A 56,195-nucleotide genomic window follows, 5' to 3' on the forward strand; every position below is an offset into this window, starting at 1 on the left:
ACTACTTTGGCAAAGTCCTGGCGGGTTATCGCTTTGGTAACGCCTTCTCCGAGGCCAAGAGCAAAAACGCCGGCACCTTCGACACGCAGATTCGCTTCCACGGCGACACCGCGCAGATCAACGGCGAAAAGTTCTACTGCACCGGCGCGCTGTTCGCCCATATCGTGCCCACCGTGGGTAATAACGAAAAGGGCCAGGCGTTCATCGGCCTCGTCGAGCGCGATGCGCCAGGCCTGACCGTGATCGACAACTGGGACGGTTTCGGCCAGCGCACCACCGCCAGCGGCGGCGTGACCCTCGACGGCGTGAGCGTGCCCTTGAGCGCGGTGATTCCCGCCCACCTGGCGTTTGACCAGCCCACGGCCGATGGGCCGATTTCGCAAATCATCCAGGCAGCTGTGGACACCGGCATTGCCGTCGGCGCCCTTGAACAGGCAAAAATCTTCGCGCGCCAGGCCCGTCCGTGGATCGACAGCCAGCAGGATCACGGTTGGCAGGACCCGTTCACCATCGCCGCCATCGGCGACCTGGAGTGGCGTGTGCACGGCACCGAAGCGATCCTCGCCAAGGCCGGCCTCGCCGTCGACCGGGCCCTTGCCGAACCGAATGAAGACACCGTCGCCCAGGCCTCGCTGGTGGTCGCCCAGGCCAAGGTCCTGTCGGCCGAAACCGCGTTGCTCGCCAGCAGCAAACTCTTCGAACTGGCCGGTACCCGCTCGGTCACCGCCAAGCACAACCTCGACCGCTTCTGGCGCAATGCGCGGACCCACACCCTGCACGACCCGGCCCGCTGGAAATACCACCTGATCGGCAATTTCGTGCTCAACGGCGTCAAGCCTGCGCGCCACGCCTGGAACTGAGGACCTGACCCATGACCGCCCTGACCCTCGCACGCCAACTGCTGGACAGCACCCGTCGCCACGTCGCAAAAAGCGACGACCCCTACGTGATCAGCCGCTTCGGCGATTGGCAGATTCGCGTGGATGTAGCAGCCGCCTTGCTGGAACGCGCCGAAACCGATCCAAGCCCGGTCGCCGTCACTGAAGCGCAGATCGCCGCCGCCGAAGCCTTGCTCTTTGCCAGCAACACCGAATTCGAACTGACCGGCCAACGCACCGCGCTGCCACCGACCCTGGATGATCCGTTGCGCTGGAAATACCAGGTCGTCGGCAACTACCACCTCAACGGAGTGCTGTGATGTCCCGTGAAATCCGCTTGAACGCCTTTGACATGAACTGTGTCGGCCACCAATCGCCGGGCCTGTGGGCGCATCCGCGCGATCGCTCGTGGCAGTACAAGGACCTTGAATACTGGACCGACCTGGCGAAGATCCTTGAGCGCGGCAAGTTCGACGGCCTGTTTATCGCCGACGTGCTGGGCATCTACGACGTGTACAACGGCAACGGCGACGCGGCGATTCGCCAGGCGACCCAGGTGCCGGTCAACGATCCGTTGTCGCTGATCGCACCCATGGCGCTGGTCACCGAGCACCTGGGTTTTGGCCTCACCGCATCGCTGTCGTTCGAACACCCGTATCCGTTTGCCCGCCGTCTCTCGACCCTCGACCACCTGACCAAGGGCCGCATCGGCTGGAACATCGTCACCTCCTACCTGGAAAGCGGCGCCAAGAACCTTGGCCAGAAAGCCCAGACCGAACACGACGCCCGCTACGACTATGCCGAGGAATACCTGGAGGTCTGCTACAAACTCTGGGAAGGCAGTTGGGAAGAGGGCGCGGTACTGCGCGACCGTGAACGTCGGATCTTCAGCGACCCGAGCAAGATCCACGAGATCCGCCACGTCGGCAAACACTTCCAGGTGCCCGGCATCCACCTGTGCGAACCCTCGCCGCAGCGCACCCCGGTGCTGTACCAGGCCGGTGCCTCCAGCCGTGGCAAGCAGTTTGCGGCCGAGCAGGCTGAATGCGTGTTCGTTGCCGCGCCGTCCAAGGTGCTGCTGAAAAAGACCGTCGCCGACATCCGCCGCCGTGCGGCCGAAGCCGGACGCGACCCGAAGAAAATCCTGATTTTCAACTTGCAGACCGTGATCGTCGACGAGACCGACGCCAAGGCCAAGGCCAAATTCGACGAATACAAATCCTACGCCAGTTATGAAGGCGCGATGGCGCTGATCTCCGGCTGGACCGGGATCGATTTCAGCCAGTTCAAGCCGGATGAACCGCTCAAGCACGTGCACACCAATGCGATTCAATCGGCGGTGGAAGCTTTCTCCACGGCGGATCCGAACAAGGTCTGGACCCCCAGCGAACTGGCCGATTGGGTCGGTATCGGCGGCTTTGGCCCGCTGTTCGTCGGCGGCCCGGAGACCGTGGCGGACCTGTTGCAGGAGTGGGTCGAAGAGACCGACGTGGACGGATTCAACCTCGCCTATGCGCTGACCCATGAAACCTTTGTCGACGCCGTCGAATGGCTGGTACCGGAGTTGCAGAAGCGCGGCGTGTACAAGACCGAATACGCCCAGGGCACGTTGCGCGAGAAGTTGTTTGGCGATGGTGCAAGGTTGGGCGCGAACCACCCTGGCGCGGGCTACCGCAATTTATCTGGGATACAAAAAACCAATGTGGGAGGGGCGGTGCGACGATTCGACTTGCCCCCGATGGCGGTGGCTCAGTCAAAGGTGTTCTAACTGATCCACCGCCATCGGGAGCAAGTACCGCCCCTCCCACAGTTGTCCTGTGTCGATCCAAATAATCAAGCCAGCGGACCACCGCACGCACACCCCCCAATAGGAGCAACCCCCTATGAGCGTGCACGAACCAACGGCCCTCCTGGAACACCTGAGCCACTGGGCGCAACTCACACCGTTGCACATCGCCCTGCGCCACAAGCGCCAGGGCCAGTGGTACGCCTGGCGCTGGATCGACACCTTGCGCGATGTCGAACGCCTGGCCGATGGTTTGCGCCAGCAAGGTTTCGATCAACAGTCACGCTTGGTGCTCAGCGGCGCCTTTGAGCCGAACCTGCTGTTGCTGGCGTTGGCGGCCCATTCCGTCGGTGCACAGGTGCTGACGCTGGCCGATAACCTCGAGCCGCAGGCCTTGGAGCAACAGCTGTGGCGTATTCATCCCAGCCACGCCTACGTTCAAGGTCGCCAGCGCGATTGGACCTTCACCCAGCGGTTGGATTTCGCCCAACTGCTCGGCCCCGTGGACCCGGCGCAACACCTGCAGCGCTGGTGGCAGCCCGCCGGTGAAACCGCGTTGTGGAGCGAGGAGGGCACCCACTGGCAAGGCGGCCTGGCGGTGGTGCTGGAGCAGTGGCTGAGCAGCGGCCACGGCCTGGCCTTCCCGGAAAGCCTGGCCTCGGCGCGACGTGATCGCAGCGAAGTCGCGCCCACCGGCCTGCTGCTGTCGCCCGCCCGTTTGCTGCACCTGGCCGACGAGATCGAAAGCCGCCTGCCACCCCACGGCACCTGGCGTCGACGCCTGTGCGACTGGGCCATTGCCCACCCGCACAGCGGCCTGCGCCGCCTGCTGAAAAACCGTGTGCGCACACTGTTGGGCTTCCAGCGCCTGGCCTATATCTGGCAGCCCCTCAAATCCAATGCCGAGCCGACGTGGCTTGCCGAATTCAAACGGGAACGTGCATGAGCCAAGCCATTCTCCAGGTGCGGGACATCTCGCTGTCGTTCAAGGGCGTCAAGGCGATCAATGGGCTGTCGTTCGAGGTGGCGCGCGGGGAAATCTGCGCGTTGATCGGGCCCAACGGTGCCGGCAAGAGTTCATTGCTCAACGTGCTCAACGGCGTGTATCGCTTCGATGCCGGCGAGATCGTGTTCGAGGCGCAGCATTTCCAGCGTATCGACCCGCTGGGCGCCGCGCGTCGAGGCATTGGCCGTACCTTCCAGAACAACGCCCTGTTCAAGAAAATGAGCGTGCTCGACAACATCCTCACCGGCCTGTCGCGGCATATGCGCACCAGCTTTATCGAACAGGCCCTCGGCTTGCCCCGCGCACGCCGTGAAGCCGAAGCCTTCCGACTGCGGGCCCAGGGCATCCTCGAGTTCCTGGAGCTGCAAGCCTACCGCGATGTGCTGGTGGGCAACCTGTCCTATGGCCTGCAAAAGCGTGTGGAGCTGGGCCGTGCATTGATCGCCGGGCCCAGCCTGTTGCTGCTGGACGAACCCATGGCCGGCATGAACGCCGAGGAAAAACAGGAAATGGCGCGCTTTGTCGCCGACGTGAACCGCGACCTCGGCACCACCGTGGTGTTGATCGAACACGACATGGGCGTGGTCATGGGGCTGTCCGACCATGTGGTGGTGCTCGACTACGGGCGCAAGGTCGGCGACGGCACCCCTGCCGAGGTGCAGGCCAATCCCGAGGTGATCGCGGCCTACCTGGGAGTGACGCACTGATGACGTTCTTCTTCGAAACCCTGCTCGGCGGCCTGTTCGCCGGCACCATGTATTCCCTGGTCGCGATCGGCTTCGTGCTGATCTACAAGGCCAGCGGCGTGTTCAATTTTGCCCAGGGCTCGATGCTGCTGTTTGCCGCGCTGACCTTCGTCAGCCTGCACGACCAGGGCGTGCCGTTTGCCCTGGCGTTGCTGTTGACGGTGATCGTGATGATCGTCGGCGCCTTGCTCATCGAGCGCCTGGTGCTGCGGCCGCTGGTGAACCGCTCGCAGATCACGTTGTTCATGGCGACGCTGGGCCTGTCGTTCATTATCGAAGGCCTGGCCCAGGGCGTGATGGGCTCGCAGGTGCGCGCCCTGGACCTGGGCATCGACGATGTACCGCTGTTCGTCGGGCCGCTGATGCTCAGCCAGTTCGACCTGATCGCTGCGGCCGTGGCCGTGTTGCTGGTGACCGTGCTGGCGCTGCTGTTCAACAAGACCCGTATCGGCGTGTCGCTGCGCGCGGTGGCGGATGACACCACGGCGGCGCTGTCCATCGGCATCAACCTCAACCGCATCTGGCAGATCGTCTGGGCGGTGGCCGGCATCGTCGGGCTGGTGGCGGGGTTGTTGTGGGGCGCGCGCCAGGGCGTGCAGTTTTCGCTGTCGCTGGTGGTGCTCAAGGCCTTGCCGGTGTTGATCATCGGCGGCTTCACCTCGATTGGCGGGGCGATTGTCGGCGGGCTGATTGTCGGCGCTGCGGAGAACCTCGCCGAGGTGTATATCGGCCCGCTGATCGGTGGTGGTATCACGCCGTGGTTCGCCTATGTCCTGGCGTTGTCCTTCCTGTATATCCGTCCCGCCGGTCTGTTCGGCGAGCGCGCCATCGAGCGAGTCTGAAAGCATGTCGATCCCTGTTGCTGAACACACCGCCCCCTTGCTGCTGGTCCAGCGGCGCGTGCCCTGGAGCCTGCTCGGCCTGCTGGCGCTGGCGTTTATCGTGGTGCCGCTGTGGGGCAATGACTATTGGCTCAACGCGATCCTGATCCCGTTCCTGGTGCTGTCCCTGGCCGGGCTGGGCCTGAATTTACTCACCGGCTATACCGGGCAAACCTCGGTGGGCGCAGCCGGCTTCATGGCGGTTGGGGCGTTCGCCACTTATGGGTTTTTACTGCGCCTGCCTGAGCTGGGCCTGCCGGTGGCGCTGCTCGGCGGCGGGATCATCAGCGCCTTGGTCGGGCTGCTGTTTGGCTTGCCCAGCTCGCGGATCAAAGGCTTCTACCTGATGGTCACCACCTTGGCCGCACAGTTTTTCCTGGAGTGGCTGTTCGTCAAATTCCCCTGGTTCTACAACTACGGCTCGTCCGGGACCATTTCGGCGCCGAAGCTGGCGTTGTTCGGCCATGACCTCAACACGCCGCTGGGCCGCTACTGGCTGACCCTGGTCACGGTGCTGTTGTTGACCTGGGCCGCGGTCAACCTGGTGCGCAGCCAGGTGGGTCGCAACTGGATGGCGATCCGCGACATGGACACCGCCGCCGCCGTGGTCGGTATCCCGGTGGTGCGCTACAAGCGCCTGGCGTTTGCGGTCAGTTCGTTCTACCTCGGCATCGCCGGCGCGTTGTGGGCGTTTGCCTACCTGGGCACGGCCAGCGCCAGCAGCTTCGACATCAACCGCTCATTCCAGATCCTGTTCATCATCATTATCGGCGGCATGGGCAGCATTGCCGGCAACTTCGTCGGCGCGGCATTCATCAGTTTGCTGCCGATCTTCCTCAGCCATGCCGGGCAGGCGTTGTTCGGTGGCTCGGTGGACGCGGGGCAGTTGCAAAACCTGCAGAAAATCATTTTTGGCGTGTTGATCATCGTGTTCCTGATCAAGGAGCCCGAGGGCTTGATTCGCCTGTTGTACAACCTCCGTGACCGGCTGCGTCAGTGGCCCCTACGTTTCTGACTGAATAAGAGAGTCCCTATGCGTGCATCCTTGAAACGCTCCCTGGCCGGCGCCGCCTTCGCGCTGGCTGCCCTGGCCGGTGCCGTGCCCCAGGCGGTAGCCTCGGCCGACCAGCAGTTCTTTCCCCTGGCCACCTACCGGGTGGGTGCCTACGCCTCCAGCGGCGTGCAGGTGTGGGCCGGGATGATCGACTACCTGCGTTATATCAACGAGGTCGAAGGCGGCATCAATGGCGTCAAGCTGGTGTGGCAGGAATGCGAGACCGAGTGGACGGCGGAGAAAGGCATCGAGTGCTACGAGCGCTTCAAGAACGGCCTGGATGGCGCGCCGGTCGCGGTGTACCAGCCCAACGGCGCACCGGCGGCCTATGCGCTCAGCGAAAGGGCAGAGGTGGACAAGATCCCGCTGATCACCCTCGGCTACGGTCGCACCGAAGCCACCGACGGCACCGTGTTCCCGTACAACTTCCCGGTGATGCTGACGTTCTACAGCGAGGCGTCGACCCTGGTGAACTACATCGCCCAGCGCGAAGGCGGCTTCGACAAACTCAAGGGCAAGAAGATCGCCACGGTCTACCACGACTCGGCCTACGGTCGCGAAACCCTTGGCCCGCTGAAATTGCTGGCGGAAAAATACGGTTTTGAAAACATCCAGATTCCGGTGGCCGATCCGGGCAATGAGCAGTCCGCGCAATGGCGCCAGGTACGCCAGGCCAACCCGGATTGGGTGTTCCTGCGCACCTGGGGCGTGTCCACCCCGGTGGCGGTGAAAACCGCCGCACGCTTCGGCTTCCCGGTGGACCATATCATCGGCGACATCTGGGCCAGTTCCAGCGAAGACGTATTGCCCGCAGGCGCCGCCGCCAAGGGCTACCTGGCGCTCACGCCTTACCCGGCAGGAGCGGATTTCGAGATCCACAAGCGCCTCAAGCAGTACATCCTCGACAAGGGCCACAGCGACCTCAAGGACCTGAAGAATTTCGGCAGCGTCTACTACAACTCCGGCCTGGTGAACGCCGCCGTGGCCGTGGAAGCGATCCGCACCGGCCAGGCCAGGTTCGGCAAGCGTCCGCTCAATGGCGAAGAAGGTCGCTGGGGCCTGGAACACCTGAATATCGATGACGCGCGCTTGAAGGACATGGGCTACCTGGGCCTGATGCAGAACCTCAAGCTGTCGTGCCGCGACCACGAAGGCGGCGGCTCGGCGCGCGTGCAGCAATGGGACGGCGCCCACTGGACGCTGATCAGCGACTGGATCGCCGCCGACCGCGCCCTGTTGCGCCCGCTGATCGATGAAAAATCCGCGGCGTTCGCCAAGGAAAAAGGCCTGACGCCACGCACCTGCACCGGGGATGAATAAATCATGAGCCAGCTCGCCAGCGAAGCCACGCGCCCGTCGTTGTTGACGGTCAACGATATTGAAGTGATCTACGACGGCGCGATCCTCGCCGTGGCCGGGGTGTCGCTGAGCGTGCCCAAGGGCGCCATCGTCGCCCTGCTGGGGGCCAATGGCGCCGGCAAGAGCACCACCCTCAAGGCGATCTCCGGGCTGGTGCGTGCCGAGCGCGCCGAAGTCAGCCGGGGCGTGATCGAATACGCGGGCGTCGACCTGGCCGGCGTCGACCCCAGCCAGCGTGTGCGCCAGGGCATGGTGCATGTGCTGGAAGGCCGCCATGTCTTCGGCCAGCTCAGCGTCGAAGACAACCTGCGCAGCGGCGGCTTTGTCCGGCGCCTGAGCCGCAAGGCCATGGAACAGGACCTGGAGCGCATCTACGCCTGGTTCCCGCGGCTCAAGACCAAGCGCCACACCCGCGCCGGCCTGACGTCCGGCGGCGAGCAGCAAATGGTCGCCATCGGCCGCGCGTTGATGACCCGTCCTACTTTGGTACTGCTCGACGAGCCGTCCATGGGTTTGGCGCCTATGATCGTGCAGGAGATCTTCGAGATCATCGCGCAGCTCAACCGCGAGCAGCAGGTGAGCTTCCTGATCGCCGAGCAGAACATCAACGTCGCGCTCAACTATGCGTCCCAGGGCTACGTGCTGGATACTGGGCGCGTGGCCTTGAGTGGCAGCGCCGCCGAGCTGTTGGCGCGGGGCGACTTGCACGATATTTATCTGGGTAAACAGTAAAGGCGAATGTGCATGACTGAATCCCTCCGCAACGCTGATGTGCTGATCATCGGCGGCGGCCTGAGCGGCACGATGCTGGCGGTGCAACTGCTGCGCCGGCCTGGGCAGCGCCGGATCCTGGTGATCGAACCGCGCGCCGAACTCGGCCGTGGCGAGGCCTACAGCGCCGTCGAACTGGGCCACACCTTGAACGGCAACGCGGCGCGCATGAGCGTCGACCCGGACAACGCCGATGACCTGACCCAATGGCTGACCGCCTACATCGGTGCCGGCGGTTGGCCCGAGTCGGACCAGCAACACGTGCCCATCAGCGAACTGTTCCCGCCACGCGGGATTTTTGGCCTGTATGCGCAGCAACGGCTGGCTGAGGCCAAGGCGTTGTCGGCGTCCACCGTCGAGCATATCCGCGCCGAAGTCGTCGACCTGCAGGTCGGCGACGATTCAGTGTTGCTGACCCTCGACAACGGCCAGCAACTGCGCGGCGCCCAGGCGGTGTTGGCCACCGGCATGTTCCCGGCGGCACGCACGCCGCAGACCCAGTCCAGCGGCTTGAACGCCGCCGCCGTGGACCCCTGGGACGTGCAGGCCATGACCCGGATCGACCCGCAGGCGCCGGTGCTGATCATCGGCTCCGGGTTGACCATGGTCGACGCCGTGGTGTCCCTGGAACAGGCCGGGCACCGTGGGCCCATCGAGGTGTTTTCACGCCACGGCTTGTTGCCCCATGTGCGCCGGCAACCGCCGGGCTGGGACGATTTCCTCGCTGCCGACCACGCCTTGCGCAGCCCGCGACAACTGCTGCGCGAGGTGCGGCGTCAATGCCGCCTGGCATTGGCGCAGGGCATCGATTGGCAGGCGCCATTGGACACGGTGCGCGCCCATATCGGCCGGCTGTGGAGCCAGGCCAGCGAGGGCGAGAAACGCCAGTTCGTGCGGCATGTGCGGCCCTGGTGGGAAAGCCATCACCACCGCTCGCCGCCGTTGAGTGCCCAGTTGGTGGCCCGGCTGCATGAGCAAGGGCGGTTGCGCATTCGCGCGGCGTCGTTCAAGGGGCTGGAGCCCTCGGGCGAGGGCGTGACCATTCGCTTGCGTTACCGTGGCGAACAGGTGGTCAGCCTGGTATCGGGAGCGGCGCTGATCAACTCCAGCGGCATCGAATACGACTGGCGCCGCGTGGCCCGGCCGTTGCCGCAGCAGTTGCTCAAGCGCGGGCTGATCAGGCCGGGGCCGCTGGCGTTGGGGATTGCGGCGGACACGTGCGGCGCCGTGCTGGATGCCCAGGGCCAGGTCAGCATGCGATTGTTCGCCATGGGCCCGCCGTTGCGCGGGATGTGGTGGGAGAGCACGGCGGTGACGGATGTGGCGCTTCAGGCCAAGGCCTTGGCATTGAAGTTGGCGCATTTCTAAATGTGGGAGGGGGCAAGCCCCAATGCCGGTCAGTTAAGGGACAGAACGGGCAACCCCTCCCACAGGGGATCTCCATTTATCTTGAGGTCTTTACGAAACCGGGTTTTAGGCCGAACACTTCCACCCCCTGCGGCGTCGATTGCCCGGTAGTCACCTTCACCCGCTCCACCGGTTTATCCATCGCTTCTCGATACTCCACCGTCCTGTCCGCCTGGATCGCCTCGCTCGGAATCACTATCGCCTGCGCATTGTTGTACGTGACGATGGTCAACCGCGCACTCATCCCCAGCCGCACCCGCTGCAACTGTTGCGGGGTCAGCCTGGGAATCGTCAGGGTTACCGGAAACTGCGCGCTGCCCTGGCTGTCGCTGGCAATCGCCAGGCCGCTGACCACGCTCACCGAGCCGCTCAACCGTTCCCCGTCAAAACCATCGCCCAGCACTTCCACCGCCTGGCCTTGGTGCAGCTGGTTGATGTCCAGCTCAGACACCTTGGCGACGATTTTCAGCCGCTCGATATTGGCCAGGCCGAACAGCACCTGGCCCTGGCTGACCTTGCTGCCGGCCTGAATCGGCGCGTTGGTGTTGCCGCTTTGGGGCGTATTGTTGCCGGGGGCGGGCACCACGATGCCGGAGAACGGCGCCTTCACCTCCTTGCCTGCGAGCAGGGTACGCAAGGCCTCGTATTTCACCGTGGCGTTGGTCAGTTCCATGTCGGCGATCTGGCGGTATTCGCCCTTGCCCTGGTCGAGGGCCTGTTGCAGTTCGCTGCGGGCGGAGGCGAGGTCCAGTTGCTGTTGCTGAGCCTGTTGCTTGAGGTCGTCCAGCTCATTGCGCGGGATGATGCCGCGCTTGAACAGGTTTTCGCTTTCGGTGAGTTTGCGTTGGGTATTGCCGGCGGTCATCTCGGCGGTGCGCAGGCTGCGGCGCGCACGGCTGACGGTGGGGCCGCTGTCCCAGTCCTGCAGCTCTTGCACGGCGCGGCGGGCCTTGAGCTGGGCGGAGAGGGCGTCGCGCAACTGCACCTCAAGGGTGGCCGGGTCCATGCGCAACAGCACCTGGCCAGCCTCGACCCGCTGGCCTTGCTCCACCAGATTGGCCTGCACGTTACCGTCGAACGGCGCCGTGAGGGTGAGGGTGGTGTCGGGTTCTATCTTGCCCACCAGGCCGATCTGGTGCACCAGCGGGTCGGGCTTGACGGCCAGCCATTGTTCGGTGGCGCCGGCCGGGCCTTCTGCGGGGCTGCGCAGGGCCAGCCCCGCGCCGGCCAGCAGCAGAATCAATGCGACGCCCAGCAGGCGTTTTCGATTAGTAGTCATTGAGGGCGATTTCCCAACTTTCCAGCGTCATGCCCAGGGTCAAGTCGAGCTGGGTCTGGGCGTTCAAATAAGCGATCAGGGCGTTGAGCTGCGCGTTTTCGGCATTGCGCAGGTCGGTCTCGAAGCTCAGCACCTGGAAGTTGGTGGAGCGCCCGGCGCTGAGTTTCTCGCGTTCGATCTCGATCTTGCGCCGCGACAACTCCACCGCGCGCTGGGAGATTTCATACTGGCGCCAGCGGGTGCCGAGGTCGCGTACCACGTCGTTGACGTTGCGTTCCAGTTCCTGGCGGGCGTCGGTGATGCGGATCTCCTGGTCCTCCACATTGACCCGCGCGCGCACTTCGGCCTGGCGCGTGCTGATGTCGCCGATGGGGATCTGCACCTGCACCCCGGCGTAGCTGTCCCAGGTCCGGTTGTTGGTGCTGCCGCCGTCGTTATTGTAGGCGTCGCGTATCTGGTTTGCGCCGGCCACCAGGTCCACCTGCCAGCGCCCGGAGTCCTTGGCGATCACCAGGTTGAGGTCGGCCTGCTGGCTGCCGAGCAGGGCGGCGAGGTATTCCGGTTGCTGGGTCTGCGCCAGGTTGAAGGCCTGGCGTTTGTCGATCTGCATGGGCTTGGCCTCCAGGGCTTCGGTGGCGCGAATCGGCGTCGACAGGTCCAGGGCCAGCAGGCGCAGCAAGGCCAGGCGGTTGGTGTCCAGTTGGTTCTGCGCTTCTTCGACGCCCAGTTGCTGGGTGGCGATATCGGCTTCGGTCTGCACGATCTCGAATTCGGCCATGCGCCCGGCGCTGATCAAGGCTTTGTTCACCTCCAGCAAGGTGCCGGAGCGCTTGAGGGCGTCCTGTACGATGCTCAGTTGCTCCTGGGCCCGCAGCAGTTCGCGGTAGGTGGCGATGATCTGGCTGATGGTCTGCGCCACGGTCGCCTTGAGGTTCAGGCGGTTGGCCTGCTCCGACAGGCGCGACAGGCGCAACGGTGCGGTGGTGGCGTCCCAGCCGGCGCCGCGCATCAACGGCTGGATGATCGCCAGGTCGAGGCCGTCGCTGCGGTAGCGGCCGGCGCGGTCGGCGTTGTTCAGCTGCTGGGTCCAGGCCATGCTCAGGCGGGTGCCGTACTCACTGAGCAAGCTGGTGGCCGGCGCCACGTTGGCATTGCGCGCACTGTCCTGGGAGCCACGGGTGCTGCGGTAATAGCTGTTAAGGGTGAGCTTGGGGTTGAACACGTCTTCGGCGACGCGCAGGTCGAACTTCTGCGCCACCCGTTGCAGGTAGGCGCTGCGGATTGCCGGGTTGTTGCGCAGGCCCAGGTACACGGCGTCACCCAGGGTCATGCTGGTGACCTGGGCATTCAAGGACACGCCCCGGTCGTAACCGCTGCGGGTGCTGCTGGGGGCCGACGGCTTGATGACCACCTCGGCGGCCATGCCGTGCAGGCTGATCAACACGAGCAACCCCAGCCATTTACTCATCGCGCAAGGCCTCCACCGGCTGCAACCGTGAGGCCGACACCGCCGGGTAGATGCCAAAGAACAAGCCCACCAGCAACGTACTGCCCACGCCCAGGGGCAGGGCGGCGACGGCCAGGTCGAATAGCCAGCCCGACAGCCAGGCATAGAGCCAGGCGGCGGTCATGCCAAGTACCGCACCGCACAGCGCGCCGACGGCGGTGAGGGTGACGGCTTCGAGCAGGAACAGGTTGCGGATGTCGCGCTGGCGAGCGCCCAGGGCCATGCGAATGCCGATCTCACGACGGCGTTCCGACACGTTCATCAGCATCACATTCATCACGCCTACGCCGCCGCCGACCAGGGAAATGGCACCGAGGGCCAGCAGCAGGTAGGCGAAGGTGCGGCTTTGCCGGGTCATGCCGTCGATCATTTGCTGGGGCACCTGGATGTCGACCGTGTGGTCGGTGAGTTGGGTCTGCAAGGCGCTGGCGGCTTCAGTGGCAATGTGTTCCATGTCCTGGCCGGGCGCGGCGCGGATAATCACATTGCCGATCTGCGGCATGGCATGGATGCGGCGCATGCCTTCGGCGGGAATGAACAACGACTCGTTGGCCTGTACCGGCATCAGCATTGCCCTGGGCTGGTTCTGCAGAATGCCCACCACCAGGAACAGGTAGTCGTTGATGCGCACGCGGTCGCCCAGTTGCAGCGGATCGCCCGGCGCTCCGAGGGCCTGGGCCAGTTGGTCACCGATCACGCCATAGGTTTCGTTGGCGTCGAAGCTCGACAGGACGCGCCCCTGCCGTACCACCAGGCGCATCGCCGCCTGGATGTCCGGTGTGCTGCCGACGAGGTTGGCGTTGGTGGTGCGGCCATGGAACACGATGGGCCCGCTGAACAAGGTCAGCGCGCCGATATGGGCAATGCCCGGCACGGCCTGGCGCACGGCATCCAGGTCGAGCCTCGCGGGCGCGGGGACCGTGCTGCTGCCCTTGGGAGGGAACTGGGCGACCAGGGTGTCGGTGCCCATGTCCTTGAAAATCATCGCGGCATCCACCGCCGCGTTATGGCCGATATTGATCAGCGCCACCACCGACGAACTGCCGATGACGATGCCCAGCAGGGCCAGCACCGAGCGCTTGCCCAGGGTGCGCAGGCTGACGAAGGCTTCATGCAGCAGTTGGCTGAAGCTCTGTTCGACCCGCAGGCTCATAGGCGCCCGGCCTCGTGCACTACGCCGTTGCGCACCAGGATCTTGCGCTCCAGGCGTTCGGCGATATGCGGGTCGTGGGTGACGATGATCAGTGTGACCTGTTGCTCGCGGTTCAATGCCAGCAGCAGGTCCATGATGTCCTGGGCGGTGCTGCTGTCGAGGTTGCCGGTGGGCTCGTCGGCCAGGATCACCGAAGGCTTGCCCACCAATGCACGGGCAATCGCCACACGCTGGCGCTGGCCGCCGGAGAGGTCGGCGGGGCGATGGTGGGCGCGTTCCGCCAGCCCGACCTGTTCGAGCATGCGCAGGGCCTGCGCCACCGATTCATGCCGCGATACACCGCGATAGCTCAGGGGCAGGGCGACGTTGTCCAGGGCGCTGAGGCGCGGCAGCAGGTTGAAGCTCTGGAACACAAAGCCGATCTGCTGGTTGCGGATCGCCGCCAGTTCGTCCGGGGATGCACTGAAAATATCGTGGCCGGCAAAATGGTACTGGCCGCAATTGGGCAGGTCCAGCAGGCCGAGGATATTGAGCAGGGTGCTTTTGCCGGAGCCCGAGGCGCCGAGGATGCCGCAGCTGTCACCGCGCTCGATGGACAGGCACACCTCATTGAGAATGGTCAGTTCCTGCCCGGCGAGCTGATAGCGCTTGCCGATGCCTTGCAGGGAAATCAAGCCTGGGTGCGCGGGGGTATCTGTCATCGTGACTACGCCTGCAGTCTCGACGCTGCCGTCATGCGCCCTTTGTAAATCTTTGTAACAAGTTCGGGAGCTATCTGGTTCGCGTCACGGACTGGTTTTATTTCTTGTTTTTAAAATATTGTTTGAATACTAACCGTGTTCCCGATGCTTCGCCAGCCGTGGATGTAGAGCGGTTTTACGCTTTGAAAAGATTTCCCTCGCCGGTACGGGGGTCTACCGAAAGGTCCGTGGCTTGCCTGAGAATCCCCATGGGCAAAGGCTTTGGATAGTATGGCGGTGTGTCACTACTTGCTTTCGACCGGCCACACCGGTATAAAAAATCAAATTATTTTTTAAAACAATATTTCCGCCGTGGAACCCTTATGGTCGCGAAGAAACTCAGCGCTCCAAACGTTACCAAGACTCGATTGCTGGATGCGACAGAGGCTCTCTTCATCAAATACGGCTATGACGCCGTGCTGCTGCGGCAGATTACCGAGCGCGCCCAGGTGAACCTGGCTGCCGTGAACTACCACTTCGGGGACAAGGACTCCTTGATGAAGACCCTGCTGATGCAACGCCTGGAGCCGCTCAACGAGCAGCGCCTGGAATTGCTGGCGCGCTGTGAGGCCGAATCCGACGGCCCCCTCGACTGCGACACCTTGCTCGGCGTGCTCTTCGCCCCGGCCATGGGCCTGGAACGCAGCGACCCGGCGAGTGGGGAAGGCCGTTCGTTCATCCGTTTCCTCGGGCGGGTGTACAGCGACACCTCGCCGTTTATCCAGGAATACCTCAAGGTGCATTACCAACCGGTGTTCCAACGCTTCTTCGAAGCCTTCGCCCTGGCCTTGCCGGACTTGCCGCGCAACGAGCTGGGGGTGCGCCTGCAATTTGCCCTCAAGGCGATTTCCGGGGTCATGGCCGGTACCGAATTGCGCCTGCTGATGAACTCCATGAGCCTGGGCCGCCCGGCGACGGATGCCGAGGTGATGGCCAAGCTGATCACCCTGGTCTCGGCGGCGATTCGTGTGCCGCAGCAAAGCCCCGAAGCCGAAAACGCGTTGGCCAAGGTGCTGGACACCCAGCGTGCCATTCGTGAACAGGCGACAGCGCCGGCCGCCAAGGCCTCGCGCTGAGAAATCCCAGGCAAAAAAAAGCCCGCTGGGGCGGCGGGCTTGATGTGCAACGTTTGTAACGGATGAGGCTTCACCCTACGTCCCGGGATGTGAATAAAACGTGAAAAAAATGTAAGAGAAAGTGTGAAACTGTTGAGCTGGGTAAACAGGTCAACCGACTCCCTTTCTAGATCTTCCAGCGACCGGCGCTTTTAGCCAGGCGTTGGCGCATCGCGTCCACATTCGCCGCCAGTTGCACGGTCAACAATCGATACCCATCCAGCGCGCTGTAAACCGGCGCGTCCAGGCTGGGCTCGCCGCCGCTGACAGGGCTGGGGCGCTCCAGCCGCTCCGTAACCCCGGACTTCAATGCCCGCGCCATCCCCACCAACTGCACGCGAATCTGTCGATGCTCGGCTTTCAACATCACTTGCATGCGCGCCATCGCCTGTTCGTCCCGCGGGTCCGGGCGGGTGTTGCCGAGAATCTCCAGGGTGCTGATGCACATGCGCAGGTGGCGTTGGATCGCGTCCAGCTCGGTCATGGAGATGCGCACTTCCTTGGACACCGACGGCATCAGCGAGCGCAATTGCAGCATTGCCGCATTCAGGCGGTTGAGCAGCTTCAGGTGTTCATCGTCGGTGACCGACTGGCCATTGATGATCCGGCTGTAGATCTGGGCGCAATCACGCAAGGCGCTGGCCAGGTTGTAGCGCCAGGAATACACGGCATACAGCGGCAGGGCGAAGGAAAACGCCAACGCCAAGGCAATGCCGATCAGGATATCCACGGTGCGCCACAGCCCGTCCGACAACGGGTTGTCACCGTGCCCCGCGACGATAAACACCGTGATCGCGGACAACAGCGCCGTGTACCCGCCCTTGCCGATGGCGTGATAGGAAAAGAACCCGCACACCACCGACATCAGCAGGTAGGTGAGCAGCGGCTGGCCGACATACGCCTCCTGCACCACCAGCAGCAGACCGACGCTGGCACCGATCAGCGTGCCATAGGCGCGCTCAACGGCCTTCTTGCCGATATTGCCGTGGTGTTGCAAACCGCCGATCACCACCAGCATGGTCACCGATGCCCATTCACCATGGGGCAGGTTGATGCCGGTGGTCAGCAGGATCGTCGCCAGCAAGCCGATGGACACGCGCACGGCGTGGATCAGCTTGGCGTGGCGATAGCGGCGGTAGGGGTCGAGCAAGGGGCGCAGCAGGCGCCGGGCGAAGAGTGGCAGGTTCATCGGTAATTAAAGTGGCCTCGGTTTTGGATATGTACACAATCCAAATGTGGGAGGGGGCGGTCCCCTCCCACATTGAGATCGGCATTGTGCTTAGAAGATATAGTCGGTGGTCAGGAAGCTTGAGTCACGGTTGCGCAGGATATCGCTGACCAGCGCCTTGTTGCTTTCCTGGAACTTGGTCGCCACCAGGGTGCGGATCGAAAACACGCGCAGCGCGTCATGTACCGACAGCGTGCCTTCGGCCGAGTTCTTGCGCCCGTTGAACGGGAAAGTGTCCGGGCCGCGCTGGCACTGGGCGTTGATATTGATGCGGCCGACCTGGTTGGCGAAGGTGTCCACCAGGCGTCCGACTTCCACGGCGTTGGTGCCGAAAATACTCAATTGCTGGCCGAAGTCCGAGTCGAGTACGTACTCGATCACCGTCTCCAGATCGCGGTAGGGCACGATGGGCACCACCGGGCCGAATTGTTCCTCGTGGTACACGCGCATCTGCGGATTCACCGGGTACAGCACCGCCGGATAGAAGAACGAACCACGATGGGTACCGCCATTGGCATTCACCACGTGGGCGCCGTGTTGTTGGGCATCGGCCACCAGGTCGTTGAGGTAATCCACCTTGCCGACTTCCGGCAGCGGTGTCAGTGAAACCCCGTCTTCCCAGGGCATGCCGGGCTTGAGGGTCTCCAGCTTGCGGTTGAATTTCTCGATGAAGCTGTCGACCACGTCTTCATGCACAAACAGGATTTTCAGCGCGGTGCAGCGCTGGCCGTTGAAGGACAGCGAACCGGTGACGGCCTCGCTGACGGCGTTGTCCAGGTCCACCTCGGGCAGCACGATACCGGGGTTTTTCGCATCCAGGCCCAGGGCCGCACGCAGGCGGTGCGGCTTGGGGTGCAGTTTTTTCAAGTCACTGGCGGCCTTGTTGGTGCCGATAAAGGCAAAGATGTCGATCTTGCCGCTGGCCATCAACGCACTGACGGTTTCGCGGCCGCTGCCGTAGATCACGTTGATCACTCCGGCCGGGAAGCTGTCGCGGAAGGCTTCCAGCAACGGACGGATCAGCAGCACACCGAGTTTGGCCGGCTTGAACACCACGGTATTACCCATGATCAGCGCCGGGATCAGCGTGGTAAACGTCTCGTTGAGCGGGTAGTTGTAGGGGCCCATGCACAGCGCCACGCCCAGGGGCACGCGGCGGATTTGCCCGAGGGTGTCCTGTTCCAACTCGAAGCGGCTGCTGCGGCGGTCGAGTTCCTTGAGGGCATTGATGGTGTCGGTGATGTAGTCGCAGGTGCGGTCGAACTCTTTCTGCGAGTCCTTGAGGTTCTTGCCGATCTCCCACATCAGCAGGGTGACCACTGCGTCGCGCTGTTCGCGCATACGTCGCAAAAACGCCTCGACGTGCTGGATACGCTCCACCACGCGCATCGTCGGCCATTCACCCTGGCCACGATCATAAGCGCGCACGGCGGCATCGAGGGCGGTGAGGGCGGTGTCGGCATCCAGCAACGGCGTGCTGCCGATCACCACGCGGCGGTCGCCCAATTGCACCGGGCTCTGCACCTGGGCCAAGGGGCCGTTCCACACCTGCAACTGGCCATCCACCAGGTAGTCACGCTGTTCGATGGGCGCCGCCAGGCGGTATTGCTCGGGAATATCGGCGACGCTGGTGGGAAACAGCTGGGCGAGCAGGTTGCTGGTGGTCATGGCACTACCCCTGAAATAGTTGCAAAACATGACTAGAGAGTCACCCAACACAGGGCTCTATGGCAAGGCTTGTGCGCGTTGCACTACACACCGGGGCGTGTCGCCTGCTCTTCGAGATAGTAGACTGCGCGCCTTTCTTGAAGGAGTTCACATGAGTCAGTACCAGCCGGGCATTCTTGCCGCACCGGTGCCTTTGCAGGCACGCCATCTGTTTTTTGCCGTGGACACCCTGGCAGCCGTGCCCGCTGCGCTGGACGCGCTGGTGCAGTTGGCCGATTCGGCGGCAGTGGTCGGATTTGGCGAGCCGCTGGTCAACGCGCTGGGTGCAACGATTGATGGTTTGCGCAGCTTTCCTGCCGTGAGCGCACCGGGCGCGCACAACCCGTCCACCCAGCAGGCACTGTGGGTGTGGCTGCATGGCGTCGATCGCGGCGAGTTGCTGCTGCGCAGTCGCGCTTTCGAGAAGGCCCTGGCCCCGGCGTTTCGCCTGGTACAGTCGACCGAAGGCTTCCGCTACAAGACCGGCTTCGACCTCACCGACTACGAAGACGGCACCGAAAACCCCCACGATGACGCTGCCGTTGAAGCCGCCCTGACCGACAGCGGTGCCAGCTTCGCCGCGATCCAGCAATGGCAGCACGACCTCGATGGCTTCGCCGCGTTGCCCGCCCAGGAGCGCGACCACATCATCGGCCGCCGCCATGGCGACAACGAAGAGCTGGAAGACGCTCCCGAATCCGCCCACACCAAACGTACCGCCCAGGAAAGCTTCACCCCGGAAGCCTTCGTGGTGCGCCGCTCCATGCCCTGGGCCGACAATGGCCAGGCCGGGTTGATGTTCCTCGCATTCGGCCATTCCTTCGATGCGTTCGAAGCCCAACTGCGCCGCATGAGCGGGTTGGAGGACGGGATTGTCGATGGCCTGTATCGCATCAGCACGCCGTTGACCGGTGGTTACTACTGGTGCCCGCCGGTCAAGGACGGACGCCTGGACCTGAGTGCAATCCTTCAAGGACCGCGTATGTAACGCTGTCCGGACTTGGGTGGCGAAGCGGTTTCTGCGTACGACTGCGGAACCACCCTGGCGTGGGTCGCCACAGAGACAACAGTCTGCTTTGCATATCCGTTTTTCGACGGTATGTAGCGCGGATTTGTCGAGTAATCAAGGAAACTCACTCATGGCTATCATTCATCAGCACCACGTGTCTCTTGTCCATAGTGCATCTTTCGCCACCCATGCCCCTGTTGTTGCCCATTGGCACCCTGCCAACCCTTATGCGGGGCGGTCCGACGCCGCGCTGGCGCAGGAGTTTGACAAAAATTTCGATGCATTCAGGCCAGCAGGCTCGCCCTATGCGACACAGGGGGAAATTTGTCAGGTCGCGGGGCGCCCCCTGACGGGCGATTCACAGCAAGACAACCTGACAATGTTGGCCAGGGAAGTGCTCAAGCGTGACCAGGTGATGAACCAACTGGATACGGTGGATGTTGCAGGTCGGGACGGCATTATTGGCCGGTGGAATCCGGACATGGCCGCCAATAAGTTATCGGCTTCGTCTCCACAATGCTTTGCGCCAACGCCTGGATCCTGGCTTCTTAAACCCGCTATTGCTGCGAGCCTGATTGTTTATTAGGGGATGACAGGCAGGCGTGATTCGGGATAAGGCGCGAATCCCATGTTCAACAACATGAAAATTTTGACAGCGGCGCCATGGGCCACTGAAATCAATCCCCGTTGATCGTATGCTAGTGGCCTTTGTTACCTGTCCGGATGGTTCATGTCTTCTGTCGTCGATGGGCTGCCCCTCAATAAACGCCTGCCGGCCGTGATCGCGATTTCCCTGGGGATCGGCATGGCGACCCTGGACACGGCCATCGTCAACACGGCGTTGCCGACCCTGGCCGAAGGGATTGGCACCGATTCCGCCTCGGTGATCTGGGTGGTCAATGCCTACCAGTTGGCGATTATCGCCACGGTGCTGCCGTTTGCGTCCCTCAGCGATGTGCTCGGGCACCGCCGCGTGTATCTCGGCGGGTTGCTGCTGTTTATCGTCTCGTCGCTGTTTTGCGGGCTGGCCGGCTCGCTGGTCAGCCTGACCGCCGCCCGTGTGGTGCAGGGGCTGGGAGCGGCGGCGATCATGAGCGTCAATACGGCGTTGCTGCGGCATATCTACCCGTCAAAAATGCTCGGGCGTGGCCTGGGCTATAACTCGCTGGTGGTGGGGCTGGCGTTTACCCTGGGGCCCACGGCGGCGTCGGCGATTCTGTCGGTGGCGACCTGGCACTGGCTGTACCTGATCAATGTGCCGTTGGGGCTGTTGGCCCTGGGACTGGGCCTGCGTTCATTGCCGACCCTGCCGATGACCGGGCATGCCTTCGACCGCCTCGCGGCGGCGCTGTGTGCCGGGTTATTCGCCTTGCTGGTGCTGGGGCTGGGCACGGCGGTGCATGGTGCGCAGGGGGCGTTGACCCTGGGCTTGATTGCGGTGGCGCTGCTGTGTGGCGCGTTGCTGCTGCGTCGGCAGGCCGGTCACCCGGCGCCGATGCTGGCGTTGGATCTGTTCAAGCGGCCGGTGTTTGCCTTGTCTTCCCTGACGGCGATCTGCGCCTTCAGCGCCCAGGGCCTGGCCTTTGTGTCGCTGCCCTTTCTGTTGCAGGCGGTGCTGGGGCATAGCCAGGTGGAAACCGGATTCCTCATGACACCGTGGCCGGCGGTCGTGGCGGTGATGGCGTTGGTCGCCGGGCGCCTGGCTGACCGTGTGTCCCTGGGCCTGCTGTGCGGTATCGGGCTGTTGATGTTGAGCGTGGGAATGGCCGCGTTGGCGACCTTGGGCCACGGCGCGTCGGCCTTCGATATTGGCTGGCGCATGGCGTTGTGCGGTGCCGGTTTCGGCTTCTTCCAGTCGCCCAACCTCAAGGCCTTGATGACCAGTGCGCCGTTGGCGCGCAGCGGTGGGGCCAGCGGCATCGTGGCGATTTCGCGGTTGCTGGGGCAGACGCTGGGGGCGTCGTTGGTGGCGCTGTGTTTCCACCTGTCCCTGGGCAATGGCCCGCTGTATGCGCTGTGGCTGGGTTGCGTGTTTGCGCTGGTGGGCGCCGTGGCCAGTGGCCTGCGTTTGCTGCCCTACGGGAAAAAGCCGTTGTAAAACCTGCGGCGGGAGGGCTACCGTGGCGACCTGAATATTTCGGGATGTTTCAGATTTATGTCCAGCCTGGCCCTCCGCACTGCCGATACCCATTCCCGCCGTGCTGCGTTGACCCTGGCGTTATGCCTGCCCAGTGACGTGTTGCTCTATCTGCTGCTGCCCATGGAGTCCCAGGCCTTCGGCATCACGCTCGCCCAGGCCGGGGTGTTGCTGGCGGCCAACCGGCTGGTGCGGATTTTCGGTTACCGCCATGTGCTGAATTTCTACGCGCGCAACGGCGATCGCCTGACCTGCATGATCGCCGCCGGTGCCGCAACGCTGTGCGCCCTGGGTAATTCGGTACTGTCGGGCTTTGCCGCGTTGTTGGGGCTGCGGCTGGTGTGGGGCCTGTGTTTCGCTGCGTTGAACCTGTCGACCCAGGTATTGGCCACCTCCGAGCCGGAGGGCGCCGCGCGCCGGGCCGGGCGTTCGCGGGCCCTGATCGCCTGGGGGCCGATGCTGGCGTTGCCGTTCGGTGGCTGGCTGACGCTGTGGGTCGGGCCGCGTCCGATCTTTGTGATCCTCGCCGGCTGTTGCCTGGTGGGGCTGTGGATGGCGCGCGGCCTGCCCAGCGCCGGGCATGATTTGCACAGCACCCCGGGGCGCCGTTTCAAGTGGCCCGACAGCGTGGCGCTGTGGTCGTTTATCGAAGGCGTGGCGCTGGACGGACTGTTTATTTTCGGCCTGTCGATCCAGGCGCAGAAGCTGCTCGGCGGTAATGCGGTGCTGATCGCCGGCGGCTTGATGGCCCTGCGTTATGTCTCGGAAATGCTCCTGAGTCCCCTGGGAGGCCACGCCGCCCAGCGCTTTGGCGCGACCTCGATGTTGTTGCTGTTTTCGTTCCTGAGTGCCTTGGCCTTGACGGCGTTCGGCAGCTATTGGGTGATTGTCGGCGCGGCGGCGGTGTTGGTGCTGCGCGCGTTGCAACTGCCCCTGGTGACCACCCTGGTCGCCGAGCGCAACCCCGGTTCGCTGCGGGTGTCGGCCCTGGCGTCGAATGCGGTATGGCGTGACATCGGTGCGGGCCTCGGGCCACTGCTGGCAGGCCTGCTGTTGCCGGTGGCCTCGGCCCCCCTGGTGTTTGGCGTGGCGGGTGCGGCGATTGCGGTGAGTGCGTTGTTCTGCTGGCGCACCCGTGTGGCAGCCGGCTGACTTACGTGCGTTTCAATCCTTCCAGCCACGCGGGATCAAAGCGGGTTTGTTCGGTGTCGATCCCCAGCACGTGCATCTTCGCCTGATGTGCTTCGATTTCCCCCACCAACTGCGCCTGGGCACTGGAGTTGGCGTCCAGGGCGTGCATCTGCGTCAGCCCCAGGTGATAGAAGCGCAGGATCTTCATGGCCGTCGGATCATTCGCCTGCACACGCTCGGTGACGGTGTGCATCACGTTGGTCACGCGCATCAGGGTGCGCTTGAGCTGCCAGCCATAGACGGCCGGTGCCAACCACGGTTGGGTGCGGAACGGGCCGCGCAGCAGGGCGACCGTTATCAACACCCCGGCGAATACGCCACCGACATTGAAGCGGAAGTTGTCACCGCCGGGTTCGCCGAACAGCATCACCGCCAGGCTCGACAGCAGCATGGCCAGGGCCACGAACAGCACGGCTACGATCAGGGTGCTGCGGCGCGTCTGTTGGCGGTAGGTGACGGGGTCGCAGGGTTTGAGCTCGAACATCCGGTCCAGGTCTCCAGGGCGGGTAGGGGGAAGGCATCTTCTCATGGTCGGCGGTCAGTGGTGGGGCAATCAAGTTGAACCATGATCTGGGGCAGTTTCTCTAAACCGGTGTAGCCCCTTTGAGGTCAACCACCATGCCCGAGTACAAGCAGCCACCGCCCGGTACCCCGGACCCCGATCGCACACCCGGCGAAGAGGAGCGCGACAACGATGCCTTGCGCCCCAATGACCCGAAAGAGCGTGACGCCCAGGATGATGTGGAGCGCGTCGAAGACGACCTGGAAAACCTCCACGACAAAGCTCGCCCGCTATAACAGGAGACCATGATGAACAAGCGCTCGGATGGACCGCCCTCCAACGAACACGCCAGCGGCAAGGATGAGCTGGGATTTGATCCGGACTCGCCCGATGTGGCCGACCCGCAGGTTGATCCCATCGGTCCGGCCATCGCCCCCCTGGATAAAAAGGCCAAGGACGACGGGAAAAAAAAGCCGCCCTACGATCCGTTGGGCGACTTGAAGAAATGAGCTGGGCCCCGCCAATGAGCGGGGCTTTTTATTTATCTGGGCGGCATCCAGGTGACGTCGGTGATGCCGTACTTCTCGGCCCATGGGCGCGTGGTTTTTTTCACCTGCTCATGGCCGACCCGGCCGATACGACTGACATGCGCTATGTCGGCGTCGACGGCTGCCCAGTGCCAGGCCTCGGCGTTGTTCATCACTTCGGCACGCACCACAAAGGACTTCGGTTGACCGTGCAGTTGGTAGTGGATGGTGTAGATTTTTGCGGTACTCATGTTGCCTCCCTGTCTTGTTATAGATGGATAGGGAACGGTTTAAAAAGGTTCACTCAAAATGACAATCTGCATGCTTGCGCGGCATAGTGACGCATTCCTCCCGCGCCCAAGGATCGCGCCATGACCCTCCTGAACCACAGCCGCCTGTACCTGCAACGCCTGGGTTACGACTCGCCACCACCGCCCACCCTGCAGACCCTGCGGGATTTGCAACTGCGTCATGTGTGCACCTTCGCCTTCGAAAGCCTGTCGACCCTGTTGCGTCTGCCGGTGCCGATCGACTTGCCCAGCGTCGAGCAGAAAGTCCTGTTCGATGGGCGGGGTGGGTATTGCTATGAGTTGAACCAGATGTTCCTGGCGCTGTTGCAGGCACTGGGCTTCGATGCTCGCGGCATTACCGGGCGGGTTGTGATGGGGGGGCCGCCGGATGCACGTACGGCGCGTACCCATCGCCTGAGCCTGGTGACATTGGACGGCGTGCGCTACATCACCGACGTCGGCTTTGGTGGCATGGTGCCCAGCAGTCCGTTGCAGTTGGACACGCAGGCCGTGCAGGCCACGGCCCATGAGCCGTATCGCCTGACTCTCAATGAACAGGAGAGCAGCTACACCTTGTGGGCCGAGGTCGCGGGGGAGTGGCGTGGCTTGTATGTGTTCGACCTGCAAGTGCAGGCAGACATCGACTACGAAATCGGTAACTGGTACGTCTCGACCCATCCAGGTTCGCCGTTCGTGGGCCAATTGAAAGTCGCACGCCTGGCAGCGGGAGAACGCCACACCTTGAACAACGCCCACTATGGGATTCACTACCTGGATCGGCCGAGTGACAAGCGTGTGATCCAGAGCGCCGACGAGCTGCTGGACGTACTGGGCACTACCTTTGGGATTCGCGTGCCGGTTCACCCTCAGCTTGATTCAACCCTTGAGGGCTTGGTAATGGCTGCACGCCAGGAGTATTGATCCAGAGCGATCGCTGAACCGTTTTACCTCCAAGTGGGGGCAAATTTTTTCGAACCTTTGGTGCCAGCCTGGGTTCGAAGCGTTTCCTGAATAATTTGCCCACCAGACAAGGAGATGTAAACGATGTCCAAACTATTCGGAAACCTCCTCAAGCATTCCTCACTGCTGGCGCTGGTCGCCGCGCCAGCCGTGGTGTTCGCCGCACCGTCCACTGACCCGATTTCTACCTTTGGGATTCTGGGCAGCTACAACGACTTCAAGCTCGAAGGCGGTAGTGAAAGTGATAAGGACCACATGCCCGAAGCCGGTCTTTTCTACAACTTCGGCAACAAGCTCACCGCCGAGTCGGGCTTTATCTACCAGGCAGGTGTGGAAGCCAAGTACGGTAAAAAGAGTGATAACAAACTCAAGGAAGGCCAGGCCGACCTGGATCTCGGCTGGCGTGCCGCGCTGGATGCGCGCAACTTCGTCGACGTGATCGTGGGCGGCGGTTACAGCTGGACCCGCTATGAGCTGGACTCGAACGACTACGACATGGAGCTCACCAGCAAGTCGCCGTTCGCCAAGGCAGCCCTGGGCTACAACCATCAGTTCGATGACATGACGCTGCGTTTCGAAGCCGGTGCACGTCGCACCATTGATGGTCGTACCAAGCTCAAGGTGGACGGCGTGGGCAGCGACACCGTAGACCTCAAGGACCGCACTAACCCGTATGCGGAAGTCAGCCTGCTGATGAACCAGAAGGGTGACCTGCCGGTGATGGCGGGCCTTTACTACACCCGCACCGAATACAAGCTCGACGGTGATTCCGAAGTGGCCGATAACACTCGGCTCAAGCGGGATGAGTACGGGGTCAAGGTCGGTATCGCGTTCTGACGCGGTTGCAATGTAAAACGCCCCGAACATTCGGGGCGTTTTTTTTGGGCTGTTGCAGGTCAGCCCAGAACGCAAAAACGGCGCCCTGGGGCGCCGTTTCTGTTGGTTCACATACCGCTAAGGGATCAAACCCCCAGCACCGCGTGCTGCACCAGGGTCAGCAACGGTTGTGGGTACACGCCCAGGAAGAAGGCGAGCAGGGCGATAGCCAGCAGCATCACGCCACCGGCTTTCTGTTCCCAGTGCAGCTCGGCATCCACACGGCGCAGGTTTGGCTCGATCAGGTACAGGGTGACCATCACGCGCAGGTAGTAGAACACGCCGATGGCACTGCCCAGCACCAGGGACGCAACCAGCCACCACTCGTGGGCTTCGACACCGGTCGCGACGATGTAGAACTTGCCGATAAAGCCCGCGGTCAGCGGGATACCGGCCAGGGACAGCATCATCACGGTCAGTACGGCGGTCAGGTACGGACGGCGCCAGAACAGGCCGCGGTATTCGTACAGGGCGTCGGCGTCACGGCCCTTGTAAGGCGAGGACATCAGGGTGATCACGCCGAACGCGCCGAGGCTGGTGATCACGTAGGTGACCAGGTACACGCCGATGGCTTCCACGGCCAGGCCTTTGCTCGCCACCAGGGCGATCAGCAGGTAGCCGAAGTGGGCGATGGACGAGTAACCCAGCAGACGCTTGAGGTTGTTCTGGGTCAGCGCCAGCAGGTTACCGAACAGGATCGACGCGATGGCGATCACGGTCAGCACGTTGCTCAGCACGCCGGTGTTGGCGGCAGGCGAGATCTGGAACAGACGCACCATCACCGCAAACACAGCGACCTTGGACGCGGTCGCCAGGAACGCCGCCACCGGCGCCGGGGCGCCTTCGTACACGTCCGGGGTCCACAGGTGGAACGGCACCAGCGACAGCTTGAACGCCAGGCCGATCAGCATCATCGCCAGGCCCAGTTGGGCGATCGGCGCGGGGCTGTTGGTGGCGGCCAGGGCGTGACCGATACCGGTGAAACTCAGGCTGCCGGCTTCGGCGTAGAGCAGGGCCATGCCGAACAACAGGAACGCGGAACCGGCGGCCGACAGCACCATGTACTTGATGCCGGCTTCCAGGGAGCGCTTGTTGAAGAAGGCGTAGGCCACCAGGCCGTAGGTCGGGATCGACAGCAGTTCCAGGCCGATGAACAAGCCGGCCAGGTGCTGCGCGCTGACCAGCACGATACCGCCGGCCGCAGCCAGCAGGATCAGCAGGTACAGCTCTTCGCGGTTGCCCGGGTAGCCGGTGCCGCCTTCGCCGAGGTAGGCGTGGGCGAGGGTGACGCAGGCGAGGGTGGCGACGAGGATCAGCGCGATATACAGCAGCGCGAAGTCATCGACCATCATCAGCGGGGTCACCGCCAGTGGCGCGACCTTGAGTGCCGGGATAATCGACAGCAAGGCCAGGTTCAGACCGGCGCAGGACAGCAGGAACGTTTGTGAATGATTGCGGCGCCAGGCGATCGCCAGCATCACCACCACGATGGTGAGGCTGGTGATCAGCAGCGGCGCAAGCGCGATAAAGTGTTGGATCGTGAATTCCATAGCGCTCTTACCGGGCCGAAGCGAGTTGAGAGAAGGCGGTGCCGAACCACTGCTGCACGCCATGCATCGTCGCGGCAGAAGTGTCCAGGAACGGTTGCGGGTACACGCCGATGTAGATCAGCAATACCGCAAGGCCGAGCACCATGATCAGTTCGCGAGCATCCATCCCCTTGAGGACGGTGTCGGACTTGGCCGGGCCGAAGTAGGCGCGGTGGATCATGATCAGCGAGTAGACCGAACCGAATACCAGGCCGGAGGTAGCAATGGCGCTGATCCACGGTGTTTGCACGAAGGCACCCATCAGGATCAGGAACTCGCCGATGAAGTTACCGGTACCCGGCAAGCCCAGGGAAGCGGCGGCGAAGAACAGGCTGATCGCCGGCAGGTACGCAATGCGCGACCACACGCCGCCCATCTCACGCATGTCACGGGTGTGCAGGCGCTCGTACAACTGGCCACTCAGGATAAACAGTGCGGCGGCCGAGACACCGTGGGCCAGCATCTGGATCACTGCACCTTGCAACGCCAGCTGGCTGCCGGAGTAGATGCCGATCAGTACGAAGCCCATGTGGGAAACGGACGAGAAGGCAATCAGACGCTTGATGTCGGTTTGCGCGAATGCCAGGAACGCACCGTAGAAGATCCCGATCAGGCCGAGGGTCATGGCAATCGGCGCGAACTCGGCCGAGGCGTTCGGGAACAGCGGCAGGGCGAAACGCAGCAGGCCGTAGGCCGCCGTCTTCAGCAGGATACCGGCCAGGTCCACGGAACCGGCGGTCGGCGCCTGGGCGTGAGCGTCAGGCAGCCAGGAGTGGAACGGCACCACCGGCAGCTTCACCGCGAAGGCGATGAAGAAGCCCAGCATGAGGATGTACTCGGTGGTCAGGGACATCTTGGTTTTCAACAGGTCGGCGTAGTTGAAGGTAATCACGCCAGTCGAGTTGAAGTTGACCAGTACCAGGCCCAGGATCGCCACCAACATGATCAGGCCGGAAGCCTGGGTGAAGATGAAGAACTTGGTCGCCGCGTAGATCCGGGTTTTCTTGCCGTCCGAAGAACTGTGACCCCAGAGCGCGATGAGGAAGTACATCGGCACCAGCATCATTTCCCAGAAGAAGAAGAACATGAACAGGTCGAGGGCGAGGAACACGCCGACAACGCCGCCCAGGATCCACATCAGGTTCAGGTGGAAGAAGCCCACGTGACGCTGGATCTCTTTCCAGGAGCAGAGTACCGAGAGGATACCCAGCAGGCCGGTCAGCAGGATCATCAACAGCGACAGGCCGTCGAGGGCCAGGTGCACGTTGATGCCGAAGCGCTGGATCCACACGTGCTTGAATTCAAGCGCGAACGTCGGATCGACACCCGGTGCCGGAGCGAATGAATAGTCGCCATGGGCCCACAGCCAGAGGCCGAGTGCGAGTTCCAGGGACATGGTCAGCAACGCAATCCAGCGGGGGAGGGTGGCGCCGAAGCGTTCACCCATCCAGCAGAGCAGGCCGCCGATAAAGGGGATCAGGATTAGCCAGGGCAGAATCATGACGGGCTCGTTTCCTTTCGCAAGTTCGCAAAGTTCATATCAGACCGCTACCACAACGATGGCGCCGATCACCAGCACGGCACCGGCCGCCATGGAAGCCGCATACCAACGCAACTGGCCGGTCTCGGTACGGCTCAGGGCGGTGTGACCGCCTTTGGCCGCGCGCGGGATCAAACCGATGGTCTGGTCGAGCGGGTCTTTACGCAGTACATGACTGATGGCCAGGTAGGGCTTGACGAACAGTTTGTCGTAGAGCCAGTCGAAGCCCCAGGCCGCGAACCACCAGGCCGAGAGGAAACGGCCGATGCCACTGTTGGCCACGGCGGTCACGAAGCGACGCTTGCCGAGGAACAGCAGGGCCGCCAGCAGGATACCGGCGATGGCAATGGCGCCCGAGGCGATTTCCAGGCTGTGCTTGGCGGCGCCGCCGGCATGGCCGGCGCTTTCCGGCAGTACACCGGCCAGTGGCGGGGTGATCAGCGCGCCGATGAAGGTCGACAGGATGATCAGCACCGACAGTGGCAACCAGTGGGAGATGCCATGGCCTGCGTGGGCTTCGGTCTTGGCTTCACCGTGGAAGGTGATGAAGATCAGGCGGAAGGTGTACAGCGAGGTCATGAACGCACCCACCAGGCCTGCGTACAGCAGGTTCTGGTTACCGCTGGCAAAGGCTTCCCAGAGGATTTCGTCCTTGGAGTAGAAACCGGCGGTCACCAGCGGCAGGGCGGCCAGGGCGGCACCACCGACGATGAAGCTGGCGTAGGCCAGTGGCAGTTTCTTCCACAGGCCGCCCATCTTGAAGATGTTCTGCTCGTGGTGGCAGGCCACGATCACCGCACCGGAGGCCAGGAACAGCAGGGCCTTGAAGAAGGCGTGGGTCATCAGGTGGAAGATCGCCGCGTCCCAGGCGCCGACGCCCAGGGCCAGGAACATGTAGCCGATCTGGCTCATGGTCGAGTAGGCGAGGATCCGCTTGATGTCGGTCTGCACCAGCGCGGCGAAGCCGGCCAGTACCAGGGTCACGCCGCCGACGATGCCCACCAGGTGCAGGATGTCCGGCGCCAGGGTGAACAGGCCGTGGGTACGGGCGATCAGGTAGACACCGGCGGTCACCATGGTTGCGGCGTGGATCAGTGCCGACACCGGGGTAGGACCGGCCATCGCATCCGCCAGCCAGGTCTGCAGCGGCAGTTGCGCGGATTTACCCACGGCGCCGCCCAGCAGCATCAGGGTCGCCAGGGTGATCCAGAAGTCGCCGACCTGGAATTTCTGCGGTGCCAGCACCAGCAGTTCCTGGATGTTCAGCGTGCCCACCTGTTGGAACAGGATGAACAGGCCGATGGCCATGAACACGTCGCCGATGCGGGTGACGATAAATGCCTTGAGTGCCGCGTTACCGTTGTTGCGGTTGCTGTAGTAGAAACCGATCAACAGGTACGAGCACAGGCCCACGCCTTCCCAACCGAAGTACAGGAACAACAGGTTATCGCCGAGCACCAGGAACAGCATGCTGGCGATAAACAGGTTGGTGTACGAGAAGAAGCGCGAGTAGCCCGCTTCACCGCGCATGTACCAGGACGCGAACAGGTGGATCAGGAAGCCCACGCCCACCACCACACCAAGCATGGTGATCGACAGGCCGTCGACGTAGAGGGCGAAGTTGGGCTTGAAGCCTTCCACCGACATCCACTGCCACAGCACCAGGGTGTAGTGGCCGCTTTCCGGCGGTGCCACCTTGAATTGCCAGATGACGTAGGCGGCAACGATAGCCGACAGGCCAATGGAGCCCACACCGATCAGGGCCGAAAGGTTTTCCGACCAGCGTCCGCGAGAGAACGACAGCAGCAGGAAACCGATCAGGGGAAATACGAAAGTCAGAAAGATCATGTTCATCCGCGCATCTCACTGGCAGCGTCGATATCAAGCGTGTGGAAGCGACGATACAGTTGCAGCAGGATCGCCAGGCCGATACTGGCCTCGGCGGCTGCCAGGCTGATCACCAGGATGAACATGACTTGTCCATCCGGCTGGCCCCAACGTGCACCTGCAACGATGAACGCCAGTGCCGCAGCGTTCATCATGATTTCCAGGCTCATCAACACGAACAGAATGTTACGGCGAACCATCAGGCCGACCAGGCCAAGGCAGAACAGGATGCCGGCGACCGCCAGACCATGCTCCAAAGGGATAGCAGGCATCGTCATTGCTCCTTGGCTTCGTTGCGGCCCAAGTGGAAGGCAGTGATGGCTGCGGCGAGCAGCAGCATCGACGCCAGTTCGACCACCAGCAGGTACGGGCCGAACAGGCTGATGCCCACGGCTTTCGCGTCCACGGTGGTATGGCCGATGGCCTGGCCGCTCTGGTGAGCGAACAGCACATACAGCAGTTCACCCAGCAGCAGCGCTGCGAGGACAACCGGGCCGAGCCAGATGCCGGGCTTGAGCCAGACGCGTTCCTGGGCGACCGAGGCCGGCCCGAGGTTGAGCATCATCACCACAAACACGAACAGCACCATGATGGCGCCGGCGTAGGCGATCACTTCCAGCACACCGGCGAACGGTGCGCCGAGGCTGAAGAAGGTCATGGCCACGGCGATCAGCGAAATGATCAGGTAGAGCAGGGCGTGCACGGGGTTGGTGTTGGTGATCACGCGAAGCGTGGACACAACCGCGATACCCGATGCGAAATAGAAAGCGAATTCCATCTTTCTTCCTTAAGGCAGCAAGCTCTTCACGTTGATCGGCTCGGCTTCGTTTTGTGCGGCGCCTTTCGGCTTACCGGCAACGGCCATACCTGCAACACGATAGAAGTTGTAATCAGGGTTTTTACCGGGACCAGAGATCAAAAGATCTTCTTTCTCGTACACCAGGTCCTGACGTTTGAACTCGGCCATCTCGAAATCCGGTGTGAGCTGGATCGCGGTGGTCGGGCAAGCTTCCTCGCAGAGGCCGCAGAAAATGCAGCGCGAGAAGTTGATGCGGAAGAAGTCCGGGTACCAGCGACCGTCTTCGGTTTCAGCTTTCTGCAGGGAGATGCAACCCACCGGGCACGCCACGGCGCACAGGTTGCAGGCCACGCAACGCTCTTCGCCATCGGGGTCGCGGGTCAGTACGATGCGGCCGCGATAGCGCGGCGGCAGGTACACCGCTTCTTCCGGGTATTGCAGGGTGTCGCGTTTACGAAAGCCATGGCCGAAAACCATCACCAGGCTTCGCAACTGGGTACCGGTACCCTTAACGATGTCGCCAATATATTTGAACATGGGTCAAATCCTCACTGAACCGCGCCCGCTGGCGTGTTCAACAACACAACGGCAGCAGTCACCAGCAAATTGATCAGGGTCAGCGGCAGGCAGAAGCGCCAGCTGAAATCCATCACCTGGTCGTATCGTGGACGCGGAATGGAAGCGCGCAGCAGGATAAACAGCATGATGAAGAACGCGGTCTTCAGGAAGAACCAGAAGAACGCCAGCTGCGGCAGGATGCCGAACGGACCGTGCCAGCCGCCGAAGAACAGCGTGACCAGCAGGGCCGAGATCAAGATGATGCCGATGTATTCACCGACGAAGAACATGCCCCATTTCATGCCGGCGTATTCAATGTGGTAACCGTCGGCCAGTTCCTGTTCCGCTTCCGGTTGGTCGAACGGGTGACGGTGAGTCACGGCGACGCCGGCGATGAAGAAGGTACAGAAGCCGAAGAACTGCGGAATGATGAACCACAGGTTCTGCGCCTGGTACTCGACGATGTCGCGCATGTTGAACGAGCCGACCTGCACCACGATGCCCATCAGCGCGAGGCCCATGAACACTTCGTAGGACACGGTCTGGGCCGAGGCCCGCAAGCTGCCCAGCAGGGCGAACTTGTTGTTGCTCGACCAGCCGGCGAACAGCACCGCGTAGACCGACAGGCCGGCCATGGCGAAGAAGAACAGCAAGCCGATGTTCAGGTCCGCCACGCCCCAGGTCGGGGTGATCGGGATGATCGCGAAGGCGATCAGCAAGGCGCTCATGGCCACGACCGGTGCCAGGGTGAAGATCACCTTGTCGGCAAACGGCGGGGTCCAGTCTTCCTTGAAGAACATCTTCAGCATGTCGGCGGCGATCTGGAACATACCGAACGGGCCAACGCGGTTCGGACCGTAACGGTCCTGCCACCAGCCCAGCAGGCGACGTTCGACGAAGCTGAGCAGGGCGCCCGCGACGACCACGGCCAACAGGATCACGATGGCCTTGACGACCGAGATGATCACGTCGATCACTTCAGGGGTGAACCAGGTCATTGCGCTGCCTCCTGCAGACCGTCAACGGTTTTGCCGAAGATCGCCGGCGGGATGCCGGCGACGCCTTTAGGCAGGGCAACCAGGCCGGCACCCAGCTCTTCGTTGATGCGCAGCGGCAGACGCAGGGTCTGGCCGGCCACGGTCACGCTGAGCAGTGCGCCGTCGTTGACGCCCAGGCGGTCGGCTTCGGACTTGGCCACGGACACATAGGCCTCGGGAATGCGCTCTTGTACCGGGGCGGCCTTGGAAGAGGTCTCTTCGCTGCCGAACAGGTGGAAGAACGGCACAACCTGCCAGGTGCCCTGGGCCGGGTTGAACGGACGCGGGACCGCAGCGAACCAGTTCAGCGCGTCGCCCTGGGGTTCGATCAGGCGAGTGCCCGGGTCGCCGGCGCGGATGTGACCACCGACTTCGTCCTGGAACTTGTTCCAGGCCTGTGGCGAGTTCCAGCCCGGCGACCAGGCAAACGGCACCTGCTGACGTGGCTCGACCGAACCCGAGTAACCTTCCATGGAGAAGGCGAACGCGGTGTCGTTGTCTTGCGGGGTACGCGGTTCGTGCACGCTGATGTCGGCGCGCATGGCGGTACGACCGGAGTAACGCAGCGGCTCACGGGCGAGCTTCATGCCCTTGATGCGGAACGCGGCGGACGGTGCGGCGTCGACGATACGCGCCAGCTGCGGCGCGCTCGCGGCGGCTGCGGCGGTGACGTGGTCGAGCTGGGTCCAGTCGATCGGCTGGTTCAGCAGGGTCGCGCGCAGGGCATGCAGCCAGCGCCAGCCTTCGTGAACCAGGATGCTGGCGTCCATGTACTTCGGATCGAACACCTGGAAGAAGCGCTGGGCACGGCCTTCCTGGCTGACCAGGGTGCCGTCGCCTTCGGCGAAGGTGGCGGCCGGCAGTACCAGGTCGGCGCGATCGCTGGTGGCGGTCTTCTGGTGGTCGGCGACGATCAGGACCTTGGCGGCGTTCAGCGCAGCGTCAACCTTGGCGGCGTCGGTGCGGGTGTACAGGTCGTTTTCCAGCACCACGATCGCATCGGCAGTGCCGTCGATCACGGTTTGCAGGGCGGCATCCAGGGACTCGCCGCCGAGCATGGCCAGGCCAAGGCTGTTGGCTTCCGGCACCACCAGGCTGATGGAGCCGTTCTTGTCGCGCAGCTTCAAGGCTTTGGCGATGTTGGCGGCGGCTTCGATCAAGGCCTTGGAACCCAGCGAGGTACCGGCAATGATCAATGGACGCTTGGCTGCCAGCAGGGCATCGGCAATACGCTGGGCCAGTTCGGCGGCTTCAGTGTCGAGGCCTTCGACTGCCGGCGCGCTGGCGTCGAGGGCGTGGGCCACGGCGAAACCGATGCGGGCCAGGTCGTCCGGTGCGGCGTGGACGCATTCTTCGGCGATGTCGTCGAGCTTGGTTTCCGCCAGGCTGGCGATAAACAGCGGGTTCAGCGCGTGCTGGCCGATGTTTTTCACCGCAGCGTCGAGCCAAGGCTGGACGCGCATGGCGTCGGCCATGTCTTCGGCCTTGCCTTTGACCGATTGACGCAGGGACAGCGCGATGCGCGCGGCGGTCTGGGTCAGGTCTTCACCGAGCACGAAGATGGCATCGTGGTCTTCGATGTCGCGCATGTTCGGCACCGGCAGCGGGCTGTCGTTCAGCACCTGCAGGACCAGGCGGATGCGCTCAAGCTCACCGGCTTCGATACCGGAGTAGAAGTGCTCGGCACCCACCAGCTCGCGCAACGCGTAGTTGCTTTCGAGGCTGGCGCGGGGCGAGCCGATACCGACGATGTTGCGGCCGCGCAGCAGGTCGGCGGCTTTGTCCAGCGCCGCGTCCAGGCTCAGCTTGGCGCCATCGGCCAGCAGTGGCTGGCGTGGGCGGTCTTCGCGGTTGACGTAGCCATAGCCGAAACGGCCACGGTCGCACAGGAAGTACTGGTTGACCGAACCGTTGAAGCGGTTTTCGATGCGACGCAGTTCGCCGTAGCGCTCGCCCGGGGAGATGTTGCAACCGCTCGAGCAGCCATGGCAGATGCTTGGCGAGAACTGCATGTCCCACTTACGGTTGTAGCGCTCGGAGTGGGTCTTGTCGGTGAACACACCGGTCGGGCAGACCTCGGTGAGGTTGCCGGAGAACTCGCTTTCGAGCACGCCGTCTTCAACGCGACCGAAGTACACGTTGTCGTGGGCGCCGAATACGCCGAGGTCGGTGCCGCCGGCGTAGTCTTTATAGAAACGTACGCAGCGGTAGCAGGCGATGCAGCGGTTCATTTCGTGGGAAATGAACGGGCCCAGTTGCTGGTTCTGGTGGGTACGCTTGGTGAAGCGATAACGGCGCTCGTTGTGGCCGGTCATCACCGTCATGTCTTGCAGGTGGCAGTGACCGCCTTCCTCACAGACCGGGCAGTCGTGGGGGTGGTTGGTCATCAGCCATTCGACAACGCTGGCGCGGAACGCCTTGGATTCTTCATCGTCGATGGAGATCCAGGTGTTGTCGGTGGCTGGGGTCATGCAGGACATGACGATACGACCACGGGTGTCGTTTTCGTCGGTGTACTGCTTGACCGCACACTGGCGACAGGCACCGACGCTACCAAGCGCGGGGTGCCAGCAGAAATACGGGATATCGAGGCCGAGTGACAGACACGCCTGTAACAGGTTGTCCGCCCCATCGACTTCGAGCGCTTTGCCGTCTACGTGGATAGTGGCCATGGTTCAAAGTTCTTCGTTGGCCCGTTGTCAGCGGGCGTGGCTAATGGAATCTTGTTATTCATGTGCATCTACACAGCCATGAAGGCGTCAGCACATGAGCAGGCGAAGGGCACGGACCCTTCGCCTGTTTAAGCGTTACGCGCCGACTACGATCGGCCTTGCCAGAGGCGGGACGGCGGCGCTGGTGGGCGCAATGCCGGCTTCGAACTCCGAGCGGAAGTATTTGATTGCGCTGCCCAATGGCTCCACGGCACCCGGTGCGTGAGCACAGAAGGTCTTGCCTGGGCCGAGGAAACCGACCAGGCCCAGCAGGGTTTCGATATCACCCTCGCGGCCTTCGCCGTTTTCCAGGGCCATCAGCAGCTTCACGCTCCACGGCAGGCCGTCGCGGCATGGGGTGCAGAAGCCGCAGGATTCACGGGCAAAGAACTGCTCCATGTTGCGCAGCAGCGAGACCATGTTCACGGTGTTGTCCACCGCCATCGCCAGGCCGGTACCCATCCGGGTGCCCACCTTGCCGATGCCGCCGGCGTACATTTGTGCGTCGAGGTGCTCGGGGAGCAGGAAGCCGGTGCCGGCGCCGCCTGGCTGCCAGGCCTTGAGGGTGTAGCCGTCGCGCATGCCGCCGGCGTAGTCCTCGAACAGCTCGCGTGCGGTCACGCCGAAGGGCAGCTCCCACAGGCCAGGGTTCTTGACCTTGCCGGAGAAACCCATGAGCTTGGTGCCCATGTCTTCGCTGCCTTCGCGGGCCAACGATTTGTACCAGTCCACGCCGTCGGCGATGATCGCCGGCACGTTGCACAGGGTCTCGACGTTGTTCACGCAGGTCGGCTTGCCCCACACGCCCACGGCGGCAGGGAAGGGCGGCTTGGAGCGCGGGTTGGCGCGGCGGCCTTCGAGGGAGTTGATCAGTGCGGTTTCTTCACCGCAGATGTAACGCCCGGCGCCGGTGTGCACGAACAGTTCGAAGTCAAAGCCCGAACCGAGGATGTTCTTGCCCAGCAGGCCTGCGGCCTTGGCTTCTGCCACGGCACGGTTGAGGTGCTTGGCGGCGGTGGTGTATTCGCCGCGCAGGAAGATGTAGCCACGGTAGGTTTTCAGCGCGCGGGCGCTGATCAGCATGCCTTCGATCAGCAGATGGGGCAGTTGCTCCATCAGCATGCGGTCTTTCCAGGTGTTGGGTTCCATTTCATCCGCGTTGCACAGCAGGTAGCGGATGTTGATGGATTCGTCTTTGGGCATCAGGCCCCACTTCACGCCCGTGGGGAAGCCTGCACCGCCGCGACCCTTGAGGCCGGCGTCCTTCACGGTCTGGACGATGTCGTCCTGGGCCATGTCGGCGAAGGCCTTGCGCGCAGCGGCGTAGCCGTTCTTGGCCTGGTACTCGTCGAGCCATACCGGCTCGCCGTCGTCACGCAGGCGCCAGGTCAGCGGGTGGGTCTCGGCCGAACGCTTGATCAGGTTGGCCGGGCCGAAGGAAGTCAGGGTCATGGGTAGCCCTCGAGCAATTGGGTCACGCCAGCAGGCTGCACGTCACCGAATGTGTCGTCGTCGATCATCAACGCCGGCGCCTTGTCGCAGTTGCCCAGGCAGCACACCGGCAGCAGCGTGAAGCGGCCGTCCGGGGTGGTCTGGCCGAGGCCGATGCCCAGCTTGGCCTGGATCTCGCTGACCACCGACTCGTGGCCACCGATGTAGCAGACCATGCTGTCGCACACGCGAATGATGTGGCGGCCGACCGGCTGGCGGAAGATCTGGCTGTAGAACGTCGCCACGCCTTCAACGTCGCTGGCGGGGATGCCGAGGATCTCGCCGATGGCGTAGAGGGCGCCGTCCGGCACCCAGCCACGTTCCTTCTGGACGATCTTCAAGGCCTCGATCGACGCCGCGCGCGGGTCTTCGTAGTGATGCAGCTCGTGCTCGATGGCCGAGCGCTCGGTTTCACTCAAGGTGAAACGGTCTGTCTGGATAAGCGTGCTGTTCATGCTTAGCGGTCCACGTCGGCCATAACGAAATCGATACTACCCAGGTACGCAATCAAGTCCGCGACCATCTCGCCTTTGATCACCGAAGGGATCTGCTGCAAGTGGGCGAAGCTTGGGGTACGAATCCGGGTGCGGTAGCTCATGGTGCCGCCATCGCTCGTCAGGTAATAACTGTTGATACCCTTGGTCGCTTCGATCATCTGGAAGGATTCGTTGGCCGGCATTACCGGGCCCCACGAAACCTGCAGGAAGTGCGTGATCAGGGTTTCGATGTGCTGCAGCGTGCGCTCTTTCGGCGGCGGCGTGGTCAGCGGGTGATCCGCCTTGTACGGGCCGGCCGGCATGTTGCGCATGCACTGCTCGATGATCTTCAGGCTCTGGCGCATTTCTTCGACGCGCACGATGCAACGGTCGTAGGCATCGCCATTGGCCGCCAGCGGGACTTCGAACTCGAAGTTCTCGTAGCCGGAATAGGGGCGCGCTTTACGCAGGTCGAAGTCGCAACCGGTCGAACGCAGGCCGGCACCGGTGACGCCCCATTCCAGGGCCTCTTTGGTGTTGTACTGGGCGACGCCGATGGTACGGCCCTTGAGGATGCTGTTATCCAACGCAGCCTTCTGGTACTCGTCCAGGCGCTTGGGCATCCAGTCGATGAATTCCTTGACCAGGCGTTCCCAGCCATTCGGCAGGTCGTGGGCGACGCCGCCGATGCGGTACCAGGCCGGGTGCAGGCGGAAACCGGTGATGGCTTCGATGACCTTGTAGGCGCGCTGACGGTCGGTGAAGGTGAAGAACACCGGGGTCATGGCGCCGACGTCCTGGATATAGGTACCCAGGAACAGCAGGTGGCTGGTGATCCGGAAGAACTCGGCCATCATGATGCGGATGGTGTCGACGCGGTCCGGGACCTTGATGCCGGCCAGCTTCTCGACCGAGAGCACGTACGGCAGGTTGTTCATCACGCCGCCGAGGTAGTCGATACGGTCGGTGTACGGGATGAAGCTGTGCCACGACTGACGCTCGGCCATCTTCTCGGCACCACGGTGGTGGTAGCCGATGTCCGGTACGCAGTCGACGATTTCTTCGCCGTCCAGTTGCAGGATGATGCGGAAGGCACCGTGGGCCGAAGGGTGGTTCGGGCCCAGGTTGAGGAACATGTAGTCCTCGTTGGTGCCGGATCGCTTCATGCCCCAGTCTTCCGGACGGAAGCGCGCGGCCTCTTCTTCAAGCTGCTGCTTGGCGAGGTTGAGGCTGAACGGGTCGAATTCGGTGGCGCGGGCAGGGAAGTCCTTGCGCAGCGGGTGACCTTCCCACGTTGGCGGCATCATGATGCGCGTCAGGTGCGGGTGGCCCGGGAAGTCGATACCGAACATGTCCCAGACTTCGCGCTCGTACCAGCTGGCGTTCGGCCAGATACCGGTCACGGTCGGCACGCTCAGGTCGCTCTCGGACAGTGCGACCTTGATCATCACGTCGCTGTTACGTTCCAGCGACATCAGGTGATAGAACACGGTGAAATCGGCGCCGCTCGGCAGACCCTGGCGCTTGGTGCGCAGGCGCTCGTCCACGCCATGCAGGTCATAGAGCATGACGTACGGCTTGGGCAGGTTGCGCAGGAAGGTCAGGACTTCGACGAGCCTGGCGCGCGCCACCCACAGCACCGGCATACCGGTGCGTGTGGCCTGGGCGGTGAAGGCGTCAGGGCCAAAACGGTTATTGAGTTCGACGACCACATCCTGGTCGTCTGCCTTATAAGGCGGGATGTACAGAGCACTGCCTGTAGTCATGGTTTTTTATCGCTTTCGGTCAACGTAAAGAATGAAGCCAGGTTTTCGTTCTATAAAAGAAGCGGGGCTGGATCAGACTTCGTCGGGGCTGCGCAGGTTGGTGACTGCGATTCGCTGTTCGCGGCGCTGTTCCTTTTGCGACGGCATCTCGGCGCGGTACACGCCTTGATCGCCGACGACCCAGGAAAGCGGGCGACGCTCCTTGCCAATCGATTCCTGCAACAGCATCAAGCCTTGCAGGAATGCTTCGGGGCGGGGCGGGCAGCCAGGCACGTAGACGTCCACGGGCAGGAACTTGTCCACCCCCTGAACCACGGAGTAGATGTCGTACATGCCACCGGAGTTGGCGCACGAACCCATGGAGATAACCCACTTTGGCTCGAGCATTTGCTCGTAGAGACGCTGGATGATCGGCGCCATCTTGATAAAGCAGGTACCGGCGATAACCATGAAATCCGCCTGGCGCGGTGATGCCCGGATAACTTCGGCGCCAAAGCGCGCGATGTCGTGGGGCGCCGTGAAGGCGGTGGTCATTTCCACGTAGCAGCACGAAAGACCGAAGTTGTACGGCCACAGGGAGTTCTTACGTCCCCAGTTGACCGCGCCACTCAGCACGTCTTCGAGCTTGCCCATGTAGATGTTCTTGTGGACTTGGTCTTCTAACGGATCGGAAACGGTTTCCCGTTCGCCGATGGGGTACTGCTCGTTAGGAGCATCCGGGTCGATCCTGGTGAGATTGTATTGCATCGCCAAAGCCTCATTGTTTCAGCTTCGCTTGCCGCTTACGACGAGCTTCCGGAGCCCAGTCAAGGGCGCCCACTCGAAATAGGTAGACAAGGCCTGCCAACAGAATTGCTATGAAAACGAGGGCTTCGACGAATCCGGTCCAGCCGCTTTCGCGGACGGACACAGACCAGGCAAAGAGAAAGAGGGCTTCGATGTCGAAGATCACGAAGAGCATCGCGACCAGATAGAATTTGGCTGAGAGCCGCAAGCGGGCGCCACCTGTAGGCAGCATGCCGGATTCGAACGGTTCATTCTTGCTGCGGCCCCAGGCTTTTGACCCGAGGAGGCTGGACACACCGAGCATGAAGGCGCAAAGGCCGACAACACCGAGGAGGAAAATGGCAAAGCCCCAGTTGTGGGCCATGAGTCCTGTCGCTTCGGTCATGCTGGAAATCCTTAACAGAGAGCAAAGGTCTCTGAGCTCGAAAAAGTAACGATGCAGTGACGATATGTCGCACTGCAATCAATCGCGGTGATTTTATGGCTAAACACCGGGCAAGTAAAATTCCTAGGGCGAAATTATTCGATGGAATAAGCACATAGTGCACCTTCTTGGGGCTGTAGCCCTTGCGGGGCGGGCATTAGCGGGCATTTGATCAAATGTGTTTTGTTTAACCTGTAACGAAGTTTTTATGTTCTAAATGATAATGAATATTGTTTGCGCGGGGTTGAAGCGATTGTTTCTCATACAGCGGAGTAAGTTGCCGTTACTTGCCTGATTAGCGCGAGTTGTTGGAGCGGATCTTTTAACCGATTTATCTGCAGCCAATACCGCTCTGGATCAAGGTTTTGTACAAAATCTTCAGGTTGCGAGGGTTCCTCACCGCTATCGGGGGCAAGCCCCCTCCCACATTTTCCCGATTGAATCAGTGGGATGTGTACCGGCAAAAAAAACGCCCCGAACCAGTCGGGGCGTCAGATCGTGCGGCACTGCGGTTAGCTCTTTAACGGATCCGCCGTGGCCGTGTACTCACATCGATCAGTGGAACTGCTCTTCTTCGGTCGAACCGGTCAGCGCGGTCACGGACGAGGTGCCGCCCTGGATCACGGTGGTCATGTCGTCGAAGTAGCCGGTGCCGACTTCCTGCTGGTGGGCCACAAAGGTGTAGCCCTTGGCGGCGTCAGCGAATTCCTGTTCCTGCAGCTTCACGTAGGCGGTCATGTCGTTGCGGGCGTAGTCGTGCGCCAGGTTGAACATGCTGTGCCACATGTTGTGAATGCCGGCCAGGGTGATGAACTGGTGCTTGTAGCCCATGGCGGACAGTTCGCGCTGGAACTTGGCGATGGTCGCGTCGTCCAGGTTCTTTTTCCAGTTGAAGGAAGGCGAGCAGTTGTAGGACAGCAGCTGGTCCGGGTATTCCTTCTTGATTGCTTCGGCAAAGCGACGCGCTTCGTCCAGGTCCGGCTTGGCGGTTTCGCACCAGATCAGGTCGGCATACGGCGCGTAGGCCAGGCCGCGGGCGATGGCCTGGTCGAGACCGGCGCGCACTTTGTAGAAACCTTCCTGGGTGCGTTCGCCCGTCACGAACGGCTGGTCGTACGGGTCGCAGTCCGAGGTCAGCAGGTCTGCAGCGTTGGCGTCGGTACGGGCCAGGATGATGGTCGGCGTGCCGGCAACGTCAGCCGCCAGGCGGGCAGCGGTCAGCTTCTGTACGGCTTCCTGGGTCGGTACCAGTACCTTGCCGCCCATGTGGCCGCATTTCTTCACCGAAGCCAGTTGGTCTTCGAAGTGCACGCCGGCCGCGCCAGCCTCGATCATGCTCTTCATCAGCTCATAGGCGTTCAGTACGCCGCCGAAACCGGCTTCGGCGTCGGCCACGATGGGCGCGAAGTAGTCGATGTAGCCTTCATCACCCGGGCCTTTACCGGCTTTCCACTGGATCTGGTCGGCACGACGGAACGAGTTGTTGATGCGCTTGACCACGGTCGGCACGGAGTCCACCGGGTACAGCGATTGGTCGGGGTACATGGATTCAGCGGAGTTGTTGTCCGCTGCCACTTGCCAGCCGGACAGGTAGATCGCCTGGATACCGGCTTTCACCTGTTGGACTGCCTGGCCGCCAGTGAGGGCGCCCATGCAGTTGACGAAATCTTTCTCGGGGCGGAAGGACGGCTTGGCACCTTGGGTGACCAGCTTCCACAACTTCTCGGCGCCGAGTTTTGCAAAGGTGTGCTCAGGTTGAACCGAGCCACGCAGGCGGACGACGTCAGCAGCGGAATAAGCGCGGGTTACGCCTTTCCAGCGTGGGTTTTCAGCCCAGTCTTTCTCGAGGGCTGCAATTTGCTGTTCGCGTGTCAGTGCCATGGGGGAAAACCTCGTCGCATAGGTCTAGGTGGAAAATTCCATTTGCCAGCCACGTAGTGAATGCGTGGTTATGGCTGCTCGCTGACCAGAAGCTCAGGTGTTCAAGTCAAGTTCGGCGGGGCAGGCGACGGGATGAACGATGGCTCAAGGGAGGAGTTGAGCAGGTAAGGGCGAACTGCGAACGGTCTTCGGGCATCGTGGGCCTTTGTACTATCCATCAGTGTGTAGCCGGGTTACCTGGTTAGCTTCCGTCCCTCGGGACAACTTCGTTCCAGTCGCAACCTCGTCAAACACACCTTGTGGGCGGTACAGACACGAATCGGCTCGGGTGGGTAGCTTGGAGCGGCGATCCGAAGGCCCTTGCCAGGGCCCCTGATTAGCGGGAGCGAGGCCATCATGCCCATGCTTTTTTGGATCGTCAAATGTTTTGTAGTGCTTTTTTTCAGGCACTACATCTTTAGTCTAATACGACTCATCAGTCAGTTTTTGGTGCTTCAGTTCAGGGTGTCGACCTTGACCCGCAACGTCAGGTCATCGCGGCCCTGGGTAGAGTAGCTGCGGGTTGTGGAGGATTTATCGGCCTGGGTCTCGCGGTTGATGCCGGCCAGGGGGATCCATTCGCCAAGACGTCCGCTGACGGTTGTGTCGGTGCTTTGCACATTCACTACATCGGGACGTTCCTGGCTCATGCGGTCACGGTTGGTACTGATCGCCAGGTGCACGGTCTCGCCGGTGACGCTGGCGGTGACGTAGAAGCCCTGGGTGACGTTGCGGTACTGGGTCTGGTTCTGCGGGCGACCGTAGGCGTCGGGTTGGGTCGTGGTCAGTGGCACGCTCTGGCCGACCTGGATCAGCGCGGGCACGCCTTCGCTGGCCTGGATCTGCTGGATGCCGCCGTCGCGGCTGGCCGTGCCGTAGCTGATGATGCGGGTCTGGCTGTCGCCGCTGTTCTGCTGGTTGTTTTCATTGGTATCGACGGTGATCAGCAGGCGCTTGGCTGGTGTATCCAGCTGGGCGAGCAGCGCACGCAGGTCCTGGATCTTGCCGGGGGCAGCGTTGACGATAAGCTGGTTGCCGTAGGCGCTGACGGTGCCGTCCTTGCCGATGAAGTTCTGTGCAACCGGGAGCAGGTCGGTGCTGGTGCGGTTGCTCAGGTTGACGACTTCGGTGTCGGCCATTGCCGAGCAGCTGGCGGTGAGGAGGAGGGCGGTGAGCAGGGTGCGTAGGGACATGTCCGTTATCTCTGCGAGTCAGTTAGGCTTGATAGTGCCAGTTTGTCGGCCTGGGGTGTAGTGAGCGGGCTTGCCCCGCGCTGGGCTGCGTAGCAGCCCCTATAAAAAACGCCGCGTTCTTACGGAAAGAATGCGGCGTTTGGTTTGGGGCTGCTACGCAGCCCAGCGCGGGGCAAGCCCGCTCACCACAGGCAAGCTGGCTCACCACGGGCAAGCCCTTACAGCAGGGATCAGCCCCCGCGCACCATATCGACATGGGGAATCCCGACTTCCAGGAATTCCTCGCTGACGATCTTGAAGCCCAGTCGCTCATAGAACGGCGCCGCATACACCTGCGCGCTCAGGAACTGCTTGGTCTGGCCACGTTGCTCGGCCACGCCGATCACCGCTTCCATCAGCTTGTCGCCGACCTTCAGTCCGCGCCAGTCCTTGAGCACCGACACCCGGCCGATCTCGCCGCTGGGCAGCAGGCGCGCGGTGCCAATCGGAAAGTCGCCTTCGAATGCAAGGAAATGCACTGCGTCTGCGTCATCCGCATCCCACTCAAGCTCAGGTGGAACCGATTGTTCAGCGATAAATACCGCTTCACGAATGCGCCGAATCTCGGCGATATCCTTATGCCAGTCCGCGACACCTACGTGAATCCTATTCATCGGCAAACCCCAGGCTTCCTTGCTTGACCAGCTCGCACAGCAGGTCACGGGCGTCTTCGTCCAGCAGCCATTCGCCGAGGTTTTCGGCGTGCAGGGCATCGGCGGCGCAGACCAGTTTCAGCAGTTCGCGCAGTTTGCCCGGCAGGTAACGGCTCTGGCCGCTGGCGAACAGCAGGACGTCATCGTCGACTTCCGACCAGGCCATGCGCGCGCTTGGGTTGCGCACCAGGATCGCGCCGTCCTGCAGGCTGTTGATGAAGTCGTCTTCGCCCAGCTCTTCGCCTGCTACCAGTTCCGGGTAGCGCGGCTCGGTCATGAATTGGCCGAACCAGGTCAGCAGCATGCGCTCGTCGCTCATGTGCTCGGCCAGCAGGCTCTTGAGGCGGTCGAGGGCGTCGCTCTGGATCTGGTGCGGGTCGCTGACCGGCTGCGCGTCGGCGTCGGTGTAGCGCTCTTCGTCGGTCAGGTACTGGGCGAGGAAGTCGGTGAAGTGGGTCAGTACTTCTGCGGCGCTTGGGGCGCGAAAGCCCACCGAGTACGTCATGCAGTCATCTTCGGCGATGCCGAAATGCGCCAGGCGTGGCGGCAGGTAGAGCATGTCGCCCGGTTCCAGCACCCATTCGGCGCTTTCTTCGAATTCGGCGAGGATGCGCAGGTCGGCGTGTTGCAGCAGCGGGCTTTCGGAGCTGCACATCTGGCCGATCTTCCAGTTGCGCTTGCCCTGGGCCTGCAGCAGGAACACGTCGTAGTTGTCGAAGTGCGGGCCTACGCTGCCGCCGGGTGCGGCAAAGCTGATCATCACATCGTCGATGCGCCAGCTTGGCAGGAAGCGGAACTGCTCCAGCAACTCGGCCACTTCCGGCACGAACTGGTCGACCGCCTGTACCAGCAGTGTCCACTCACGCTCAGGCAGGGTGCTGAAGGCGTCTTCGGCGAACGGGCCGCGGCGCAGTTCCCACGGGCGTTCGCCGTGTTCGATCACCAGGCGCGATTCGACTTCTTCTTCCAGGGCCAGGCCGGCGAGTTCGTCGGCGTCGATCGGGCTTTCGAAGTCAGGGATCGCCTGGCGGATCAGCAGTGGTTTTTTCTGCCAGTAGTCGCGCAGGAATTCCCGTGCCGTGATGCCGCCCAGAAGTTGAAGAGGGATATCAGGATTCATGTGTAACCTATTGAAAAAAAGTACTTTTCAGACTGAAATAAAAACGCCCGGCGCGGCCGGGCGTCTCAAGGGGGCTTGCGCGAATCAGATGCGCTTGGCTTGCTCTACAGCGTTGCCGATGTAGTTGGCCGGGGTGAGCAGTTTCAGCTCGGCCTTGGCCGCGGCTGGCATGTCCAGGCCGTCGATGAAAGTTTGCAGTGCTTCAGGGCTGATGCCCTTGCCACGGGTCAACTCTTTCAGCTTCTCGTAAGGGTTTTCGATGTTGTAGCGGCGCATCACGGTCTGGATCGGCTCGGCCAGCACTTCCCAGCACGCGTCCAGGTCAGCGGCGATTTTCTGCGCGTTGAGCTCCAGTTTGCTGATGCCTTTGAGGCTGGCTTCGTACGCGATCACGCTGTGGGCAAAGCCCACGCCGAGGTTGCGCAGTACGGTGGAGTCGGTCAGGTCGCGCTGCCAGCGGGAGATCGGCAACTTGCTGGCCAGGTGCTGGAACAGGGCGTTGGCGATGCCGAGGTTGCCTTCGGAGTTTTCGAAGTCGATCGGGTTGACCTTGTGCGGCATGGTCGACGAACCGATTTCACCGGCAATGGTGCGCTGCTTGAAGTAGCCCAGGGAGATGTAGCCCCAGATATCGCGATCGAAGTCGATCAGGATGGTGTTGAAGCGCGCGATGGCGTCGAACAGCTCGGCAATATAGTCGTGGGGTTCGATCTGCGTGGTGTACGGGTTGAAGCCCAGGCCCAGCTCGTCTTCGATGAAGGCGCGGGCGTTGGCTTCCCAGTCGATCTCAGGGTAGGCCGACAGGTGGGCGTTGTAGTTGCCCACGGCGCCGTTGATCTTGCCCAGCAGTGGGACTGCTGCGACTTGAGCGATCTGGCGCTCCAGGCGGTACACCACGTTGGCGAGTTCCTTGCCCAGGGTAGTCGGCGACGCCGGCTGGCCGTGGGTACGCGACAGCATCGGCACATCGGCGAAACGGATGGCCAGCTCGCGGATCGCTTCGGCGGTCTGGCGCATCAGCGGCAGCATCACGTCATCACGGCCTTCGCGCAGCATCAGGGCGTGGGACAGGTTGTTGATGTCCTCGCTGGTGCAGGCAAAGTGGATGAATTCGCTGACCTGGGCCAGTTCCGGCAGCTTGGCCGCCTGCTCCTTGAGCAGGTATTCGATGGCCTTGACGTCGTGGTTGGTGGTGCGCTCGATCTCTTTCACACGCTCGGCGTGCTCCAGGGAGAAGTTGTCCGCCAGGGCGTCGAGTACAGCGTTGGCTTCGGCGGAGAACGCCGGCACTTCGCTGATGGCGGGGTGAGCGGCCAGGCGCTGGAGCCAGCGCACTTCAACCAGTACACGAGCACGGATCAGGCCGTATTCGCTGAAAATAGGGCGCAGGGCCTGGGTTTTGCCGGCGTAGCGGCCGTCAACAGGGGAAACCGCAGTGAGCGAAGAGAGCTGCATGGGGTGTTCTCGGACAGTCGGGCAACGAAATGGGGCGCGTATCATACATGAAAAAATCCACCGGTCCGTTGCCAACTGACCGGCGTATTACGCGTAACGGCTTGAAAATAGCCTGTCGGTGCGACTTATTCGTTGCGCATCAACGGGTAAAGCTCTTTGAGCAATTTGCGTCGGCTGATCACCAGCTGCCAGCGATGACCGCCCAATTGCCGCCACAACCGCGCCGAACGAATGCCGGCGAGCAGCAGTGCGCGGATTTTCGAGGCGTTGTTCGGTTGCTGCAGGTTGCGCATGTCGCCGTGCACCTGGATGCGTTGGCGCAAGGTGCTCAAGGTGTCCTGGTACAGCGCACCGCAGGCGGCGATCACGTTTTCGTGGGCCGGGCCGAAGTGTTCTACCTGGGACTGGATCTGCGGCAGGCGTTTGCCGATGGTTTCCAGCATGTCTTCGCGCTTGGCCAGCTGGCGCTCGAGGCCGAGCATCGACAGGGCGTAGCGCAGCGGCTCACGCTGCAAGGTACTCGGGTCGCGCTCCAGGGCGCCGATCAGTGCGCGGTAACCTTCACGCAGTGCGAGGTCGTCGCCGCCGTAGACTTCCAGGGTGTCCTTGGGGTCGCGGATCAGCAGGCTGCCGAGCATGCAGGTCAGGCCGGCTTCGGTAACCTGGCCGGTCTTGGCGATCTTGTCCACCAGCACGGCGGAGAGAAATACCCCGCCGAGTGCTGTCAATTGCTCCTGGGTCGGGCTCATGCCGGGTTGCTCCAGGCTTCGGCGACTTCAATCACGCCGCCGCCCAGGCAAATTTCGCCGTCATAGAACACCACGGACTGGCCAGGGGTGACCGCGCGTTGCGGGTCATCAAAGGTGGCGCGGTAGCCCGTCGCGGTTTTTTCCAGGACGCAGGGCTGGTCGCCCTGGCGATAGCGTACCTTGGCCGTGAGGCGGCGCGGGGTGCTCAGGTCGATCGGGTTGACCCAATAGATCTCCGAGGCCAGCAGTGCGCCCGAGAACAGCAGCGGGTGTTCATTGCCCTGGCCGACGATCAGCACGTTGTGTTCCAGGTCCTTGACCAGCACGTACCACGGCTCTTCGCCGGCATCCTTCAGGCCGCCGATGCCCAGGCCCTGGCGCTGGCCGATGGTGTGGTACATCAGGCCGTGGTGACGGCCGATCACTTCGCCGTCGGTGGTCTTGATCTCGCCCGGCTGCGCCGGCAGGTACTGCTTGAGGAAGTCGCTGAAGCGGCGCTCGCCGATAAAGCAGATCCCGGTGGAGTCCTTCTTCTTGGCGGTCGCCAGGCCGTGTTGCTCGGCGATCCTGCGCACTTCTGGCTTTTCCAGCTCGCCCACCGGGAACAGGGTCTTGGCGATCTGTTCACCACCGACGGCGTGCAGGAAGTAGCTCTGGTCCTTGTTCGGGTCCAGGCCCTTGAGCAGTTCGGTGTGGCCATCGATGTCACGGCGGCGCACGTAGTGGCCAGTGGCAATCAAATCGGCGCCAAGGATCATGGCGTAGTCGAGGAACGCCTTGAACTTGATTTCGCGGTTGCACAGGATGTCCGGGTTCGGCGTGCGACCAGCCTTGTATTCGGCCAGGAAGTGCTCGAACACGTTGTCCCAGTACTCGGCGGCGAAGTTGGCGGTGTGCAGCTTGATGCCAATTTTGTCGCACACGGCCTGGGCGTCCGCGAGGTCGTCCATGGCGGTGCAATATTCCGTTCCATCGTCTTCTTCCCAGTTCTTCATGAACAGGCCTTCCACCTCATAACCCTGCTCCATGAGCAGAACGGCGGAAACGGAAGAGTCCACGCCGCCGGACATGCCGACGATGACGCGCTTCTTTTGTGTGTCAGAAGGGGCTGGATCACGCATAGGGTTTCAACGGGTGTCTTGAAAAAGGACGCGATTCTAACAGGCCTGGGCCCGCAAGGCTAAAGAGAAGGGCGGATCAATTCCAGGCTGTGACGCTGACCGGCCAGGTAATCATCGATACAGCGGATGATCAGCTCGCTGCGCCAGGCGTCGCGCACGGCTAGCAGTTCGTCGCGGGTGAGCCAGCGGGCACGCAGGATGCCTTCGTCCAGTTGATAGTCCGGGTGGTGTTTCAGTGCCTTGGCAATAAAGCAGACGCGTTGATAGGTAACCCCGTTGCTGGGTGCGGTGTACAGGTAGATGCCGACGATGCCCGTGGCTTCCACGTCCCAGCCGGTTTCCTCGAGGGTTTCGCGCACGGCGGCCTCGGTCAGGGTTTCATGCGGGTCGAGATGGCCGGCGGGCTGGTTGAGCACGGCGCGGCCGCCCTTGAGCTCTTCGACCATCAGGAATTTGCCGTTGTCTTCGACGATGGTGGCGACGGTGATGTGGGGTTGCCAGGTCATGGGATGCCTCTCGATTCTGAATGCAGCGCAGTCTTGGAGCAGGATTACAGCAGTGTGGGAGGGGGCAATCCCCCTCCCACAAGGATGATGCATAAGCAATCTGCATGATGCGCCTGACATTTTATGATTTTACCGATTTCAGCGCCTGGCGCAGCTTATCTCTCCAGAACCCTCAGTTTGGAGAGTGTCATGAACCCGATTGCCGATAAAAGCTACGAAGTACGCCTTACATCGCCACTGCCCATTGCCTTCATCCTGCTGTGGAGTTCCGGCTACATCGGCGGTGCGTTCGGTGTGCGTTATGGCGAGCCCTTCACCATGACGTTCTATCGGTTTGCCCTGGCTGCCCTGGTGTTCCTGGGCGTTGCACTCGCCATCAAGGCGCAATGGCCGAAACGACTTGCACCCTACTTCCATGCTGCGACAGTGGGGCTGCTGTTGCAGGCCCTGCAGTTCGGCGGCCTTTACACCGGCATCAGCCACGGCGTTCCCGCAGGGCAGGCGGCATTGATCGTCGGGCTGATGCCGGTGTTCGTGGTGATCGGTGCCTATTTCTGCCTGGGTGAACAATTGAGTTGGCGCGACCTGCCGGGTTCGATCCTCGGCGTTGGCGGCGTGGCCATCGTCGTGGCCAGCAGCTTTTTTGGCTCCGAGGCGTCAGTGGGTGGTTACGGCGCGGTGGGCTTGGCGCTATTGGGTATCACGCTTGGCACGCTCTACCAGAAGCGCTTTCTTGGCGGGGTGAATCTATGGGTGGGGTGTTTCATTCAGATGGTCACCGCGTCGTTGGTCATGTTGCTGCTGGCCTACACCACCGAAACCATGCAGGTCACCGAGTGGGTTCCATTCGCAGCGTCGGTGGCCTGGATCACGCTGATGAACTCCGTGGGTGCGCTGACGCTGCTGTATTTGATGATTCGACGCGGGGAGGCGAGTAAGGCGACGAACTTGTTTCATGTGATTCCGGCGGTCACGCAGATCATGGCGTCGTTGGTGTTGGGTGAGGTGCCGAGTGGGGTGGCGATTGTAGGGTTTGTTGTTTCAGGGGCAGGGGTTTATTGGATGAATCATGTGCGCGCCAAGTAGGTAGTCTTGACAGGTATAGCGGGCGCCTTGCACTAATGGCGGGGAATAATTACTCACTCCCATGGGTGTGGCATGAGAGTCAATCTTGATATTCAGTCGCTGCGCAGTTTCCTCAAGGTCGCAGAGCTGGGCAGTTTCACCCGGGCCGCGCAAGCGTTGAGCCTGACCCAGCCGGCAATCAGCCAGCAAATTCGACGACTTGAGGATTTGCTGGGTGTCGAGCTTTTTGCCCGCGACAATCGGCAGGTGTTGCTCACCCTCGAAGGAGAGCGCTTGACCGGCTATGCCCAGCAAATGGTCAGCGTCAACGACAAAGTGGGGAGCCTGTTTGATGCCAGTCGCACTCAAGAGTCCGTGACGCTGGGTATTCCCGAATATTTCAGCGAGGAAATCCTGCAGCGCATTATTCCTGCTCTGGCGCTTGAATTACCTTCAGTGCGAATTGTGGTCAAGGTCGCGCGTTCCCTGTTGCTCGCAGAGGCGTTCAGTGAGGGACGAATCGATATTGGCCTGATGATTGATGAGTTGCCAAAAGTCGCTGGCGTGCCTTTGCATGCACTTTCGTTGATGTGGCTGGGTGGCGAGTGTGCGGCAGCCCCCATGGAAGGGCAGGAAGTTTCGCTGGCGCTGTTCAAGGCGCCCTGCGTGTTCAGGAGCCTGGCGATTCGGCGTTTGGAGGAGAGTGGCATCAGGTGGCGCTGCGTGTATGAGTCTGAAGACTTGATGTCGCTGCGTTCAGCGGTCCAGGCGGGAGTCGGTGTGACGCTTTTACCCTGGTTTGCCCAGGTGCCGGGCTTGAAAAACGTCGAAGCGCTCGCGCATTTGCCTGCGCTGCCGGGGTTTGGGGTTGAACTCAAGCAGAGGCCGGGCTGGGAGCCTTGGTACAAACCGCAGTTCCTGGCGATTATCGAGGCCGCATGGCGCGAGGAATACGGTGTTGCATAAACCCTGAAAACACAAACCCCGGCACGTGGCCGGGGTTTGTGATGCATCCCTACAACCTTACTTCAACTTGGCAATCGCCGCATTGAGGGTGTTGCTTGGGCGCATGGCCTTGCTGGTCAGCTCCGGGTTCGGCGCGTAGTAGCCGCCGATGTCCACTGGCTTGCCCTGTACGGCATTGAGCTCGGCAACGATGGTTGCTTCGTTCGCGGCCAGGGTCTTGGCCAGTTCGCCGAATTGGCCTTGCAGTGCCGTGTCTTCGGTCTGGGCGGCCAGGGCCTGGGCCCAGTACAGCGCCAGGTAGAAGTGGCTGCCGCGGTTGTCGATGTTGCCGACTTTGCGCGATGGCGACTTGTTGTTGTCGAGGAACTGGCCGGTGGCCTGGTCCAGGGTCTTGGACAGTACCAGGGCTTTCGGGTTGTTGTACGTCACACCCAAATGCTCGAGGGAAGCGGCCAGGGCCAGGAACTCGCCCAGGGAGTCCCAACGCAGGAAGTTTTCTTCCAGCAGTTGCTGTACGTGCTTCGGTGCCGAGCCGCCGGCGCCGGTTTCGAACAGGCCACCGCCATTCATCAGCGGTACGATGGACAGCATCTTGGCGCTGGTGCCCAGTTCCATGATCGGGAACAGGTCGGTCAGGTAGTCACGCAGCACGTTGCCGGTCACCGAGATGGTGTCCAGGCCCTTGCGGGTACGTTCCAGGGTGAACTTCATCGCGTCGACCGGCGACATGATGCGGATGTCCAGGCCTTCGGTGTTGTGGTCTTTCAGGTAGGCCTGGACTTTCTCGACCACGACGCCGTCGTGTGCACGCTTGGGGTCCAGCCAGAAGATGGCCGGGGTGTTGCTGGCGCGGGCACGGTTGACGGCCAGCTTGACCCAATCCTGGATCGGCGCGTCTTGGGTCTGGCACATGCGGAAGATGTCGCCGGCTTCGACTTTCTGTTCCATCAGCAGGTTGCCCTTGCTGTCGGTCACGCGGACGACGCCGTCAGCCTTGACCTGGAAGGTCTTGTCGTGGGAGCCGTACTCTTCGGCTTTTTTCGCCATCAGGCCAACGTTCGGCACGCTGCCCATGGTGGTAGGGTCGAAGGCGCCGTTGGCCTTGCACTCTTCGATCACCGCCTGGTAGATGGTGGCGTAGCAGCGATCCGGGATCACGGCCTTGGTGTCGTGCAGTTGGCCGTCGGTGCCCCACATCTTGCCGGAGTCACGGATCATGGCCGGCATCGAGGCGTCGACGATGACGTCGCTCGGCACGTGCAGGTTGGTAATGCCTTTGTCGGAGTTGACCATCGCCAGGGAAGGACGAGCGGCGTAGACCGCCTGGATGTCAGCTTCGATCTGGGCTTGTTGCTCGGCCGGCAGGGCCTTGATGCGGGCGTACAGGTCGCCGATGCCGTTGTTCAGGTTGAAGCCGATCTGTGCCAGCACGTCTGCGTGCTTGGCCAGGGCGTCTTTATAGAACTCGGCAACGATCTGGCCGAACATGATCGGGTCGGAGACCTTCATCATGGTGGCTTTCAGGTGGACCGACAGCAGCACGCCTTGTTTCTTGGCATCTTCGATTTCAGCGGCGATGAAGCTGCGCAGGGCGTTCTTGCTCAGTACCGCGCTGTCGATGATTTCGCCGGCCTTGACGGTGGTCTTTTCTTTCAGGACGGTGGTGGTGCCGTCCTGGGCGACCAGCTCGATCTTGACCGCGTCAGCGGCTTCGATCTGCACGGCTTTTTCGCTGCCGTAGAAGTCGCCGTTGCTCATGTGGGCAACGTGGGACTTGGAGTCCGCAGCCCAGGCGCCCATCTTGTGCGGGTGCTTGCGAGCGTAGTTCTTGACCGACAGCGGCGCGCGGCGGTCGGAGTTGCCTTCGCGCAGTACCGGGTTCACGGCGCTGCCCTTGACCTTGTCGTAACGTGCACGGGTTTCTTTTTCCGCGTCGGTGGTTACGGTTTCCGGGTAGTCCGGCAGGGCATAGCCCTGGGCCTGCAGTTCCTTGATCGCGGCTTGCAGTTGCGGGGTCGAGGCACTGATGTTAGGCAGCTTGATGATGTTGGCTTCAGGGGTAACGGCCAGGTCGCCCAGTTCGGCGAGGTGGTCCGGTACGGCCTTGGTGCCCAGTTGCTCGGGGAAGCTTGCGAGGATGCGCCCTGCGAGGGAGATGTCGCGGGTTTCCACGGCAATATCAGCGGAAGCGGTGAAGGCCTCTACGATAGGCAGCAGTGAATAGGTGGCGAGGGCTGGGGCTTCGTCGGTGAAGGTGTAGATGATCTTCGAGCGGGTGGGCATATTCGGATTAACTCTCTTCTTTGCTGAAAGCGTGCGCAGAAACTCGAGATGCGCCGGGTGGAGCGCGTTCGTTCAAAGTCATCCATGAGCGAAAGGTCGAGGTTTCTTCGCGGTGATGTTGGGTTGCATCAGTCGAGCGTCAAGCGGGTGGACTATTGTATTAGTCCTGCTTTGTAGCGGAGGGCCCTGTTCCAGAGCGGTCTGCCATCGTGACTCTTTGGTCAGCGGCGGCATTATACATAGGTCGCTATGCTTACGCCGAGCCTTCATACAAAAGGTGTGTCGTCCATTGGTCTAAAGGTCGCAGGTACCGGGTTACGCCTAAAGTCGCACGAAGTGCTCAAGATTGGCGCTTTTCCCTTTGCTTTCAGGCTTGTAGGCGACAATTTATGCTGTTTTCGATGAAAATGAGCATGGCGCGAGGTTTCAGTCGCCATTTATCTGGAGTAGGCTCGAACGCAGCCAGATGTTCAATCCATAGATGGAGTTCAGCATGGGATACAAGAAGATTCAGGTTCCGGCAGTCGGCGACAAAATCACCGTCAATGCAGACCATTCTCTCAATGTTCCTGACCAACCGATCATCCCGTATATCGAAGGTGACGGTATTGGCGTCGACATCAGCCCGGTGATGATCAAGGTGGTCGACGCAGCTGTTGAAAAGGCCTACGGCGGCAAGCGCAAGATCTCGTGGATGGAGGTGTACGCCGGCGAGAAAGCGACCCAGGTCTACGACCAGGACACCTGGCTGCCCCAGGAAACCCTGGATGCGGTCAAGGATTACGTGGTGTCCATCAAGGGCCCGCTGACCACTCCGGTAGGGGGTGGCATTCGTTCGCTGAACGTGGCCCTGCGCCAGCAACTCGACCTCTACGTCTGCCTGCGCCCGGTGCGCTGGTTCGAAGGTGTGCCCAGCCCGGTCAAGAAACCAGGCGACGTGGACATGACCATCTTCCGCGAAAACTCCGAAGACATTTACGCCGGGATCGAGTGGAAGGCCGGCTCGCCGGAAGCGACCAAGGTCATCAAGTTCCTCAAGGAGGAAATGGGCGTCACCAAGATTCGTTTCGACCAGGATTGCGGCATTGGAATCAAGCCGGTATCGCTGGAAGGCACCAAGCGCCTGGCGCGCAAGGCCCTGCAATATGTAGTGGATAACGACCGCGACTCGCTGACCATCGTGCACAAAGGCAACATCATGAAGTTCACCGAAGGGGCCTTCAAGGAATGGGCCTACGAAGTGGCGGCTGAAGAATTCGGTGCGACCCTGCTGGATGGCGGCCCGTGGATGCAGTTCAAGAACCCGAAGACCGGCAAGAATGTAGTGGTCAAGGATGCCATCGCCGATGCCATGCTCCAGCAGATCCTGTTGCGTCCGGCCGAGTATGACGTGATCGCGACCCTCAACCTGAACGGCGACTACCTGTCCGACGCCCTGGCGGCAGAGGTGGGCGGTATCGGGATTGCGCCGGGTGCCAACCTGTCCGACACCGTGGCCATGTTCGAGGCGACCCACGGTACTGCGCCCAAGTATGCGGGCAAGGACCAGGTCAACCCGGGCTCGTTGATCCTGTCGGCGGAAATGATGCTGCGTCATATGGGCTGGACCGAAGCGGCCGACCTGATCATCAAGGGCACCAATGGTGCTATTTCGGCCAAGACCGTGACCTATGACTTCGAGCGCCTGATGGATGGCGCGAAGCTGGTGTCGTCGTCGGGCTTTGGGGATGCGTTGATTTCGCATATGTAAAAGCCTGGTACAAAAAAACCGGCCAACCCAAGTCGATCGGGCGGCCGGTTTTTTATCGTATGTCACTCGCTTCGCGGGGTGTCAGGCCGTTTGTTTCTTTTCGTTATGAGCGGTTGATGGCGTGTTTTTTTCATGTGTTTCGGCTTTCACTGCACCGATATTCACGGCGTGCAGCCCTTTCGGTCCTTGAATGATTTCAAAG

Annotated in this window: 53 protein-coding genes (2 of these 53 cut by a window edge); 22 read left to right on the plus strand and 31 right to left on the minus strand. The window is 62.1% G+C overall.

Going from position 1 to position 56,195, the window contains the following annotated elements; genetic code table 11:
- From C8K58_RS00250 to C8K58_RS00295, 10 genes are all read left to right on the plus strand, one after another.
- Positions 1 to 860 carry the 3' portion of an SfnB family sulfur acquisition oxidoreductase gene (locus C8K58_RS00250; RefSeq protein ID WP_092357640.1) on the plus strand. It extends 337 nt beyond the left edge of the window, so the window shows 860 of its 1,197 coding nt (coding positions 338-1,197); its start codon lies beyond the left edge, outside the window; its stop codon occupies positions 858 to 860.
- Positions 861 to 871: 11 nt separating this feature from the next.
- The gene (locus C8K58_RS00255; RefSeq protein ID WP_027606297.1) at positions 872 to 1,198 is read left to right on the plus strand and encodes an acyl-CoA dehydrogenase; all 327 of its coding nucleotides are present in this window, start codon (positions 872 to 874) and stop codon (positions 1,196 to 1,198) included.
- A complete protein-coding gene (locus C8K58_RS00260) occupies positions 1,198 to 2,646 on the plus strand; it encodes an LLM class flavin-dependent oxidoreductase (protein ID WP_043293595.1) in 1,449 nt (482 codons plus the stop codon). Before C8K58_RS00255 ends, C8K58_RS00260 begins: the two co-directional genes overlap by 1 nt.
- Positions 2,647 to 2,761: 115 nt before the next feature.
- Complete coding sequence (locus tag C8K58_RS00265) at positions 2,762 to 3,610, plus strand: AMP-binding protein (RefSeq protein WP_027606299.1); 849 nt, start codon at positions 2,762 to 2,764, stop codon at positions 3,608 to 3,610.
- Entirely contained in the window at positions 3,607 to 4,377 is a 771-nt protein-coding gene (locus C8K58_RS00270) for an ABC transporter ATP-binding protein (protein ID WP_065940090.1), read from the plus strand. Before C8K58_RS00265 ends, C8K58_RS00270 begins: the two co-directional genes overlap by 4 nt.
- A complete protein-coding gene (locus C8K58_RS00275; protein WP_108572664.1) occupies positions 4,377 to 5,258 on the plus strand; it encodes a branched-chain amino acid ABC transporter permease in 882 nt (293 codons plus the stop codon). The genes C8K58_RS00270 and C8K58_RS00275 overlap by 1 nt, the downstream gene beginning before the upstream one ends.
- Positions 5,259 to 5,262: 4 nt before the next feature.
- The gene (locus C8K58_RS00280; protein ID WP_092357634.1) at positions 5,263 to 6,312 is read left to right on the plus strand and encodes a branched-chain amino acid ABC transporter permease; all 1,050 of its coding nucleotides are present in this window, start codon (positions 5,263 to 5,265) and stop codon (positions 6,310 to 6,312) included.
- An 18-nt stretch (positions 6,313 to 6,330) separates the two neighbouring features.
- Positions 6,331 to 7,671: an ABC transporter substrate-binding protein gene (locus C8K58_RS00285; protein ID WP_065940088.1), complete on the plus strand. Its 1,341-nt coding sequence runs from the start codon at positions 6,331 to 6,333 to the stop codon at positions 7,669 to 7,671.
- 3 nt (positions 7,672 to 7,674) lie between these two features.
- Positions 7,675 to 8,442, plus strand: a complete 768-nt coding sequence (locus C8K58_RS00290) for an ABC transporter ATP-binding protein (protein WP_027606304.1) — start codon at positions 7,675 to 7,677, stop codon at positions 8,440 to 8,442.
- A gap of 12 nt (positions 8,443 to 8,454) precedes the next feature.
- Positions 8,455 to 9,849 carry an FAD/NAD(P)-binding protein gene (locus C8K58_RS00295; RefSeq protein WP_108572666.1) on the plus strand — a complete coding sequence of 465 codons (1,395 nt, stop codon included), beginning with the start codon at positions 8,455 to 8,457 and terminating at the stop codon, positions 9,847 to 9,849.
- A 76-nt stretch (positions 9,850 to 9,925) separates the two neighbouring features.
- Here C8K58_RS00295 and C8K58_RS00300 read toward each other — a convergent pair whose 3' ends face one another.
- The 4 genes from C8K58_RS00300 to C8K58_RS00315 are packed head-to-tail and all read right to left on the minus strand — an operon-like array spanning position 9,926 to position 14,528.
- Entirely contained in the window at positions 9,926 to 11,167 is a 1,242-nt protein-coding gene (locus tag C8K58_RS00300) for an efflux RND transporter periplasmic adaptor subunit (RefSeq protein WP_108572668.1), read from the minus strand.
- Positions 11,157 to 12,635, minus strand: a complete 1,479-nt coding sequence (locus tag C8K58_RS00305) for a TolC family protein (RefSeq protein ID WP_098479166.1) — start codon at positions 12,633 to 12,635, stop codon at positions 11,157 to 11,159. Before C8K58_RS00305 ends, C8K58_RS00300 begins: the two co-directional genes overlap by 11 nt.
- Positions 12,628 to 13,827 carry an ABC transporter permease gene (locus C8K58_RS00310; RefSeq protein WP_108572670.1) on the minus strand — a complete coding sequence of 400 codons (1,200 nt, stop codon included), beginning with the start codon at positions 13,825 to 13,827 and terminating at the stop codon, positions 12,628 to 12,630. The genes C8K58_RS00305 and C8K58_RS00310 overlap by 8 nt, the downstream gene beginning before the upstream one ends.
- Positions 13,824 to 14,528, minus strand: coding sequence for an ABC transporter ATP-binding protein (locus tag C8K58_RS00315; RefSeq protein ID WP_027606309.1), 705 nt, complete (start codon positions 14,526 to 14,528; stop codon positions 13,824 to 13,826). Before C8K58_RS00315 ends, C8K58_RS00310 begins: the two co-directional genes overlap by 4 nt.
- A 362-nt stretch (positions 14,529 to 14,890) precedes the next feature.
- Between C8K58_RS00315 and C8K58_RS00320 the strand changes: the two genes are divergently transcribed.
- The gene (locus tag C8K58_RS00320) at positions 14,891 to 15,643 is read left to right on the plus strand and encodes a TetR/AcrR family transcriptional regulator (protein WP_027606310.1); all 753 of its coding nucleotides are present in this window, start codon (positions 14,891 to 14,893) and stop codon (positions 15,641 to 15,643) included.
- Positions 15,644 to 15,809: 166 nt separating this feature from the next.
- On the opposite strand, the gene C8K58_RS00325 is transcribed toward C8K58_RS00320, so the two are convergent.
- Positions 15,810 to 16,871, minus strand: a complete 1,062-nt coding sequence (locus C8K58_RS00325; RefSeq protein ID WP_065927053.1) for an FUSC family protein — start codon at positions 16,869 to 16,871, stop codon at positions 15,810 to 15,812.
- Positions 16,872 to 16,961: 90 nt separating this feature from the next.
- Positions 16,962 to 18,578 (minus strand): NADP-dependent glyceraldehyde-3-phosphate dehydrogenase, encoded by a 1,617-nt coding sequence (locus tag C8K58_RS00330; protein ID WP_027606312.1) that lies wholly within the window; start codon positions 18,576 to 18,578, stop codon positions 16,962 to 16,964.
- A gap of 151 nt (positions 18,579 to 18,729) precedes the next feature.
- Here C8K58_RS00330 and C8K58_RS00335 point away from each other — a divergent pair, with 151 nt between their 5' ends.
- From C8K58_RS00335 to C8K58_RS00350, 4 genes are all read left to right on the plus strand, one after another.
- The gene (locus tag C8K58_RS00335) at positions 18,730 to 19,605 is read left to right on the plus strand and encodes a Dyp-type peroxidase (RefSeq protein WP_027606313.1); all 876 of its coding nucleotides are present in this window, start codon (positions 18,730 to 18,732) and stop codon (positions 19,603 to 19,605) included.
- Positions 19,606 to 19,756: 151 nt separating this feature from the next.
- On the plus strand, positions 19,757 to 20,212 hold the full coding sequence (locus tag C8K58_RS00340; protein ID WP_092357624.1) for a hypothetical protein: 456 nt from the start codon (positions 19,757 to 19,759) through the stop codon (positions 20,210 to 20,212).
- 144 nt (positions 20,213 to 20,356) lie between these two features.
- Positions 20,357 to 21,724, plus strand: coding sequence for an MFS transporter (locus tag C8K58_RS00345; protein WP_027606315.1), 1,368 nt, complete (start codon positions 20,357 to 20,359; stop codon positions 21,722 to 21,724).
- Between the two features lie 57 nt (positions 21,725 to 21,781).
- On the plus strand, positions 21,782 to 22,915 hold the full coding sequence (locus C8K58_RS00350; protein WP_027606316.1) for an MFS transporter: 1,134 nt from the start codon (positions 21,782 to 21,784) through the stop codon (positions 22,913 to 22,915).
- A gap of 1 nt (position 22,916) precedes the next feature.
- Here C8K58_RS00350 and C8K58_RS00355 read toward each other — a convergent pair whose 3' ends face one another.
- A complete protein-coding gene (locus C8K58_RS00355; protein ID WP_108572672.1) occupies positions 22,917 to 23,438 on the minus strand; it encodes a DUF3087 domain-containing protein in 522 nt (173 codons plus the stop codon).
- A 134-nt stretch (positions 23,439 to 23,572) separates the two neighbouring features.
- Between C8K58_RS00355 and C8K58_RS00360 the strand changes: the two genes are divergently transcribed.
- A complete protein-coding gene (locus tag C8K58_RS00360) occupies positions 23,573 to 23,752 on the plus strand; it encodes a hypothetical protein (protein ID WP_027606318.1) in 180 nt (59 codons plus the stop codon).
- A gap of 12 nt (positions 23,753 to 23,764) precedes the next feature.
- Entirely contained in the window at positions 23,765 to 23,965 is a 201-nt protein-coding gene (locus C8K58_RS00365) for a DUF6021 family protein (RefSeq protein ID WP_027606319.1), read from the plus strand.
- A 32-nt stretch (positions 23,966 to 23,997) separates the two neighbouring features.
- Here C8K58_RS00365 and C8K58_RS00370 read toward each other — a convergent pair whose 3' ends face one another.
- The gene (locus C8K58_RS00370) at positions 23,998 to 24,234 is read right to left on the minus strand and encodes a DUF6555 family protein (protein WP_027606320.1); all 237 of its coding nucleotides are present in this window, start codon (positions 24,232 to 24,234) and stop codon (positions 23,998 to 24,000) included.
- A 120-nt stretch (positions 24,235 to 24,354) separates the two neighbouring features.
- On the opposite strand from C8K58_RS00370, the gene C8K58_RS00375 reads away from it, so the two are divergent.
- Both C8K58_RS00375 and C8K58_RS00380 read left to right on the plus strand, forming a co-directional pair.
- Entirely contained in the window at positions 24,355 to 25,194 is an 840-nt protein-coding gene (locus C8K58_RS00375; RefSeq protein WP_027606321.1) for an arylamine N-acetyltransferase, read from the plus strand.
- Between the two features lie 123 nt (positions 25,195 to 25,317).
- The gene (locus tag C8K58_RS00380) at positions 25,318 to 26,070 is read left to right on the plus strand and encodes an outer membrane beta-barrel protein (protein ID WP_108572674.1); all 753 of its coding nucleotides are present in this window, start codon (positions 25,318 to 25,320) and stop codon (positions 26,068 to 26,070) included.
- A 125-nt stretch (positions 26,071 to 26,195) separates the two neighbouring features.
- On the opposite strand, the gene nuoN is transcribed toward C8K58_RS00380, so the two are convergent.
- The 21 genes from nuoN to C8K58_RS00490 all read right to left on the minus strand — a co-directional run bounded on the left by nuoN (position 26,196) and on the right by C8K58_RS00490 (position 49,929).
- Positions 26,196 to 27,659: an NADH-quinone oxidoreductase subunit NuoN gene (gene nuoN / locus C8K58_RS00385; RefSeq protein WP_003174731.1), complete on the minus strand. Its 1,464-nt coding sequence runs from the start codon at positions 27,657 to 27,659 to the stop codon at positions 26,196 to 26,198.
- A gap of 7 nt (positions 27,660 to 27,666) precedes the next feature.
- Entirely contained in the window at positions 27,667 to 29,199 is a 1,533-nt protein-coding gene (nuoM, locus tag C8K58_RS00390) for an NADH-quinone oxidoreductase subunit M (RefSeq protein ID WP_017527174.1), read from the minus strand.
- A 39-nt stretch (positions 29,200 to 29,238) separates the two neighbouring features.
- Positions 29,239 to 31,092: an NADH-quinone oxidoreductase subunit L gene (nuoL, locus tag C8K58_RS00395; RefSeq protein WP_108572676.1), complete on the minus strand. Its 1,854-nt coding sequence runs from the start codon at positions 31,090 to 31,092 to the stop codon at positions 29,239 to 29,241.
- Positions 31,089 to 31,397, minus strand: coding sequence for an NADH-quinone oxidoreductase subunit NuoK (gene nuoK, locus C8K58_RS00400; RefSeq protein WP_003174727.1), 309 nt, complete (start codon positions 31,395 to 31,397; stop codon positions 31,089 to 31,091). Before nuoK ends, nuoL begins: the two co-directional genes overlap by 4 nt.
- A 2-nt stretch (positions 31,398 to 31,399) precedes the next feature.
- Complete coding sequence (gene nuoJ, locus C8K58_RS00405; RefSeq protein WP_003174726.1) at positions 31,400 to 31,903, minus strand: NADH-quinone oxidoreductase subunit J; 504 nt, start codon at positions 31,901 to 31,903, stop codon at positions 31,400 to 31,402.
- 9 nt (positions 31,904 to 31,912) lie between these two features.
- Positions 31,913 to 32,461, minus strand: a complete 549-nt coding sequence (nuoI, locus tag C8K58_RS00410) for an NADH-quinone oxidoreductase subunit NuoI (RefSeq protein WP_003174725.1) — start codon at positions 32,459 to 32,461, stop codon at positions 31,913 to 31,915.
- Positions 32,462 to 32,472: 11 nt separating this feature from the next.
- On the minus strand, positions 32,473 to 33,480 hold the full coding sequence (gene nuoH / locus C8K58_RS00415; RefSeq protein WP_017137518.1) for an NADH-quinone oxidoreductase subunit NuoH: 1,008 nt from the start codon (positions 33,478 to 33,480) through the stop codon (positions 32,473 to 32,475).
- Positions 33,477 to 36,191, minus strand: coding sequence for an NADH-quinone oxidoreductase subunit NuoG (gene nuoG, locus C8K58_RS00420; RefSeq protein ID WP_108572678.1), 2,715 nt, complete (start codon positions 36,189 to 36,191; stop codon positions 33,477 to 33,479). Before nuoG ends, nuoH begins: the two co-directional genes overlap by 4 nt.
- Positions 36,192 to 36,326: 135 nt before the next feature.
- Positions 36,327 to 37,682 carry an NADH-quinone oxidoreductase subunit NuoF gene (nuoF, locus tag C8K58_RS00425; RefSeq protein ID WP_027606325.1) on the minus strand — a complete coding sequence of 452 codons (1,356 nt, stop codon included), beginning with the start codon at positions 37,680 to 37,682 and terminating at the stop codon, positions 36,327 to 36,329.
- Positions 37,679 to 38,176, minus strand: a complete 498-nt coding sequence (nuoE, locus tag C8K58_RS00430) for an NADH-quinone oxidoreductase subunit NuoE (RefSeq protein ID WP_010566874.1) — start codon at positions 38,174 to 38,176, stop codon at positions 37,679 to 37,681. The genes nuoF and nuoE overlap by 4 nt, the downstream gene beginning before the upstream one ends.
- A 2-nt stretch (positions 38,177 to 38,178) precedes the next feature.
- The gene (nuoC, locus tag C8K58_RS00435; protein WP_027606326.1) at positions 38,179 to 39,963 is read right to left on the minus strand and encodes an NADH-quinone oxidoreductase subunit C/D; all 1,785 of its coding nucleotides are present in this window, start codon (positions 39,961 to 39,963) and stop codon (positions 38,179 to 38,181) included.
- 72 nt (positions 39,964 to 40,035) lie between these two features.
- Positions 40,036 to 40,710: an NADH-quinone oxidoreductase subunit B family protein gene (locus C8K58_RS00440; RefSeq protein ID WP_003174719.1), complete on the minus strand. Its 675-nt coding sequence runs from the start codon at positions 40,708 to 40,710 to the stop codon at positions 40,036 to 40,038.
- A 10-nt stretch (positions 40,711 to 40,720) separates the two neighbouring features.
- Positions 40,721 to 41,134, minus strand: a complete 414-nt coding sequence (locus tag C8K58_RS00445; RefSeq protein ID WP_003219575.1) for an NADH-quinone oxidoreductase subunit A — start codon at positions 41,132 to 41,134, stop codon at positions 40,721 to 40,723.
- A gap of 594 nt (positions 41,135 to 41,728) precedes the next feature.
- Entirely contained in the window at positions 41,729 to 43,054 is a 1,326-nt protein-coding gene (gene aceA, locus C8K58_RS00450) for an isocitrate lyase (protein ID WP_003219577.1), read from the minus strand.
- A 494-nt stretch (positions 43,055 to 43,548) separates the two neighbouring features.
- On the minus strand, positions 43,549 to 44,286 hold the full coding sequence (locus tag C8K58_RS00460) for a secretin N-terminal domain-containing protein (protein WP_027606327.1): 738 nt from the start codon (positions 44,284 to 44,286) through the stop codon (positions 43,549 to 43,551).
- A 230-nt stretch (positions 44,287 to 44,516) separates the two neighbouring features.
- Positions 44,517 to 44,939: a GNAT family N-acetyltransferase gene (locus C8K58_RS00465; RefSeq protein ID WP_027606328.1), complete on the minus strand. Its 423-nt coding sequence runs from the start codon at positions 44,937 to 44,939 to the stop codon at positions 44,517 to 44,519.
- Positions 44,932 to 46,098 carry a cupin domain-containing protein gene (locus C8K58_RS00470; protein ID WP_027606329.1) on the minus strand — a complete coding sequence of 389 codons (1,167 nt, stop codon included), beginning with the start codon at positions 46,096 to 46,098 and terminating at the stop codon, positions 44,932 to 44,934. The genes C8K58_RS00465 and C8K58_RS00470 overlap by 8 nt, the downstream gene beginning before the upstream one ends.
- Before the next feature lie 84 nt (positions 46,099 to 46,182).
- On the minus strand, positions 46,183 to 47,553 hold the full coding sequence (gene purB, locus C8K58_RS00475) for an adenylosuccinate lyase (RefSeq protein WP_027606330.1): 1,371 nt from the start codon (positions 47,551 to 47,553) through the stop codon (positions 46,183 to 46,185).
- Between the two features lie 125 nt (positions 47,554 to 47,678).
- Entirely contained in the window at positions 47,679 to 48,302 is a 624-nt protein-coding gene (gene hflD, locus C8K58_RS00480) for a high frequency lysogenization protein HflD (RefSeq protein ID WP_027606331.1), read from the minus strand.
- Positions 48,299 to 49,423, minus strand: coding sequence for a tRNA 2-thiouridine(34) synthase MnmA (gene mnmA / locus C8K58_RS00485; RefSeq protein WP_108572680.1), 1,125 nt, complete (start codon positions 49,421 to 49,423; stop codon positions 48,299 to 48,301). Before mnmA ends, hflD begins: the two co-directional genes overlap by 4 nt.
- A gap of 59 nt (positions 49,424 to 49,482) precedes the next feature.
- The gene (locus tag C8K58_RS00490; protein ID WP_108572682.1) at positions 49,483 to 49,929 is read right to left on the minus strand and encodes an NUDIX hydrolase; all 447 of its coding nucleotides are present in this window, start codon (positions 49,927 to 49,929) and stop codon (positions 49,483 to 49,485) included.
- Between the two features lie 189 nt (positions 49,930 to 50,118).
- Here C8K58_RS00490 and C8K58_RS00495 point away from each other — a divergent pair, with 189 nt between their 5' ends.
- Positions 50,119 to 51,015: a DMT family transporter gene (locus C8K58_RS00495; RefSeq protein ID WP_092357614.1), complete on the plus strand. Its 897-nt coding sequence runs from the start codon at positions 50,119 to 50,121 to the stop codon at positions 51,013 to 51,015.
- Between the two features lie 72 nt (positions 51,016 to 51,087).
- Positions 51,088 to 51,960 carry a LysR family transcriptional regulator gene (locus C8K58_RS00500; RefSeq protein WP_027606335.1) on the plus strand — a complete coding sequence of 291 codons (873 nt, stop codon included), beginning with the start codon at positions 51,088 to 51,090 and terminating at the stop codon, positions 51,958 to 51,960.
- A 57-nt stretch (positions 51,961 to 52,017) separates the two neighbouring features.
- On the opposite strand, the gene C8K58_RS00505 is transcribed toward C8K58_RS00500, so the two are convergent.
- The gene (locus C8K58_RS00505; protein ID WP_092488799.1) at positions 52,018 to 54,243 is read right to left on the minus strand and encodes an NADP-dependent isocitrate dehydrogenase; all 2,226 of its coding nucleotides are present in this window, start codon (positions 54,241 to 54,243) and stop codon (positions 52,018 to 52,020) included.
- Positions 54,244 to 54,736: 493 nt separating this feature from the next.
- Between C8K58_RS00505 and icd the strand changes: the two genes are divergently transcribed.
- Positions 54,737 to 55,993: an NADP-dependent isocitrate dehydrogenase gene (gene icd, locus C8K58_RS00510; RefSeq protein ID WP_027606337.1), complete on the plus strand. Its 1,257-nt coding sequence runs from the start codon at positions 54,737 to 54,739 to the stop codon at positions 55,991 to 55,993.
- An 81-nt stretch (positions 55,994 to 56,074) separates the two neighbouring features.
- Here icd and cspD read toward each other — a convergent pair whose 3' ends face one another.
- Positions 56,075 to 56,195, minus strand: the end of a protein-coding gene (gene cspD, locus C8K58_RS00515; protein ID WP_043293603.1) for a cold shock domain-containing protein CspD. Its footprint extends 158 nt past the window's final position; 121 of the gene's 279 nt are visible here — the last part of the coding sequence; the start codon falls outside the window, past its right edge; it ends in the stop codon at positions 56,075 to 56,077.

The sequence above is a fragment of the Pseudomonas sp. GV047 genome, from assembly GCF_003058245.1.
In the GTDB taxonomy this organism is placed as follows: Bacteria; Pseudomonadota; Gammaproteobacteria; order Pseudomonadales; family Pseudomonadaceae; genus Aquipseudomonas; species Aquipseudomonas marginalis.

Bases quoted from the DNA above. Each gene is read 5' to 3' on its own strand.
- nuoF (WP_027606325.1), bottom strand. From the start codon at position 37,682: ATGACCCTGACTTCCTTCGGCCCGGCCAACCTGATCAAGCGTTCGGCC.
- nuoL (WP_108572676.1), bottom strand. From the start codon at position 31,092: ATGAACATGATCTTTCTGACTTTCGTATTTCCCCTGATCGGTTTCCTG.
- nuoG (WP_108572678.1), bottom strand. From the start codon at position 36,191: ATGGCCACTATCCACGTAGACGGCAAAGCGCTCGAAGTCGATGGGGCG.
- C8K58_RS00445 (WP_003219575.1), bottom strand. From the start codon at position 41,134: ATGACCGAAGCGACAGGACTCATGGCCCACAACTGGGGCTTTGCCATT.
- nuoN (WP_003174731.1), bottom strand. From the start codon at position 27,659: ATGGAATTCACGATCCAACACTTTATCGCGCTTGCGCCGCTGCTGATC.
- nuoE (WP_010566874.1), bottom strand. From the start codon at position 38,176: ATGAACAGCACGCTTATCCAGACAGACCGTTTCACCTTGAGTGAAACC.
- C8K58_RS00505 (WP_092488799.1), bottom strand. From the start codon at position 54,243: ATGCCCACCCGCTCGAAGATCATCTACACCTTCACCGACGAAGCCCCA.
- C8K58_RS00295 (WP_108572666.1), top strand. From the start codon at position 8,455: ATGACTGAATCCCTCCGCAACGCTGATGTGCTGATCATCGGCGGCGGC.
- nuoI (WP_003174725.1), bottom strand. From the start codon at position 32,461: ATGTTCAAATATATTGGCGACATCGTTAAGGGTACCGGTACCCAGTTG.
- C8K58_RS00500 (WP_027606335.1), top strand. From the start codon at position 51,088: ATGAGAGTCAATCTTGATATTCAGTCGCTGCGCAGTTTCCTCAAGGTC.
- hflD (WP_027606331.1), bottom strand. From the start codon at position 48,302: ATGAGCCCGACCCAGGAGCAATTGACAGCACTCGGCGGGGTATTTCTC.
- C8K58_RS00330 (WP_027606312.1), bottom strand. From the start codon at position 18,578: ATGACCACCAGCAACCTGCTCGCCCAGCTGTTTCCCACCAGCGTCGCC.
- mnmA (WP_108572680.1), bottom strand. From the start codon at position 49,423: ATGCGTGATCCAGCCCCTTCTGACACACAAAAGAAGCGCGTCATCGTC.
- C8K58_RS00490 (WP_108572682.1), bottom strand. From the start codon at position 49,929: ATGACCTGGCAACCCCACATCACCGTCGCCACCATCGTCGAAGACAAC.
- nuoC (WP_027606326.1), bottom strand. From the start codon at position 39,963: ATGACTACAGGCAGTGCTCTGTACATCCCGCCTTATAAGGCAGACGAC.
- nuoM (WP_017527174.1), bottom strand. From the start codon at position 29,199: ATGATTCTGCCCTGGCTAATCCTGATCCCCTTTATCGGCGGCCTGCTC.
- C8K58_RS00320 (WP_027606310.1), top strand. From the start codon at position 14,891: ATGGTCGCGAAGAAACTCAGCGCTCCAAACGTTACCAAGACTCGATTG.
- C8K58_RS00340 (WP_092357624.1), top strand. From the start codon at position 19,757: ATGGCTATCATTCATCAGCACCACGTGTCTCTTGTCCATAGTGCATCT.
- C8K58_RS00310 (WP_108572670.1), bottom strand. From the start codon at position 13,827: ATGAGCCTGCGGGTCGAACAGAGCTTCAGCCAACTGCTGCATGAAGCC.
- C8K58_RS00370 (WP_027606320.1), bottom strand. From the start codon at position 24,234: ATGAGTACCGCAAAAATCTACACCATCCACTACCAACTGCACGGTCAA.
- C8K58_RS00360 (WP_027606318.1), top strand. From the start codon at position 23,573: ATGCCCGAGTACAAGCAGCCACCGCCCGGTACCCCGGACCCCGATCGC.
- C8K58_RS00300 (WP_108572668.1), bottom strand. From the start codon at position 11,167: ATGACTACTAATCGAAAACGCCTGCTGGGCGTCGCATTGATTCTGCTG.
- C8K58_RS00350 (WP_027606316.1), top strand. From the start codon at position 21,782: ATGTCCAGCCTGGCCCTCCGCACTGCCGATACCCATTCCCGCCGTGCT.
- nuoH (WP_017137518.1), bottom strand. From the start codon at position 33,480: ATGACCTGGTTCACCCCTGAAGTGATCGACGTGATCATCTCGGTCGTC.
- C8K58_RS00335 (WP_027606313.1), top strand. From the start codon at position 18,730: ATGAGTCAGTACCAGCCGGGCATTCTTGCCGCACCGGTGCCTTTGCAG.
- C8K58_RS00345 (WP_027606315.1), top strand. From the start codon at position 20,357: ATGTCTTCTGTCGTCGATGGGCTGCCCCTCAATAAACGCCTGCCGGCC.
- C8K58_RS00280 (WP_092357634.1), top strand. From the start codon at position 5,263: ATGTCGATCCCTGTTGCTGAACACACCGCCCCCTTGCTGCTGGTCCAG.
- purB (WP_027606330.1), bottom strand. From the start codon at position 47,553: ATGCAGCTCTCTTCGCTCACTGCGGTTTCCCCTGTTGACGGCCGCTAC.
- C8K58_RS00495 (WP_092357614.1), top strand. From the start codon at position 50,119: ATGAACCCGATTGCCGATAAAAGCTACGAAGTACGCCTTACATCGCCA.
- C8K58_RS00260 (WP_043293595.1), top strand. From the start codon at position 1,198: ATGTCCCGTGAAATCCGCTTGAACGCCTTTGACATGAACTGTGTCGGC.
- C8K58_RS00290 (WP_027606304.1), top strand. From the start codon at position 7,675: ATGAGCCAGCTCGCCAGCGAAGCCACGCGCCCGTCGTTGTTGACGGTC.
- C8K58_RS00465 (WP_027606328.1), bottom strand. From the start codon at position 44,939: ATGAATAGGATTCACGTAGGTGTCGCGGACTGGCATAAGGATATCGCC.
- C8K58_RS00255 (WP_027606297.1), top strand. From the start codon at position 872: ATGACCGCCCTGACCCTCGCACGCCAACTGCTGGACAGCACCCGTCGC.
- C8K58_RS00440 (WP_003174719.1), bottom strand. From the start codon at position 40,710: ATGCAATACAATCTCACCAGGATCGACCCGGATGCTCCTAACGAGCAG.
- C8K58_RS00365 (WP_027606319.1), top strand. From the start codon at position 23,765: ATGAACAAGCGCTCGGATGGACCGCCCTCCAACGAACACGCCAGCGGC.
- C8K58_RS00270 (WP_065940090.1), top strand. From the start codon at position 3,607: ATGAGCCAAGCCATTCTCCAGGTGCGGGACATCTCGCTGTCGTTCAAG.
- C8K58_RS00325 (WP_065927053.1), bottom strand. From the start codon at position 16,871: ATGAACCTGCCACTCTTCGCCCGGCGCCTGCTGCGCCCCTTGCTCGAC.
- nuoK (WP_003174727.1), bottom strand. From the start codon at position 31,397: ATGCCTGCTATCCCTTTGGAGCATGGTCTGGCGGTCGCCGGCATCCTG.
- C8K58_RS00380 (WP_108572674.1), top strand. From the start codon at position 25,318: ATGTCCAAACTATTCGGAAACCTCCTCAAGCATTCCTCACTGCTGGCG.
- C8K58_RS00470 (WP_027606329.1), bottom strand. From the start codon at position 46,098: ATGAATCCTGATATCCCTCTTCAACTTCTGGGCGGCATCACGGCACGG.
- C8K58_RS00460 (WP_027606327.1), bottom strand. From the start codon at position 44,286: ATGTCCCTACGCACCCTGCTCACCGCCCTCCTCCTCACCGCCAGCTGC.
- C8K58_RS00355 (WP_108572672.1), bottom strand. From the start codon at position 23,438: ATGTTCGAGCTCAAACCCTGCGACCCCGTCACCTACCGCCAACAGACG.
- C8K58_RS00315 (WP_027606309.1), bottom strand. From the start codon at position 14,528: ATGACAGATACCCCCGCGCACCCAGGCTTGATTTCCCTGCAAGGCATC.
- C8K58_RS00305 (WP_098479166.1), bottom strand. From the start codon at position 12,635: ATGAGTAAATGGCTGGGGTTGCTCGTGTTGATCAGCCTGCACGGCATG.
- aceA (WP_003219577.1), bottom strand. From the start codon at position 43,054: ATGGCACTGACACGCGAACAGCAAATTGCAGCCCTCGAGAAAGACTGG.
- C8K58_RS00285 (WP_065940088.1), top strand. From the start codon at position 6,331: ATGCGTGCATCCTTGAAACGCTCCCTGGCCGGCGCCGCCTTCGCGCTG.
- C8K58_RS00275 (WP_108572664.1), top strand. From the start codon at position 4,377: ATGACGTTCTTCTTCGAAACCCTGCTCGGCGGCCTGTTCGCCGGCACC.
- C8K58_RS00375 (WP_027606321.1), top strand. From the start codon at position 24,355: ATGACCCTCCTGAACCACAGCCGCCTGTACCTGCAACGCCTGGGTTAC.
- icd (WP_027606337.1), top strand. From the start codon at position 54,737: ATGGGATACAAGAAGATTCAGGTTCCGGCAGTCGGCGACAAAATCACC.
- nuoJ (WP_003174726.1), bottom strand. From the start codon at position 31,903: ATGGAATTCGCTTTCTATTTCGCATCGGGTATCGCGGTTGTGTCCACG.
- C8K58_RS00265 (WP_027606299.1), top strand. From the start codon at position 2,762: ATGAGCGTGCACGAACCAACGGCCCTCCTGGAACACCTGAGCCACTGG.